This window comes from Roseateles sp. (assembly GCF_047654785.1).
GTDB lineage: Bacteria > Pseudomonadota > Gammaproteobacteria > Burkholderiales > Burkholderiaceae_C > Pelomonas.
This window is the reverse complement of record NZ_JASGKQ010000003.1, coordinates 621,771-677,672: the sequence shown is the minus strand read 5'-3', so window position 1 is coordinate 677,672 and position 55,902 is coordinate 621,771. Positions and strand designations below refer to the sequence as shown.

The window sequence follows — 55,902 nt, the reverse complement described above, 5'->3', positions numbered from 1 at the left end:
GCGTCTGCCCCGAGCCCATCCTGAACCTGAGCTGGGACTACCACAAGCCCGGGGAGCCCGAGCCCGCCGAGCTGGCGCGCGAGATGAACGGCCGCGCGCTGCAGGACGTGTACGACCCCAAGGAGCCGGGCAAGGTCATCCGCAACGCGGGCGAGCAGGTGGCGGGCTTCGCGGAGCTGCGCGCCGACGGCTCGACGATGTCGGGCTGCTGGATCTACGCCGGCTCCTGGACCGAGAAGGGCAACATGATGGCCCGCCGCGACAACCACGACAAAGGCGGCATCGGCACCTACCTGAACTGGTCCTGGGCCTGGCCGGCCAACCGGCGCATCCTCTACAACCGCGCCAGCGCCGACCTGCAGGGCAAGCCCTGGGACCCCAAGCGCAAGCTGCTGGAGTGGAACGCCGAGGCCGAGCGCTGGGAGGGCTTCGACGTGCCGGACTTCGCGCCCACGTCCAAGCCCGAGGTGGTCATGCCCTTCATCATGACCCAGGAGGGCACGGCGCGGCTGTTCGTGCGCAAGCTGCTGCGCGACGGCCCCTTCCCCATCCACATGGAGCCCTGGGAGAGCCCGGTCGACAACCCGTTCAACAAGAAGATCCGCGGCAACCCGGCGGGCCGCATCTTCCCCAAGGACCTGGCGCAGCTCGGCAGCCGCGACGAGTTCCCGTTCGTCGGCACCTCCTACCGGCTCACCGAGCACTTCCACACCTGGACCAAGCACAACAAGGTCAACGCGGTGCTGCAGCCGGACTTCTTCGTCGAGATCAGCGAGGAACTGGCCCGGCTGCGCGGCATCGAGAAGGGCAGCCGCGTGCGGGTCTGGAACAAGCGCGGCGAGGTCTGGGCCAAGGCGGTCGTCACCAAGCGCATCCGCCCGCTGATGTGCGACGGCCGCGAGGTCCACGTGGTGGGCATGCCCATCCACTGGGGCTTCGTCGGCGCGGCGCGCAAGGGCTTCGGCCCGAACAGCCTGACCGTGTTCGCCGGTGAGGCCAACATCGACACGCCCGAATCCAAGGCCTTCCTCGTCAACATCGAGCCGGCCTCCGCCGACGACATCCGGAAGCTGACGACATGAGCACGCTCCCACAGGCATCCCAGCCGCGCACCGCGGCCGCCAACCCGCCGGTGCAGCCGCTGGCGTCCAACCTGCTGCCCTCGGACGTCGTGAAGGTCTCGGCCACCGAGCACGTGCCCGCGCCGGCCCGCCAGCTCACCAAGGTGGCCAAGCTGATCGACGTGTCCAAGTGCATCGGCTGCAAGGCCTGCCAGTCGGCCTGCATCGAGTGGAACGACACCCACCCGGCGATGGAGGAGAACGTCGGCGTCTACGAGAACCCGCACGACCTGACGCCGGACATGTTCACGCTGATGCGGTTCACCGAGTACGAGAACCCCGGCACCGGCGAGTTCGAGTGGCTGATCCGCAAGGACGGCTGCATGCATTGCGAGGACCCCGGCTGCCTGAAGGCCTGCCCGGCGCCCGGCGCCATCGTGCAGTACTCCAACGGCATCGTCGACTTCATCTCCGACAACTGCATCGGCTGCGGCTACTGCGTGAAGGGCTGCCCCTTCAACGTGCCGCGCATCCACAAGACGGCCAACGTCTCCAAGAAGTGCACGCTGTGCTCCGACCGCGTCGCCGTGGGCCAGGGCCCGGCCTGCGCCAAGGCCTGCCCGACGCAGTGCATCACCTTCGGCACCAAGGACGACATGAAGGCGCTGGCCGCCGAGCGCGTGGAAGACCTCAAGGAGCGCGGCTACGAGAACGCCGGCCTGTACGACCCGCAGGGCGTGGGCGGCACGCACGTGATGTACGTGCTGCACCACCGCGACAAGCCCTCGCTGTACGCCGGCCTGCCCGACGACCCGCGCATCTCGCCCACGGTGGGGCTGTGGAAGGGTTCGGCCAAGAAGCTGGGCCTGGTCGCCGCAGGCCTGGCCACCGTCGGCGCGGTGCTGCACGGCATCTTCGCCAAGCCGAACGCGGTGACCGAGCACGAGGAGGAAGAGGCGCAGGCGCTGGTGGACGCCGCCGGCGTGGACCCGACGGCCCCCACGTCCACCGGAAAGGAGGCCTGACATGGCAGCCCTCGACAAACCCGGCACCGCCGCGCCGCGCGTCTACGCCGCGGCCGGCGACGAGCTGGCCAGCCGCCGGCCCGTCGTCGTCGTCCGCTACCGGGGCCTGACGCGGCTCAACCACTGGGTCACCGCGGCCTGCATGGTCCTGCTGCTGCTCAGCGGCGCGGCCTTCTTCCACCCCGCGCTGTTCGGGCTGACGCAGCTGTTCGGCGGCGGCCAGGCCACGCGCTGGATCCACCCGTGGATCGGCGTCGTGCTGTTCTTCAGCTTCCTCGGCCTGTTCCTGCAGATGTGGCACCTCAACCTGCCGCGCCGCGAGGACGCGCAGTGGAGCCGCCAGATCGGCGACGTGCTGCACGGCCGCGAGGAAAACCTGCCCGAGCTCGGCAAGTACAACGCCGGCCAGAAGCTGGTGTTCTGGGGCATGGCCGCGCTGATCGTCGTGCTGATCGTCACCGGCGTCATGATCTGGGAGGAGTTCTTCCCCTTCCTCGTGCCCATCCCGGTGCGGCGCGTGGCGGTGGTGCTGCATGCGCTGTCGGCGCTGGGCTGCTTCTTCATCCTGCTGCTGCACGTCTACGCGGCGATCTGGACGCGCGGCACGCTGCGCGCGATGACGCGCGGCACCGTCACCGGCGGCTGGGCCTTCCGCCACCACCGCAAATGGCTGCGCGAACTCGCGCAGCGGCCCGCGCCGCGCGCCGGCAAGCCCGACTGATGCAGCCCGATCCCTCCTTCCTCGCCGGCGGCGTGCCGGAGACGCCGTTCGTGCTGCAGCACGCGCCGCAGCCGCTGTTCGCCACGCGCGCGGCGCGGCTGCGCTTCCTGGCGCAGAGCAGCGAGCTGGCGCCCTACCTGCACTTCCTCGCCGACCTCTGCACGCTGCAGGCCACGCTGGCCGGGCAGTTGCCGGCGCCCGCGCCCGTGACGGCCCGGCGGCTCGACGAAGCGCTGGCCGCCGGGCTGCCGCCCATCGACCGCGGCGCGCTGGTCGACGATGCGCAGCTGCTGGCCACGCTGCACGCGGTGTGCGAGCAGGCCCGCGCGCTGGACATGCCCGAGTCCGCCCGCCAGGCGCTGGACGCGGTGCGCGGCGCCGAGCCGCCGATGCAGCGCGGCATGCTGGCCGAGGTGCTGGCCGACCAGGTTCCCGCGGACGGCGTCGCCACCCACCTGTTCGTCGCGCTGGCCGTGCAGCTGCACCTGGGCCGGCTGGCCGCCGCGCTGCCGGCCGGGCGGCTGCAGCCGGTGGCCACCGGCACCTGCCCGGCCTGCGGCGGCCGGCCGGTGTCGTCCTCCGTCATCGGCCTGCGCGACATCGACAACGTGCGCTACGCCTGCTGCGCCGGCTGCGCCACGCAGTGGAACGAGGTGCGCATCAAATGCCTGTGCTGCGGCGCCACGAGCGGCATCTCCTACCGCTCCGCCGGCACCGAGGACGCCACCGTCAAGGCCGAGACCTGCCGGGCATGCGGCAGCTGGCTGAAGACGCTCTACCAGGTGCGCAACGCCAGCCTGGAGCCGGTCGCCGACGACGTCGGCAGCCTGGGGCTGGACCTGCTGATGCGCGACACGCCGTTCCGGCGCGCCGGCTTCAACCCCTTCCTGCTGGGGTACTGAGCACGGCGCCCGCCGCGCGCCCGCTCAGCTCTGCTTCGAAATCGTGATCGTCGGGAACTTGGCCGAGTAGTCCTTGCCCTGCGCCGCGATCTTGGCCGCCACCCGGCGCGCCAGCGCCTTGTAGAGCGCGGCCACCTCGCCCCCGGGCTCGGCGGCGACGGTGGGCGTGCCCGAGTCCGCCTGGGCACGGATGCCCATGGCCAGCGGCAGCGAGCCCAGCAGCTCGGTGCCGTACTGCTCGGCCATCCGGCGGCCGCCCTCGGCGCCGAAGATGTGCTCCGCGTGGCCGCAGTTCGTGCAGATGTGGACGGCCATGTTCTCGACGATGCCGAGAATGGGCACGCCCACCTTCTCGAACATCTTCAGGCCCTTCTTCGCGTCGATCAGCGCGATGTCCTGTGGCGTCGTGACGATCACGGCGCCGGTCACGGGCACGCGCTGCGACAGCGTCAGCTGGATGTCGCCGGTGCCGGGCGGCATGTCCACGACGAGGTAGTCCAGAATCCTGCCAGCGCGTCTGGCGCAGCAGCTGCTCCAGCGCCTGCGTGGCCATGGGGCCGCGCCAGATCATGGCCTGGTCGTCGTCGACCAGGAAGCCGATGGAGTTGACCTGCAGGCCGTGCGCGACGTGCGGCTCCATGGTCTGGCCGTCCAGCGTCTCGGGGCGGCCGCTGGCGCCCAGCATCAGCGGCTGGCTGGGGCCGTAGACGTCGGCGTCCAGCACACCCACGCGCGCGCCCTCGGCCTGCAGCGCCAGCGCCAGGTTGGCGGCCGTGGTGCTCTTGCCCACGCCACCCTTGCCGGACGCGACGGCGATGATGTTCTTCACGCCCGGCAGCAGCTGCACGCCGCGCTGCACCGCGTGCGCCGCCACCCGGGTGGCGATGGAAACGCTGACGTTGCCCACGCCCGGCAGCTGCCGGGCCGCCGCGATGAGCGCGGCGCGCAGCGCCGCATGCTGGCTGGCCGCGGGGTAGCCCAGCTCGATCTCGACGGCCACGTCCGCCCCCGCCACCGCGACCGACTTGATCGCCCGCGCTTCGCCCAGCGTGCGGCCGCTGCCGGGGTCCGGCACGGCTTGCAGCAGGGGGTGGATCTGGGCTTCGGAGAGGACGGTCATGGGGAGCGCGATGTACGGCAGGCCTTCGGGGCCGGCAGTCTAGTCCAGCGGCGCGGAGAAACCTGGCGTTAACCAAGGCGCCACAAGCCGGCAGCGCCCGCCTGCGAAGCTGGCGCCATGCTTCGTTCCCCCCGCCCGTCCCTCCGCCTCACCGCCGCCGCCGCCCTGCTGGCCTGCGGCGGCCTGCCCGTCGCCGCCCAGGCCCAAGTCCAGGCCCAGCCCACCCCGCCCGCTGCCGCCGCCTCGGCGCCGCTGCGCCCGGCGACGCGCCCGGCCGCGCCCGAGCCCCAGCCCAGCGAGCAGTTGCAGCGCGTGGAGGTCAGCGGCGCGGCCAGCGACGAGTCCATCCGCAAGGCCTCCACCGCCAGCAAGATCGTCATCACGCGCGACGAGATCGAGCGCTTCGGCGACTCCACCGTCGGCGAGGTGCTCAAGCGCCTGCCGGGCGTGACCACCGGCGGCCGCCCGGGGCGCGGCGGCGACGTGCGCATGCGCGGCATGGGCGGCGGCTTCACGCAGATCCTGGTGGACGGCGAGCGCATGCCGCCCGGCTTCTCGCTGGACCAGCTGCCGCCCGAGCAGGTCGAGCGCATCGAGGTGCTGCGCGCGCCGACGGCCGAGTACGGCGCGCGCGCGATCGCCGGCACCATCAACGTGGTGCTGCGCGAGCCGATGAAGAAGCGCCTCAACGAGTTCCGCGCCGGGGTCGGCGTCGAGCACGGCAAGACCAGCCCCAACATCAGCTGGACCCGCAACGACGGCTTCGGCGACGGCCACACCTACACCCTGAGCGTCAACGCGATGCGCGGCGAGCGCGGCGACGACGTCATCAACGACACGCTGCGCCACGACCTGGCCACCGGCGCCGAGTCGCTGCAGGTCACGCGCGGGCGCAACGAGGACACCCGCCAGGGCCTGAACCTGAACGGCCGCGTGCAGTTCAAGCTGGGCGGGCAGGACAGCCTGACCATCCAGCCCTTCATCGTCTCGAACCGTTCGGAGAGCCACTCCGACATCACGCGCACCACCACGCCCGCGCCGGCCACGCCGCTGCCGGGCGACTTCGACCGCGCGGTGACCGACGGCGAGAACCGCTTCACGATGGCGCGGCTGAACGCGCAGTGGCAGCTGCGTCCCGACGCCGACACCCGCGTCGACCTGCGCGGCGGCGTGGGCGGCGCCAGCGGCGAGGGCCAGAGCACGCGCCAGGAGACCCTGCAGGGCGCGCCGACGCGGCTGCAGCAGGACAGCACCACCAGCCGCGACCGCAACTGGAACCTGGTGGGCAAGTACTCGCGCAGCCTGGAGAACGAGCACAGCCTGGTGTTCGGCGTCGAGGGCGAAGGCAGCACCCGCCACGCCAGCCGCACCACGCTGGTCGACGGCAGCCCGCAGCAAGGCCTGGGCGACTTCGGCGACGACATGGATGCCGCCACCACCCGGCTGGCCGCCTATGCGCAGGACGAGTGGAGCGTCGGCAAGCAGTGGGAGTTCTACGCCGGCCTGCGCTGGGAAGGCATCAAGACCGAGAGCAGCGCGGCCCGCTACGCGGTCAGCAACACCTCCAGCGTGCTCACGCCGCTGGCGCATGCGCGCTACAAGCTGGACCCGGGCGGCCGCGAAGCCATCCGCATGAGCCTGACGCGCAGCTACCGCAGCCCGCAGCTCAACGACCTGATCGCGCGGCCCAGCATCAACAGCAACCTGCCGCACGACATCACCTCGCCCGACCGCGCCGGCAACCCGGACCTGAAGCCCGAGCTGGCCACCGGCGTCGAGATCGGCTACGAGAAATACCTGAGCAAGGGCGGCATGCTGGGCGCCAACTTCTTCGCGCGCCACATCACCGACGTGATGCGCAACGTGATCGCGCTGGAGGACGTGTCCTGGAGCGCCACGCCGCGCTGGGTCGCGCGGCCGCGCAACCTCGGCAAGGCCAGCACGCTGGGCCTGGAGCTGGAGGCCAAGTTCCGGCTGGACGAGTACTTCGACGGCGCGCTGCCCATCAACGTGCGCAGCAACCTCAGCTTCTTCACGTCCAAGGTGGACGGCCTGCCGGGGCCGAACAACCGCATCGAGGGCCAGCCCAAGGCGACGGCCAACCTGGGCTTCGACTACCGGCTGCGCGCGCTGCCGGTGTCGCTGGGCGCGTCGCTGAACTGGACGCCCTCGTCCACCATCCAGCAGACCCTGCTGACCGAGGTGACCAGCAACCGCAAGCTGGTGACCGACGCGTTCGCGATGTGGAACATCACGCCGGAGCAGTCGCTGCGGCTGTCGGCCAGCAACCTGACGCCGCTGGACTACTACACCGGCAGCATCAGCACGACGGACACGCAGATCGTCACCAGCCGCAGCGGCGGGCCCAGCTATACGCAGTGGCAGTTGCGCTGGGAGATGAAGCTGTAGCCCCTCGCCCAGGCTTGCGCCGGCTGGACGCCGGCAAGCCTGGTCGGTCCCCCGAGGGGACGGCGATGCTCGCGGGGCGTGCCCCGCTCGCACATCGCCCACGGGCCGGCTTGGGACGGCCCGGCGCTCGGCCCGTGCGCGAAGTGAGAGCACCCCTCGCCTGGCGAGGGCGACACTGGTCGGCCTTGCAGGCCGCGCTGCGGCAGTGCCGCAGCCCTTCGCCACGCACACCGCGCCCACCGGGCGCGCTGTGTCCGGGCTCAGCCCCCGAGGGGACGGCGATGCTCGCGGGGTCTGCCCCGCTCGCACATCGCCCACGGGCCGGCTGGGGAGCAGCCCGGCACTCGGCCCGCGGGCCCGGCCTCTATTGCGCGGTGGTCGTGGCAGTGACCCAGGGGCCGGTCAGGCCGTCCAGCTCGCAGTCCCACAGCGCCTGCGCGTCCATCTCGTCGACGACGCCTTCGCCGTAGACCTTGAGCGCCAGGCTGCGCAGCATGATGACCATGCCGCGCACGAAGGCGGCGCGTCCGGCCTCGCCGGCCACGCCCAGCAGCACCGAGGCGTCGAGCTTCACGTAGTCCAGCCCCGCCTGGTAGAGCCGCTCCACCTGCGCCAGCCCGGCGCCGGCATGCTCCAGTCCCAGCCGCACGCCCAGCGGGCGCAGCTGGCGGCCCAGCTCCAGCAGCGGCTCGAAGTGCTCGGTGGCCGCGGCCTCGGCCAGGTCCAGCAGCAGCAGGCGCGCGGCCTGCGGCGGGTGCTGGGCCAGCAGGTCGCGCAGCGCCGGCAGGAAGCCGCCGTCCGCCAGCGACGCGGGCGCGACGTTGATGCAGCGCGCCACGCCGTCCGCCGCGATGGCGTCCAGCGCCAGGCCGACGGCGAGCAGGTCCGCCTGCGCGGTCAGCCGCGAGCGCGCGGCCAGCGGCAGCCAGTGCGCCGCCGGCACGACATCGTCGCCTTCGAGCTGCAGCCGCAGCGGGCATTCCAGGTGCAGCACGCGGCCGCTGCGGTCGCGCACCGGGTACTCGGCCAGCCGCCCGCGGCGGTGCGCGACGGCGTCGCGCAGCTGCGTGCGCCAGAGGCCCTCGCCCTGCTCGCGGCCGAGGCCGGGGTCGGCCACGATCTCGACGGCGAAGCCGCCGCGCGCATGGCCCAGGTGCTCGGCGCGGGCCAGCGCGGCGTCGGCCTCGCCCAGCCAGACGCTGCCGGGCCGCTCGCGCGGCAGCTCGACGGCGCCCAGCGCCACCTGCACGCCGGCGCCGAAGGCCGGCAGGCTGGCGCGCAGCGCGTCGGCCAGCGCATGGGCCGTCTCGGCGGCCACGCCCTCGGCGGGCAGCCACAGCGCGAAGTCGCCACCGTTGAGCCGGCCGACGCGGCAGCCGGGCACCGAGGCCGGATAGGCCTGCAGCGCGTTCGCCACCGTCACCAGCACGTCGTCGACTGCGGCGCGGCCCAGGCGCGCATTGAGCCCGGGCAGGTCGCGCAGCCGCACCAGCACCAGGCCGGCGACGGCCGGGCCGTCCTCGCGCTGCAGCGCGGCCTCCAGCTCGGCCAGGAAATGCTGGCGCGTGGACGCGCCGGTCAGCGCGTCGTGGTGGACCTGCTCGCGCAGCACCAGCAGCTGGCCGGCCTGCGCCTCGAACAGCTCGCGCACGCGCTGCACCATGGCGTTCATCGCGCGCGTGAGGCGCTGCAGCTCCGGCACGCGCGGCTCGCCGACCTGGCCGTAGCGGCCGGCCAGCACGCCCTCGGCCTGCGCCACGGCGGCGTCCAGCGGCCGGCGGATGCGGCGCAGCCCGGCCCAGGCCGCGATCGCCGCCGCGATGGCCACGACCAGCAGCCAGGCCAGCAGCCGGCGCGAGGCCAGCCACAGCGCGTCGTGCGCATAGCCGGACTGGCTCTGCAGCTCCACGGTGCCGATCGCGTTCCAGCCGCTGGACACCTGCGCCGCGCCGGGCGCCGCCTCGATGGGCACCAGGCTGCGGAACCAGGCCGGCGCGTGGCCGGGCCGGCGCGCCTCGCTGCGCTCGAACAGCAGCGCGCCGGTGGGCGAGCGCCAGCGCACGAACTCGTAGGCACCGGTGTCGAACTGCGCGGACACCAGCAGCTTGATCAGCTCGGCGTCCCCCTGCTGCTGCGACAGCGCCAGCGCCAGCGCCTGCGCGTTGTCCGCGTTCTTCAGCCCCAGCTGCGTCTGCATCAGCTGCCGCGCGGACAGCGTGGACAGCCCCACCGCCCCCACCAGCGCCGCCAGCACCACCCCGAGCACCAGCCAGGCGATCTGCCGCATCAACGACATGTCGTGTCCCTCATTCCAGAAATCCCTCCGCCCGCACCCGGGCCACCAGTTCCCGCCACAGCGACAGCCGCGCCAGCGGGTCGCCCTGCGTCACCTGCCCCGTGCCCTGCCACAGCCCCTCGGTGTTGAAGCTGAACACCGGCGTCAGGTCGGGCCGCTGCGACGCCGGCAGCACCTCGGGCCGCAGGTTGTCCAGGATCAGCGGCTCGGCGCCCGGCTGGGCATAGTAGGCCAGCACCATGTGCGCCAGCGACTGCCCCTGCTGCCGCGCCCGCACGTACACCATGCGCAGCTTGGCTGCGGGCAGGCCGCTGGCGGCCAGGCTGAAGTATTTGGCGATCGCGTAGTCCTCGCAGTCGCCGGCGCGCCGCTCCAGCGCCTCCAGCGGCGTGGCCCAGTAGTCGGGCACGCCCCAGGTGGCGGCGTCCTCGCGGAAGGCCAGGCGCTGGTTGAAGAAGTCGTTGACCTCCTGCAGCCGCTGCGCCTCGTCGTGCGCGCCGCTGCGCTCGATCAGCAGCAGCAGCGCCTGCGCCTGCTCGGCCAGGCGCGGGCCGCGCAGCGCGGCGGCCTCCATCACGCGGCCGGCGTCGTAGGCGGCGGCGGCCAGCAACTGGCCGGCCAGCCACGCCCGGATCCCCCAGCGGCGCAGGCGGGGCGCGAGGGCGAGACGGGACGGCGAAGTCGGCAAGATTGACGGGCGGCGGCGTTTCGATTCACTGTAGCCCGCCGGATCGCGCCGCTGCGGCGCCTAAGATTTTTCAGATGCACATCCCGGCACCTTCCCACGCCACGGCCTCCCGCGCACAGCAGATCCGCGATGACCTGGACCAGTCGCGCCGCCGCGGCCCCCTGCAGCACATCCGCATCCCGCCCTGCCCCGAGCTGCTGGCGCAGCTGCAGCAGGCGCTGGCCGCGCCCGAGCCGGACCTGGACCTCGTCGCCCGCATCGCCGCCAGCGACGTGGCCATGGCCGCCACGCTGCTGCGCATCGCCAACGGCCCGCTGTTCAAGCCCGTGGGCCTGCCCTGCACCACCGTGGGCCAGGCGATGAACCGCATCGGCCTGCGCGAGAGCGTGGCGGTGATGACCGGCTTCCTCGCGCAGCACGCCATCCCGGTGAACGCACCGCAGCTGGCGCGCTTCTGGCAGCGCAGCACCAAGCGCGCCATCGCGATGGCCACGCTCGCGCGCGAGCTGCCGGGGCTGTCGCCCGACCTGGCGCACGGCTTCGGGCTGTTCCTGCACGTGGGCATGCCGGTGCTGCTGCAGAGCGTGCGCGGCTACGCCGGCACCATGGTGGAGGCCGCCGCGCGCATCGACCGCCCCTACATCGCCACCGAGAACGCCAACCACCGCACCGACCACGCGGTCGTCGGCGCGCTGGTCGTGCGGGTGTGGAACCTGCCGGCGCCGCTGACGACCGCCATCCGCCTGCACCACGACTTCGCGGCGCTGGGCCATGGCGACATCGAGCCCGAGATCCACACGCTGGTCGCCGCCGGCCTGATCGCCGAGTACCTGATGCGCCGCCACGAGGGCCTGCCGGAGGACGCCGACTGGGCCGGCCACCACCCGGCCGCGATGGACTGGCTGCAGATCGGCTGGGACGAGCTGTCGCACTGGGAGGAGGCCGTGGTCGCGCAGTTCGACGCTGGCTCAGCCTAAATCCGGCAGTTGACCGCTTGCCATTCATCGAAAGCCATGATGTTTCAACACCCCATCGCCCATGCGGAGACCACCACGTCGGCGAGCACCGCTGCATGCCCGCTGGTCTGGCGCTTCGGGTCGCTGGCGGCGTTGCTCCTCCTCGCGGGCATGAGCCCGCAGCGTCTTCGCGCCTTGCCAGCGGCCCGCCTCGCCAGCCCCTCGGGCATGCCCAACTGCCGGATTTAGGCTGAGATGCCGCGCCTGCGCGTCCTCGTGCTGGCCGCCCTGGTGCTGGCGACGCTGGCCACGCTGGGCTGGTGGAAGCTCGGCCCGCAGGGCGTGGCGGTGGAGCTGACGCGGCGCAACTGGCGCCTGGAGATCACCGTCGAGCGGCTGCGCGCGGAGACCGGCTCCGACTGGTGCGACGAGCTGCCCGAGGGCGCGGCCGACGTCACCCGCCGCCTGGCCGCCGACCCGAGCGGCCGGCGCGCCGGGCTCGGCGAGCGCTGCCACTACACGGCGCTGGCCTGGCGGCGCCAGTGGATCGCCAAGACCGAGGGCGGCCCCGGCGACCGCCCCGAATGGCCACGCCCGCCGCTGCGCGTGGCCCCGCCCGGGCAGCCCGGCAGCGAGCGGCTGGGCCGGCGCGAGGCCTATTACGAGATCGAGCTGCGCGACCGCCAGGACCACGCCTGGGTGTGCCGCGTCGAGCCCGCGCGCTGGCGGCAGCTGCGCGAGGGCGAGCGCTTCCGCATCCCGGTGGACCGCTTCGGCACCGCGGACTGCCCGCGCATGGCGGTGTCCCGGTTCTGAGTTCTCAATGCATCAGTTGCCAGGCGCCGACCAGCACATGGCCCCACAGCATCACGTTGAAGCTCGCCAGCGTGAACACGCGCAGGAAAGTCCAGAACTTGCGCGCCCGGTCCAGCGCCACGTCCTCGCCGGTGAAGACGTAGAGCCCCAGGTACAGCGCCGAGGGCAGCAGCGTGGCGGCCATCACGACGGCCATCAGCCAGTAGAAGAAGGTCATGGCGGCATTGTCGCCAAGCCCTGACGGCAAAAAGCCCGAACCGCTACCGGCCCGGGCCCTTCCCGCCACCGCCTGGCGGCGGACGGCTTACTTCCTGCGCGCGGGCGGCACGTCGGTGCAGGAGCCGTGGGCCACCTCCGCCGCCATGCCCAGGCTCTCGCCCAGCGTCGGGTGCGGGTGGATGGTCTTGCCGATGTCCACCGCGTCCGCGCCCATCTCGATGGCCAGCGCAATCTCGCCGATCATGTCGCCGGCATGGGTGCCGACGATGCCGCCGCCGATGATGCGGTGGCTCTCCTCGTCGAAGATCAGCTTCGTGAAGCCCTCGTCGCGGCCGTTGGCGATCGCGCGGCCCGAGGCGGTCCACGGAAACAGGCCCTTGGTGATCTTCACGCCCTTGGCCTTGGCCTCGTCCTCGGTCATGCCGACCCAGGCGACCTCGGGGTCGGTGTAGGCCACGCTCGGGATCACGCGGGCGTCGAACTGGCTCTTCCTGAGCTTGTCGTCGCCGAGCAGCTCGCCCGCGCAGACCTCGGCCGCGACGTGCGCCTCGTGCACCGCCTTGTGCGCCAGCATCGGCTGGCCGACGACGTCGCCGATCGCGAAGATGTTCGGCACGTTGGTGCGCATCTGCACGTCCACCGGGATGAAGCCGCGCTCGCTCACCGTCACGCCCGCGTTCTCGGCGGCGATCTTCTTGCCGTTGGGCGTGCGGCCCACGGCCTGCAGCACGAGGTCGTAGCGTTGCGGCTCTTTCGGCGCGCCCTCGCCTTCGAAGGTGACGTAGATGCCGTCCGGCCGGGCCTCGGCGGCCACCGTCTTCGTGTTCAACATGACGTTGTCGAAGCGGTGCTGGTTGAACTTCTGCCAGACCTTGACGAGGTCGCGGTCGGCGCCGGTCATCAGCGTGGGCAGCATTTCCACCACGTCCAGGCGCGCGCCCAGCGTCGAATACACGGTGCCCATCTCCAGGCCGATGATGCCGCCGCCGACGATCAGCATCTTCTGCGGCCGGGTGCCCATCTCCAGCGCGCCGGTGGAATCGACGATGCGCGGGTCGTCCGGCAGGAAGGGCAGGCGCACGGCCTGCGAGCCGGCCGCGATGATCAGGCGCTTGAAGGCGACGGTCTGCGCCGCGCCGGTCTTCTGCTGGCCCGCGCCTTCGGTGGCTTCGACCTTCAGATGCTGCGCGTCCAGCAGCGAGCCGTAGCCGCGCAGCACGGTGACCTTGCGCATCTTGGCCATCGCCGCGAGGCCGCCGGTCAGTTTGCCGGTGACCTTGTTCTTGTGGGCGCGCAGTTTGTCGATGTCGACGGCCGGCGCGTCGTAGGCCACGCCGAGGTCGGCCATGTGGGCCACCTCGTCCATGACGGCTGCGACGTGCAGCAGCGCCTTGGACGGGATGCAGCCCACGTTCAGGCAGACGCCGCCCAGCGTCGCGTAGCGCTCGACGAGGGCGACCTTCAGGCCCAGGTCGGCCGCGCGGAAGGCGGCCGAGTAGCCGCCGGGGCCGCCGCCGAGGACGACCAGGTCGAAGGCCTGGTCGGCGCTGCCCGCGTAGGTGGCGGCGGCAGGGGCTGGGGCCGGCGCGGCGGCGGCCGGGGCGGGCGCTGGCGCAGCAGGCGCCGGCGCAGGGGCCGGTGCGGCGGCGCTGCTTTCCAGCGCCAGGATGACCGAGCCCTTGCCGACCTTGTCGCCGAGCTTGACCTTCAGCTCCTTGACGACGCCGGCCGCCGACGACGGGATTTCCATCGACGCCTTGTCGCTCTCGACGGTGATGAGGCTCTGCTCGACCTTCACGGTGTCGCCGGCCTTGACCAGCACCTCGATGACGCCGACTTCGTCGAAGTCGCCGATGTCGGGAACTTGAACTTCAATGAGTGCCATGAGTTCAGCTCCTTACAGCGCGATCCGACGGAAGTCGGCGAGCAGGCTGGCGAAGTAGACGTTGAAGCGCGCGGCCGCCGCGCCGTCGATGACGCGGTGGTCCCACGACAGCGACAGCGGCAGGGTCAGGCGCGGCACGAAGGCCTGGCCGTCCCAGGCCGGCTTCATGAAGCTCTTGCAGACGCCCATGATGGCCACTTCCGGCGCGTTGATGATGGGCGTGAAGTAGGTGCCGCCGATGCCGCCCAGGCTGCTGATCGAGAAGCAGCCGCCGGTCATGTCGGCAGGCCCGAGTTTGCCGTCGCGCGCCTTCTTGGCCAGCTCGGACATCTCCTGGCTGATCTGCAGGATGCCCTTCTTGTCGGCGTCCCGGATGACGGGCACGACCAGGCCGTTGGGCGTGTCGGCCGCGAAGCCGATGTGGAAGTAGTTCTTCAGCACCAGCGTGTCGCCATCGAGCGAGCTGTTGAACTCGGGGAATTTCTTCAGCGCCGCGACGGCCGCCTTGATCATGAAGGCGAGCATCGTGACCTTGACGCCGCTCTTCTCGTTCTCCTTGTTCAGCTGGACGCGGAAGGCTTCCAGCTCGGTGATGTCGGCGTCGTCGTGGTTGGTGACGTGCGGGATGACGACCCAGTTGCGGTGCAGGTTGGCGCCCGAGATCTTCTTGATGCGGGACAGCTCCTTGCGCTCGACGGGACCGAACTTCTCGAAATCGACCTTGGGCCAGGCCAGCAGGTTCAGGCCCGCGCCGCCGCCCGTGGCCGCGCCCGCGGGCGCGGCGGCCTTCTGCGCGGCGGTCTGCACCGCGCCGCTCATGACGGCCTTGACGAAGCCCTGCACGTCGGCCTCGGTGATGCGGCCCTTGGCGCCCGTGCCCTTGACCTCGGCCAGCGGCACGCCCAGCTCGCGCGCGAGCTTGCGGATGCTGGGCGAGGCGTGCGGCAGCGCGCCCGTGGGCGCGGCGGGCTGGTGCGCCGGCAGTGCCGCGGCAGGCGCGGCCGCGGCCGGCGCCGGAGCGGCGGCAGGCGCGGCAGCGGCCGGGGCCGGCGCGGCAGCGGGCGCCGGTGCGGGCGCGGCGCCGCCGGCAGCCTTCACGCGCGCCAGCGGCGTGCCCTTGCTGACCTTGTCGCCGATCTTGACCAGCAGTTCCTCGACGACGCCGGCCGTGGACGACGGGATCTCCATCGACGCCTTGTCGCTCTCGACGGTGATCAGGCTCTGCTCGACCTTGACCGTGTCGCCCACCTTGACCAGCAGCTCGATGACGGCGACCTCGTCGAAGTCGCCGATGTCCGGCACGTCGATGGTGACCGAATCGCCCACCGCAGCGGGGGCCGGCGCCGCGGCGGGCTCGGCCGCCGTTGCCGGTGCGGGTGCCGGCGCGGCAGCGGCCGGCGACGGTGCAGCCACCGCGGCGCCTTCGGCCTCGACGACCACGACGACGCTGCCTTGCTTGACCTTGTCGCCCACGGCGACCCGGAGTTCCTTGACGACGCCGGCCTGCGACGACGGGATCTCCATCGACGCCTTGTCGCTCTCGACCGTGATCAGGCTCTGCTCCACCTTGACCGCGTCGCCCACCTTGACCAGCACCTCGATGACGCCGACCTCGTCGAAATCGCCGATGTCGGGAACCTTGACTTCAACCAATGCCATGACCCATGTCTCCATTCATTTGCAGATGCAGTGCCTTCCCGAGCAGCACCCGTGGAACTGGCTTTGCCAGGCCCTCGGGTGCACCCCGGGGTGGTCACGCATACAACGGGTTGATCTTGTCGGCGTTGATGCCGTACTTCGCAATCGCCTCGGCCACCCGGGTGGCGGGGATCGCGCCGTCGTCGGCCAGCGCCTTCAGCGCGGCGACGACGATGTAGTGGCGGTTGACCTCGAAGTGCTCGCGCAGCTTGGCGCGGAAGTCGCTGCGGCCGAAGCCGTCGGTGCCCAGCACCTTGTACGAGCGGCCCTTGGGGATGAAGGCGCGGATCTGCTCCGCGTAGTTCTTCATGTAGTCGGTGGACGCGATGACCGGGCCCTGGGTGCGGCCGAGCTGCTGCGTGACGAAGGGCACGCAGGCCAGCTCGGTCGGGTGCAGCAGGTTCCAGCGTTCGGCGTTCTGGCCGTCGCGGGCCAGCTCGTTGAAGCTCGGGCAGCTCCAGACGTTGGCGCCCACGCCCCAGTCCTGCTCCAGCAGGACCTTGGCGGCCTGGCTCTCGCGCAGGATGGTGCCCGAGCCCAGCAGGTTGACGCTGGCGGCCTTGCCCGCGTCGGCCTCTTCCAGCAGATACATGCCCTTGAGGATCTGCTCCTCGGTGCCGGGCTTCAGGCCGGGCATCGGGTAGTTCTCGTTCAGCAGCGTGATGTAGTAGAAGACGTTCTCCTGGTCCTCCACCATGCGCTTGAGGCCGCGCTGCATGATGACGGCGACCTCGTGCGCGAAGGTCGGGTCGTAGCTGACGCAGTTGGGGATGGTGCCGGCGAGGATGTGGCTGTGGCCGTCCTCGTGCTGCAGGCCCTCGCCGTTCAGCGTCGTGCGGCCCGAGGTGCCGCCGAGCAGGAAGCCGCGCGCCTGCATGTCGCCGGCCGCCCAGGCCAGGTCGCCGATGCGCTGGAAGCCGAACATCGAGTAGTAAACGTAGAACGGCACCATGATGCGGTTGTTCGTCGAATAGCTCGTCGCGGCGGCGACCCAGCTCGCCATGCCGCCGGCCTCGTTGATGCCTTCCTGCAGGATCTGGCCGGCCTTGTCCTCGCGGTAGTACATCACCTGGTCCTTGTCGACCGGGGTGTAGAGCTGGCCCTTGGGGTTGTAGATGCCGATCTGGCGGAACAGGCCTTCCATGCCGAAGGTGCGCGCCTCGTCCACGAGGATGGGCACGACGCGCGGGCCGAGCTCCTTGTCGCGCAGCAACTGGGTCAGGAAGCGGACGTAGGCCTGGGTCGTGCTGATCTCGCGGCCCTCGGCAGTCGGGTCGAGCACGGCCTGGAAGGTGGCCAACTCGGGCGCCTTGAACTGCTCGTCGGCCTTGGCGCGCCGGTGCGGCAGGTAGCCGCCCAGCGCCTGGCGCCGCTCGTGCAGGTAGCGCATCTCCGGCGTGTCCTCGGCCGGCTTGTAGTAGGGGATCTTGGCCAGCTCGCTGTCCGGCACCGGGATGTTGAAGCGGTCGCGGATGTAGCGGATGTCGTCGTCGGTGAGCTTCTTGGTCTGGTGGACGGTGTTCTTGCCCTCGCCGGCCTTGCCCATGCCGTAGCCCTTGACGGTCTTGACCAGCAGCACGGTGGGCTGGCCCGTCGTGTTGTGGTGCGCGGCGTGGAAGGCGGCGTAGACCTTCTCGGGCTCGTGGCCGCCGCGGCGCAGCTCGAAGACCTCATCGTCGCTCATGTGGGCGACCAGCTTGGCCGTCTCGGGGTATTTGCCGAAGAAGTGCTGGCGGACGTAGGCGCCGTCATTGGCCTTCATGGCCTGGTAGTCGCCGTCCAGCGTCTCCATCATCAGCTGCTTGAGCTTGCCGCTCTTGTCGCGCGCCAGCAGTTCGTCCCAGCCCTTGCCCCAGATCAGCTTGATGACGTTCCAGCCGCTGCCGCGGAACTCGCCTTCCAGTTCCTGGATGATCTTGCCGTTGCCGCGCACCGGGCCGTCCAGGCGCTGCAGGTTGCAGTTGACGACGAAGACGAGGTTGTCCAGCCCCTCGCGCGCGGCCAGGCCGATGGCGCCCAGGCTTTCCGGCTCGTCCATCTCGCCGTCGCCCATGAAGGCCCAGACCTTGCGGTTCTCGGTGTTGGCGATGCCGCGCGCGTGCAGGTATTTCAGGAAGCGCGCCTGGTAGATCGCCATCAGCGGGCCCAGGCCCATGCTGACGGTCGGGAACTGCCAGAAATCGGGCATCAGCTTCGGGTGCGGGTAGCTGGACAGGCCATGGCCGTCCACCTCCTGGCGGAAGCTGTCGAGCTGCGCCTCGCTGAGCCGGCCCTCCAGGAAGGCGCGCGCGTAGACGCCGGGCGCGCTGTGGCCCTGGATGTAGAGGCAGTCGCCGCCGTGGCCCTCGCTCTCGGCGTGCCAGAAGTGGTTGAAGCCGGCGCCCAGCATCGACGCCAGCGACGCGAACGAGCCGATGTGGCCGCCCAGGTCGCCGCCGTCCGCCGGGTTCAGCCGGTTCGCGCGCACCACCATGGCCATCGCGTTCCAGCGCATGTAGGCGCGCAGGCGCTTCTCGATCTGGATGTTGCCGGGGCAGCGCGCCTCGGCCTCGGGCTCGATGGTGTTGACGTAGCCCGTGGTCGCCGAGAACGGCAGGTCGATGCTGTGCTGGCGCGCGTGCTCGAGCAGTTCCTCGATCAGGAAGTGCGCGCGCTCGGCGCCCTCGCGGTCGATGACGGCCGAGAGGGCGTCCAGCCACTCGCGGGTCTCCTGCGGATCGTTGTCGTTCGCGGCGGCGCCGGGGAACTCTTGCGGCTGGGCGGACATGGCCGGTCTCCTGTTCAATCCGCCTCTACCGGGCGGGGTTGGGGGTGCTGACGGGTGCAAGACGCGGGCCCCGGGCCCGCGAGCGGGCGCAGTGTCTCACAAGCCCCAGCAATTCCCAAATGGTGCGAAACGATTTCTTAATATGAAATTACAAGCCATGAATGCCACCCCGGATAATTTCGCGCCATGCCCATCGACGCCCCCGCCTCCCCGGCCAGCAGCCGCCGCCAGCGCCTGCTGGCGCCGCTGCGCCGGCTGATCGCTTCCTGGTGGTTCCGGCAGTCGCCGTCGCGCCAGGACCGCCTGGCCACGCTGGGGCCGCTGATCTCGGTGCTGCTGTTCCTGGCGGCGATCATTTCCGCGTTCTGGTACTTGCGCAACGAGGAAATCGAGCGGGAGACCGAATCGGTCAAGCGCGACACCGAGATCGCGCAGCAGCAGATCCGCCTGCGCCTGATCGAGAACCAGGAGCAGCTGGTGCGCATCGCGCGCGAGGTCGTCACGCGGCAGATCGACGCGCACGAGTTCGCCGCCCAGGCCCAGGCCTTTGCCCGCGAGCGGCCGGAGCTGACGCACGTGGCCTGGCTCAGCGCGCGCCGCGAGCGCCGCAGCAGCGTGGGCGCGGCCGGTTTCCGCGACGACGGGCCGATGCTGGCCGACGGCAGCGACCCGTCGCTGCCGCTGCCCAACCAGTCCAACGCGGCGGCCATCGCCTTCGAGGCCGCCAGGGAACGCCGCCAGCCGGTCTACTCGCCGCCGTTCACCGACGCCGACGGCATCACCGTCTTCCAGCTGCACATCCCGCTGATCGACCGCGGCGGCTTCGCCGGCGTGCTGATCGCCGAATACACCGTCGAGGCGCTGCTGCGCTACTACGTGCCCAGCGAGGTGGCCACGCGCCACAGCATCGCGGTGCTGGACGCGCCGCGCGACGAGGTCGTCGCCAGCACCGTCACGCCCATGCCCGGCCAGGTGCAGCGCCGCGCGGCCCTGGTGCACGACGTGCCGCTCGCCCCCGCGCTCAACGGCCTGGTGCTGCGCGGCCAGGGCTGGCGCACCTCGATCGGCCTGATCGGCAATGCGCTGTTCTGGCTGGTGCTGGCGCTGGCCGGCCTGACGGTGTGGATGCTGCTGGGCAGCTGGCGCCACATGCGCCGGCGCACGCAGATCCAGAACGCGCTGACGCTGGAGACCAATTTCCGCCGCGCGATGGAGAACTCCATGCTGACCGGCATGCGGGCGATGGACCTGGACAAGCGCATCACCTACGTGAATCCGGCCTTCTGCGCGATGACGGGCTTCACCGAGAACGACCTGGTCGGCCGCACGCCGCCCTACCCCTTCTGGCCCAACGACCGCCCCGAGGACAACGCGCGCGCGCTGCAGCAGGAACTGCAGGGCAAAAGCCCGTCCGGCGGCGTGGAGGTGAAGATCCAGCGCAAGGACGGCAGCCTGTTCGACGCCCGCGTCTACGTCTCGCCGCTGGTGGACACCAAGGGCAAGCAGACCGGCTGGATGACCTCGATGACCAACATCACCGAGGCCAAGCGCGTGCGCGACCAGCTCAGCGCCTCGCACGAGCGCTTCACCACCGTGCTGGAGGGGCTGGACGCGGCCGTGTCCGTGCTGTCCGTGAACCCGCCGGAGCTGCTGTTCGCCAACCGCAGCTACCGGCTGTGGTTCGGCGCCGACCCCGCCGGCCATGCGCTACTGGCCGGCGGCCAGCTGACCGGCACCACCAGCCGCCGCGGCGCGCTGGACGACGGCGCCGACGAGGTGGACGACTACTCCGGCCTGCCCGCCGAGGCGCTGACCGACATGGGCTCCGACCCGCGCGAGGTCTACGTCGAGTCGCTGGCCATGTGGTTCGACGTGCGCGCCCGCTACCTGCAGTGGACCGACGGGCGCCTGGCGCAGATGCTGATCGCCACCGACATCACGATGCGCCGCCACGCCGAGGCGCAGGCCGCGCTGCAGGCCGAGAAGGCGCAGGTCACCAGCCGGCTGATGACCATGGGCGAGATGGCCTCCAGCGTCGCCCACGAGCTGAACCAGCCGCTGACCGCCATCACCAACTACTGCAACGGCATGGTCAGCCGCGTGCGCGCCGACAGCATCGACAAGGACGCGCTGATGGCCGCGCTGGTCAAGACGGCCAAGCAGGCCGAGCGGGCCGGGCAGATCATCCACCGCATCCGCGCCTTCGTGAAACGCAGCGAGCCGCAGCGCCAGCCCGCGCACGCGGCCGACATCGTCGAGGACGCGGTGGAGCTGGCCGGCATCGAGCTTCGCCGCCGCAACGTCGCCATCCACACCTACGTCGCGCAGCGGCTGCCGCAGCTGATGGTGGACCCCATCCTCATCGAACAGGTGCTGATGAACCTGCTGAAAAACGCCGCCGAGGCCATCGACAACGCCTCGCTGCCCACCTCGCGCCGCCACATCGAGCTGCGCGTCGTGCCCAAGCACAGCGCCGAGCTGGGCGGGCAGATCGAGTTCTCGGTGACCGACATGGGCCCCGGCCTGCCCGACGAGGTGCTGGCCCGGATGTACGAGGCCTTCTTCTCGACCAAGGCCGACGGCCTGGGCATCGGCCTGGGGCTGTGCCGCTCCATCGTCGAGTCCCACCAGGGCCGGATAAAAGCGGAGAACCTCTACAATGGCCCGCTTGTCGTCGGCTGCCGTTTCGCCTTCACGATCCCGGTCACGATGACCTCAGAACACCTGCGTGCCGACGCTGCCGGCAGCGCGCAGAGAACCGAATCCACCACACCATGAGCCTGATCCCGAAGAAGGGCAACGTCTACGTTGTCGACGACGACGAAGCGGTCCGCGACTCCCTGCAATGGCTGCTCGAAGGCAAGGACTACCGGGTCAAGTGCTTCGACTCCGCCGAATCCTTCCTGTCCCGCTACGACCCGCGCGAGGTGGCCTGCCTGATCGCCGACATCCGCATGGACGGCATGACCGGCCTGGAGCTGCAGGACCGCCTGATCGAGCGCAAGAGCCCGCTGCCCATCGTCTTCATCACCGGCCACGGTGACGTGCCGATGGCCGTGCAGACGATGAAGAAGGGCGCGATGGACTTCATCGAGAAGCCCTTCAAGGAAGAGGAACTGCTGGCCCTCGTTGAGCGCATGCTCGACCAGGCCCGCGACGCCTTCTCCAGCCACCAGGAGGCCGCCAGCCGCGACGCGCTGCTGGCCCGGCTGACGACGCGCGAGGCCCAGGTGCTGGAGCGCATCGTCGCCGGCCGGCTGAACAAGCAGATCGCCGACGACCTCGGCATCAGCATCAAGACCGTCGAGGCGCACCGCGCCAACATCATGGAAAAGCTCAACGCCAACACGGTGGCCGACCTGCTGAAGATCGCCCTCGGTGCCACGGCGAAGGCCTGACCCACCCCACAAGCTCACGGAGGCCGCTGCATGCGGCCTCTTTGCATTCAGGAGTTCCCCATGACCGCCCAACTGATCGACGGCCTCGCGCTGTCCAAAGCCACCCGCGCCGAAGTGGCCCGGCGCGCCGCCGCGCTGACCGCGCAGGGCCGCCGGCCCGGCCTCGCCGTCGTGCTGGTGGGCGACAACCCGGCCAGCCAGGTCTATGTGCGCAACAAGGTCAAGGCCTGCGAGGAAGCCGGCATCCACTCGGTGCTGGAGAAGTACGACGCGAGCATGACCGAGGCCGACCTGCTCGCCCGCGTCGCGGCGCTGAACGCCGACCCGAGCATCCACGGCATCCTGGTGCAGCTGCCGCTGCCGCCGCACATCGACGACTACCAGGTCATCGAGGCCATCTCGCCGGCCAAGGACGTGGACGGCTTCCACGTCGCGTCGGCCGGCGCGCTGATGGTCGGCGAGCCGGGCTTCAAGGCCTGCACGCCCTATGGCTGCATGAAGATGCTGGAGAGCATCGGCATGAAGGATTTGCGCGGCAAGCACGCCGTCGTGATCGGCCGCAGCAACATCGTCGGCAAGCCGATGGCGATGATGCTGCTGGCCGCGAACGCCACCGTCACCGTCTGCCACAGCGGCACGGCCGACCTGGGTGCCATGACCCGCCAGGCCGACGTGATCGTCGCCGCCGTGGGCAAGCGCAAGGTGCTGACGGCCGACATGGTCAAGCCCGGCGCGGTCGTCATCGACGTGGGCATGAACCGCGACGACGCCGGCAAACTGTGCGGCGACGTGGACTTCGACGGCGTCAAGGACGTCGCCGGCTGGATCACGCCGGTGCCGGGCGGTGTCGGGCCGATGACGATTGCGATGCTGCTGGTCAACACGCTGGAGTCCGCCGAACGGGCTTGACTCGACCCTGCCAGGCGTTGCACGATCCCGCAACAAATTCATTAACAGGAGTTGTCATGGGTTTGCGCAGCAGTGACGTCGTACCCATCAGCGATGCCCGAGCCCGGTTGACCGAACTGGCCGAGGACGTGGTCACCGGCGGCCATGAAAAGCTGCTGACCAAGAACGGCAGCAGCTACGTGGCCCTGGTCGATGCCCGCAAGCTGGACTACTACCACGCGCTCGAAGCCGAGCACGGCCACCTCCTCCTCGGCCAGGCGGCGCTGGAAGGGCTGGCCGACATCGCGGCCGGCCGCGTGCTGGACGAGGCCGCGCTCGACGCCGCGCTGGGCTGACCGCCGATGCCGCTGCCGGCCAACGCCCGCCTGCAGGCAGCGCAGTCCTTCGCCCGCGACCTGCGCGCCAGCGCCGAGGCGCGCCACGCCCGGCTGCTCGCGCAACTGCGCGAGGCCCGCGAACTGCTGCGCTGGAACCCGGCCGCGGGGCGCCCGGCGCGCTTTCTGCAAGCCCAGTCCGCCCAGGGCCGCGCGCTGGCCGAACGCGCGCGGGCGCAGGCCGCGGCGCTGGGCCTGCCCGAGCTGCGCGAACTCGTCCTCAAGCCCCATGTGCTGCTCTACGCACACGACGAAAATCGCGTCTTCCTGCTGGCGCTGAAACACGAGCGCCCATTGAGCTTCGGACTCTGAATACCCGCCCCATGACCAACCCCCTGCTCTCCACCGCCGCCCTGCCCGACTTCGCGGCCATCTGCCCGGAACACGTGCAGCCCGCCATCACCGAGCTGCTGGCCGCCGCGCAGGCCGCGCTCGACGAGGCCGTCAAGCCCGAGACGCCGGCCGACTACGACACGCTGTCGCGCCTGCTCGACACCGCCACCGAGCGCCTGGGCGCGGCCTGGGGCGCCGTCGGCCACCTGAACGCCGTGGCCGACACGCCCGCACTGCGCGAGGCCTACAACGCGATGCTGCCGGCCGTCACCGAGTTCAGCACCGCGATGGGCGCGAACGAGGCGCTGTTCGCCAAATACAAGGCCGTCATGGCGGCGCAGGGCGCGGCCTTGAGCGCGCCGCGCCGGCAGCTGCTGAAGCATGCGATCCGCGACTTCGTGCTGTCCGGCGCCGAGCTGCAGGGCGAGGCGCGCGAGCGCTACGCCGCGATCCAGGAGCGCAGCGCCGAGCTGCAGCAGCAGTTCAGCGAGCACGTGCTCGACGCGACGGACGGCTGGAGCCACGTCGCCACCGCTGACGAGCTGGCCGGCGTGCCGCAGGACGTGCTCGACGCGACCCGGCTCGACGACGGCGGCCACAAGCTGACGCTGCATTTCCCGGTCTACCTGCCCGTCATGCAGTACGCCGAGAACCGCGACCTGCGCGAAAAGCTCTACCGCGCCTACGTGACCCGCGCCAGCGACGTCATGGCATCGGGAAGCAGGCCCGAGTGGGACAACACCGCCGCGATGCGCGAGATCGTTGCGCTGCGGCAGGAGGAGGCGCGGCTGCTCGGCTATGCCAGCTTCGCCGAGGTGTCGCTGGCGCCCAAGATGGCCTCGTCGCCGGCCGAGGTGGCCGCCTTCCTGCGCAACCTCGCCCAGCGCGCGCGGCCCTTCGCCGAGAGGGACCTGGCCGAGCTGCGCGAGTTCGCGGCGGGCCAGCCGCTGGAAAGCTGGGACGTGTCGTACTGGAGCGAAAAGCTCAAGGAAGCCCGCTACGCCTTCAGCGACCAGGAGGTCAAGCAGTACTTCACCGCGCCCAAGGTCGTCGCCGGGCTGTTCGGCATCATCGAGCGGCTGTTCGACGTGCAGGTCGCCGAGGCCGCCGCCTCGGTGTGGAACGACAGCGTCAAGTTCTACGAGCTGCGCCGCAGCGGCCGGCCCATCGCCAGCTTCTACCTCGACCTCTACGCCCGCCCCGGCAAGCGCCCCGGCGCCTGGATGGACGACGTGCGCAGCCGCTGGCTCAAGCCCTCGGGCGAGCAGCAACTGCCGGTCGCGCAACTGGTGTGCAACTTCGCCAGCCCGGTGGGCGACAAGCCGGCGCTGCTGACGCACGACGACGTCATCACGCTCTTCCACGAGTTCGGCCACGGCCTGCACCACATGCTGACGCAGGTGGACGACCTGGGCGTGTCCGGCATCTCCGGCGTCGAGTGGGACGCGGTCGAGCTGCCCAGCCAGTTCATGGAGAACTTCTGCTGGGAGTGGGAGGTGCTGCAGCAGCTGAGCGGCCACGTCGACACCGGCGCGCCGCTGCCGCGCGCGTTGTTCGACAAGATGACGGCGGCCAAGAACTTCCAGAGCGGGCTGCAGACGCTGCGCCAGATCGAATTCGCGCTGTTCGACATGCGGCTGCACGGCGAGCCGGGCGCCGAGGCCGACGTGCAGCAGTTGCTGGACGCCGTGCGCGCCGAGGTCGCCGTGCTGATCCCGCCCGCGTTCAACCGCTTCCAGCACAGCTTCTCGCACATCTTCGCGGGCGGCTATGCGGCCGGCTACTACAGCTACAAGTGGGCCGAGCTGCTGAGCGCCGACGCCTGGAGCGCCTTCGAGGAGGAAGGCGTGTTCAACGCCGCCACGGGCCGGCGCTTCCTGCACGAGGTGCTGGAGCAGGGCGGCGCGCGCGACGCGATCGACAACTTCAAGGCCTTCCGCGGCCGCGAGCCGAAGATCGACGCGCTGCTGCGCCATCAGGGCATGGCCTGACCCCCAGCGGCCGCGGCGCCGCCGCCGTGCGGCCGGGCCGCCGCCTCGAAGCCCAGCAGCCCGTCCGCCACCGCCTTGCCATGGCGGCGCTCGATCTCGGCATGCATCACGCGGTTGTAGGCCTCCGCATAGGCCGACGCCAGCGGCGTGACCTCCTCGCTCCGCCGGACCCACGCGACGCCGTAGCGCTGCGTCATGCGCTCGGCCCGCGCCTTCTCGGCCCGGGACGGCTTGGGGCCCACGGTCTGCAGCTTCAGTTCGCCGGCCGCCACGTCGAACCGCGCCTGGGCCGCGCCCCGCTCGGCGGCCAGCGCGGGCGTGCCCAGGCGCAGGTCCACGGTCGCCACCAGTTGCCGCTCCCCGCGGGTGTCGGTGGGCAGGACGCCGAACTCGTTGAACAGGCCCAGCACGCTCCCGGCCGCCGCCAGCGCGCACAGCACGGCCACCACATGCACGGGGCGCACGCCGCGCGGCCGCTGCCACTTGGGCTCGACGAAATCAGAGAGCATGGCCGCCCACGGGTCGGGTCTCGCGGCGCTCACCGAAGGCCGCGGTCAGCGGCATGGCCTGCGCGAGCAAGGCCTTGACGGCCGGCAGCAGGCGTCTCGGTTCGGCGCAGCGGCCTCCGGCAGCCTTCAGACTGCCCATCAATCCATACATCGCATCAGTTCCTGGAAGTCGAGGCCGGATTTTGTGCCAGCGGCGCCAGCGCCGCCTGCACGCGGCCCTGCCAGCCGGCCCGCTCGGCCGCGCTCCAGTCCGGCCAGCGCGGGGCCTCGGCCGCCAGTTCGCCGGCCAGCGCCCGCAGCGCGGGCCGGCCGGTCACGGCCGCGGCCAGGTGCAGGCGCGCCAGCCATTCCTGGGCCTGGCGCACCCGCGGGTAGGCGGCGAACAGCCAGCGCGCCACCTCGGGCCGCCCGCGCCAGTCGGCGTTGCCGAAGCGCTCGGCAGCCTGGGCCGTCAGCCGCTGGCCGGCGCCCAGGCAGTCGAAGGCCGCGCAGCCCTCGAAGCCCCGCGCGGCCAGCTCGCGGTGGATGCCGCAGCGGTGGTCGGCGCCGAGGTGGCGGCAGGGCGTCTCGGCCGGCTTGTCGAAGCCGAAGCCCTGGCAGGCGTCGAACGGCGGGATCACGCAGCACAGCGCCGCGCAGGCCGAGCAGTCGGCCCGCAGGTGCGGGGGCAGCGCGGCGGCGGCCGCCATCACTTCGCGTCGTCCGACACGCTCACCATCCAGTTCACGCCGAAGCGGTCGGTGACCATGCCGAACAGCGGCGCCCAGAAGGTCCGGCCCAGCGGCGTGGCCACGCGGCCGCCGTCGGCCAGCGCGGCGAAGGCCTCGCGGGCGGTGTCGGCGTCGGCGCAGTCCAGCGACAGCGAGAAGCCCCGGAAGCCGCCCTCGCCGCTGCACATGCCGTCGGACATCATGACCAGCGCGCCGCCGATGTGCAGCGAGGCATGCATGATCTTGTGCTCCGAACCCGGCGGCAGCCTGCCCTCGGGCAGCGGCTCCGGGCTCTCGGAGTTGCGCATCATGAATTCCACCCGGGCGCCCAGCGCCCGCTTGTAGAACTCGATGGCCTCCTCGCAGCGGCCGTCAAAGAACAGGTAGGGATCGATCTTCATCGCGGTCTCCTCGGCATCGGGATGCCGACTCTACGGAGTCTTGAAGTCCCCCGCCGTCGAGATGATGAAGCCCTCGGCACGGATGTGCCTGCGCCAGGCGGCCAGAGCCTGCGCGGCGGTGACGGCGGCCAGCGCGTCGTCGCGGGCCTGGGCGGCGGCCCAGGTCTGGCCGCGTTCGGCCAGGCTGGCCAGGCCGCCGGCCAGCGCGGCGGGGTCGGCCCGGGCCTGCCGGCGGCCTTCGAGGATGTCCTGCTTCGCGCGCGCCAGCTCGGCCGCCGTCACGCCGTCGCGGCCCATGCGCGCGATCTCCTCCTGGATCACCGCGATGACGCGCTCGCGCCGGTCCGGCGCATAGCTGGCCTGGATCGCGAAGCTGCCGGCGTCGCCCCAGAAGCCGGCGCTCAGCGAGGCGCCGATGCCGTAGGTGAGGCCCTCCTTCTGCCGCACGCGCTCGGCCAGCCGGCTCTCCAGCCCGCCGCCGCCGAAGATGTGCACGGCCAGCTCCAGCGCGGGGTAGTCCGCGTCCTCGCTGTTCAGCGGCAGCGCCTGGTGCAGCCGCACGATGGCGTTGGCCTTGTCGCGCGCGATCGCGTCGAAGCGCGCCGGCGGGATCGCCACGTGCCGGGGCAGGTGGCGCACGAACCGCGGCGCGGCGGGCTTCTTCCAGTCGCCGAAGAGCCGGTCGAGCTCGGCGTCCAGGCCCGGCGGCAGCGCGCCGACGACGCTGACCTGGGCCTCGTTGGCGCTCCAGTAGTCGGCGTGGAAGCGCTGCACGTCGTCCAGCGTCGTCGCCTTCAGGCTGGCGATGCGCTCGTCCACGCCCATCACGTAGTCCGGGTGGCCAAGGCTCACGCCGCGGGCCCGGTTGTAGTGGGCGCGCGTGGCCTCCTGGCGCAGCACGCCCGGCTCCTGGCGCGAAGCCTCGAGGGCGGCCAGGGCCGCCTTGACCTGGCGGTCGAACGCCGCCTGCGGCAGGGCCGGGCGGCGCAGCGCGTCGGCCACCACGCGCAGCGCGGGCAGCAACGTGTCGCGCTCGGCGCTGACGAAGACGGTGGCGCCCTGGTCCCGGCTGGCGACGCTGAAGCCGGCGCGCAGCTTGATGAGCACGTCCTGCAGCTGCTGGCGGCTGTAGCCGGCGCTGCCCTCGTCCAGCAGCTGGCCGACCAGGTCGGTGCCGCGGCGCGCGAAGGTCGCGTCGCGCTCGCCCCAGCGCAGCTGCATCTGCAGCACCACGGTGTTGCCGCGGGTCTGCTTGCGCAGCGTGTGCAGCGCGATGCCGCTGGGCAGCGTGGTGCGCACCATGCGCGACTCCAGCACTGCCGGCACCGGGTCGAGCTGCTCGCCCTCCTCCACCTGGGGCGGGCCCTTGAGCCCGGCCAGGCGCTGGTCCAGCGGCGGCGCGGCCGGGATCTCCACGCGCTCGACGCTGCCGGCCGGCAGGTAGCGCCCCAGCGTACGGTTGGCCGGCTTGAAGTAGGCGGCGCGCACGCGCGCCACGTCGGCCAGCGTGACCTTGGGGATGTCCTCCATCAGCTGGAACAGCAGCCGCCAGTCGCCCGCGGCGATGAGGCCGGAGATCTGCTGGATCAGCGCCTCGGGGTTCTTCATCTGCTGGCGGTAGCTGTTGACGGCGAGCTCGCGCACCCGCGCCAGCTCGCTCTCGTCGAAGGACGGCGCCGCGCGGCCCTCGGCCAGGTCCAGCAGCAGCGCCTCGGCCTGGGCCACGTCGGCGCCGGGCGGCAGCGCCGCGAAGGCGCTGGTCGTGCCGGGATCGACGCCGCCCAACCCCGAGATGCCGGCCGCCACCGCGAGCTTGGTTTCGACCAGCTGCTTGTAGAGCTGGCCGCTGGGCTGCAGGCTCATCAGCAGGCCGTAGACCAGGATGGCCGGCGTGTCGGGGTGGGTGATGGCCGGCACGTGGTAGCTGGCCAGCAGCAGGGGCTGGCCGCCCACGCGGCGCACGACCACCGTGCGCTCGCCGTCCTGCGCGGGCTCCACCGTGTAGGGCTGCGGGATGGGTTCGGCCGGCCGGGCCACGGCGCCGAAGTGCCGGGCGATCAGCGCCAGCGTGGCCGGCTTGTCGAAGCTGCCGGCGATCAGCAGCGTCGCGTTGTCCGGCCGGTAGTGGCGGCGGTAGAAGGCCTGCAGCCGCTCGATCGGCACGTTCTCGATGTCGCTCTTCGGGCCGATGGTCGCGTGGCCGTAGGGGTGCCAGGCGAACGCCGCCGCGCTGACGCGCTGGGCCAGCACCGCGAACGGCTGGTTCTCGCCGCGCTCGAACTCGTTGCGCACCACCGTCATCTCGGTGTCCAGGTCCGCCTTGGCGACCCGGCTGTTGGCCATGCGGTCGGCCTCCAGGTCGATCAGGAAGGCCAGCGTGTCGGCGTTGGCGTTGAAGGACGCGAAGTAGTTGGTGCGGTCCACCGTCGTCGTGCCGTTGAAGCGCACGCCGCGCTGCGCCATCGCGCCGGGGATGTCGGTGTGCCGCGCCGTGCCCTTGAACAGCAGGTGCTCCAGCAAATGGGCCATGCCGTACTCGCCCGGCGCCTCGTGGCGGCTGCCGACGCGGTAGGTGATGTTGACCGTGGTGGTGGTCTGCGTCGCGTCCGGCAGCAGCAGCAGCTGCAGGCCGTTGGCCAGGCGGTACTCCTCGATACCGCCCAGCGCCCGCACCCGCTCGGGCAGCGCCACCACCGCAGCGGGCTCGGCGCGCGGCTTCTTCGCCACCGCCGCGGGCTGCGCGGCCGCGCCCTGCACCAACGCCAGCGCCAGCAAGGCCGCGCCCAGGCGGGCCGGCATCCATCCATGCAAGTTCATCGTCATCCCGTTCATTCCGTTTCGTCGCGCCAGGGCACCGAGGCCATGCGCGTCACTGCGCCGTCCAGCCGCCGTCCACCGCCCAGGCCTGGCCGCGCACGTTCTGCGCGGCCTCCGAGCACAGGAACACCGCCAGCGCGCCCAGCTCCTCCGGCGTCGTGAACTGCAGCGACGGCTGCTTCTCGGCCAGCAGGCGGCGCCTGGCCTCGGCGTCGTCCACGCCCTCGCGCGCGGCCAGCGCGTCCACCTGCTTCTGCACCAGCGGCGTCAGCACCCAGCCCGGGCAGATCGCGTTAACGGTGACGGGCGAGGTGGCCGTCTCCAGCGCGACGCTCTTCGTGAAGCCCACCAGCCCGTGCTTGGCCGCGACGTAGGCCGACTTCTGCGCCGACGCGACCAGGCCGTGCGCCGAGGCGATGTTGATGATGCGGCCCCAGCCCCGGGCGAGCATGCCGGGCAGCGCCAGCCGCGTGGTGTGGAAGGCGGACGAGAGGTTGATGGCGATGATCGCGTCCCACTTCTCGGCCGGGAAGGCCTGCACCGGCGCGACGTGCTGGATGCCGGCGTTGTTGACGAGCACGTCGATGCCGCCGAACGCCGCGTCCGCATAGGCCACCAGCGCGGCGATCTCGCCGGCCTGGCTCATGTCGGCGCCGTGGTAGCCCACCTTCACGCCCAGCGCGGCCACGGCCGCCTGGGGGCCTTCGGCGTCGCCGAAGCCGTTCAGGATGATGTTCGCGCCCTGGCGCGCCAGCGCCAGCGCGACGCCCAGGCCGATGCCGCTGGTGGAGCCGGTGACGAGGGCGGTTTTGCCTTTCAACATGGAGGAGTCCTTGCTGTTGCTACGATGAATTTCAGAAGGACGCCATCATGACCGAACCGCGCTTGAATTTCGTCACCTGCCTGGACGCCGCCGGCCTGCACCGCATGGCCTACTGGGAGTGGCCGGGCCCCGGCACCGACGCGCCCGTGCTGCTGTGCGTGCACGGCCTGACCCGCCAGGGGCGCGACTTCGACGCGCTGGCCCGCGCGATGCAGCACCGCTACCGCGTCATCTGCCCCGACGTGGCGGGCCGCGGCCGCTCCGACTGGCTGCGCCAGCCCGCCGGCTACCAGGTGCCGGCCTACGTGGCCGACATGGTCACGCTGCTGGCGCGGCTGGACGTGGCGCAGGTGGACTGGGTGGGCACGTCCATGGGCGGCCTGATCGGTCTCGGCCTGGCGTCGCTGAGCGGGCCGGACGGGGCGCCCGGCCCGGTCCGCCGGCTGGTGCTGAACGACGTCGGCCCGGCCATCGAGTACGCGGCGCTGCAGCGCATCGGCGCCTACGTCGGCAAGGCGCCGCGCTTCGCGTCGCTGGACGAGGGCGCGGCCTACCTGCGCAGCATCTCGGAGGGCTTCGGGCCGCACACCGAGGCCGAGTGGCAGTCGCTGTCGGCGCCGCTGTTCGCCGAGGCGCGCGGCGAGCACGGCAGCGAATGGCGGCTGCGCTACGACCCGGCCATCGCCCTGCCCTTCGCGGCCGTCACGCCCGAGCTGGCCGCCGCGGGCGAGGCCGCGCTGTGGGCCGCCTACGACGGGCTGCGCTGCCCCACGCTGCTGCTGCGCGGCGCCGAGTCCGACCTGCTGAGCGCTGCAACCGCGCAGGCGATGACGCAGCGCGGCCCGCGCGCACGCCTCGTCGAATTCGCCGGTGTGGGCCATGCGCCCACGCTGGTCCACAAGGAACAGATCGCCGCCGTGAGGGACTTCCTGACCCCATGAAGACCGGCTCCATGCCCGAGGGCGCGGCTACCGCGCCCATCGTCGCGCTGCTGGACGAGGGGGCGGCGCCATCGCAGTCGCAGGCCGAGGTCGTCCGCGCGCGCGCCTTCGCCGAGCCGCTGCTGGCCGGCCAGGCGCTGACCACCGGCGAGAACGCGCTGGCGCACGCCGACGGCGTGGCCGCCATCCTGCACGGCGTCGGCGCCGCGCAGGAGCTGCAGGCGGCGGCCTACCTCGTCTACGCGGGCGATTTCCTGACCCGGCCGGAGGAGGTGGTGGCCAAGGCCTTCGGCGACAGCTACGCCAGCCTCGTCACGCACACCCGTCGGCTCGTGCAGCTGCAGCGCGCCGCACGCGGCGCCGCGGCGCCGGACGGCCGCAAGCGCGACCAGCAGGCCGAGCAGACCGAGCGCGTGCGCAAGATGCTGCTGGCCTTCTCGCGCGACCTGCGCGTGGTGCTGCTGCGCCTGGCGTCGCGGCTGCAGACGCTGCGCTGGTACGCCGCCAGCAAGCGGCCCTGCCCGCCCGAGCTGGCGGCCGAGTCGCAGGCCGTGTTCGCGCCGCTGGCCAACCGGCTGGGCATCTGGCAGGTGAAGTGGGAGCTGGAGGACCTGGCCTTCCGCTTCCGCGAGCCCGAGACGTACAAGGCGCTGGCCCGGGCGCTGGACGAGACCCGCGTCGAGCGCGAGCAGCGCGTGGAGGCCGTGCGCGCCGCGCTGCAGGCCGACCTGCGCGCGCAGGGCCTGGCCGCCGAAGTGCAGGGCCGGCCCAAGCACCTCTACAGCATCCACAAGAAGATGCAGGGCAAGGGCCTGTCGCTGGACCGCGTGTTCGACCTGCGCGCGCTGCGCGTCATCGTCGGCAGCGTGGCCGACTGCTACGCCGCGCTGGCCCGGCTGCACGAGCTGTACACGCCGGTGCACGGCGAGTTCGACGACTACATCGCCCGCCCCAAGCCCAACGGCTACCAGTCGCTGCACACCGTCGTGGCGGGGCCGGACGGCCGGGCCATGGAAGTGCAGATCCGCACGCGCGAGATGCACGACCACGCCGAGCACGGCGTCGCCGCCCACTGGGCCTACAAGGAGGCCGGCGCGCGCGGCTATGCCGGCGTCAGCGCGGCCGGGGAGTTCGAGGAGCGGGTCGCGCGCGCCCGCAAGGCCGTGCTGAACCAACTGCTGGCCTGGGAGCGCGACACGGTGCAGGACGCGCAGGCCGGCGGCGGCGGCCCGGCCTTCGACGACCGCATCTACGTCTTCACGCCGCAGGCCACCATCGTCGAGCTGGCGGCCGGCGCGACGCCGGTGGACTTCGCCTACGCGGTGCACACCGACCTCGGCCACCGCTGCCGCGGCGCGCGCATCGACGGCCAGATGCTGCCGCTGAACACGAAGCTGCTGAGCGGGCAGACCGTGGAGATCACCGCCGCGAAGGAAGGCGGCCCGTCGCTGGACTGGCTCAACCCCGAACTCGGCTACCTGCAGAGCCAGCGCTCGCGCGCCAAGGTGCGCGCCTGGTTCAACGCGCTGCAGCAGGCGCAGACCATCGCCCGCGGGCGGGAACTGGTCGAGAAGCTGCTGCAGCGCGAGGGCCGGACGGCGCTCAAGCTCGACGAGCTGGCCGCGCGGCTGGGCTTCAAGGGCGCGGACGCGCTGTTCGAGGTGGTTGGCAAGGACGAGTACTCGCTGCGCAACATCGAGCTGCTGCTGCGCCCGCCCGAGCCGGCCGCCGACGAGGACGCGCTGCTGGCGCAGAAGCACACGCGCAGCGCGGCCAGCGGCGCCGGCGGCCGCGGCGGCGTGCTGGTGGTGGGCATCGACTCGCTGATGACCACGCTGTCGCGCTGCTGCCGGCCCGCGCCGCCGGACGCCATCCGCGGCTTCGTCACGCGCGGCCGCGGCGTGGCCATCCACCGCGCCGACTGCAGCAACCTCGCGGAGATGACGCGCCGCTCGCCGGAGCGCGTCATCGCCGTCGCCTGGGGCGGCGGCGACGCGGCGGCCGGGCCGGGCAAGGCCGCCCCGGTCTACCCGGTGGACGTGCTCGTCGAGGCCGGCGACCGCCAGGGCCTGCTGCGCGACGTGCTCGAAGTGTTCGCCAAGGAGAAGATGAACGTCGTCGCGGTGAACACCCAGTCGCTCAGGCCCGGCGCGGCCAAACCGCGCACGGGCGGCGGCGACACGGCCTGGATGAGCTTCACGCTGGAGCTGGCCGATGCGTCCCGGCTGGGGAAGGTGCTGCGCGATCTCTGCGCGATTTCCGGCGTGCGCTCCGCACGTCGCAAGTGAGCGCGAAAAAACATGCTATAGTGCGCAGCTCTCCAGGCGCGTAGCTCAGTTGGTTAGAGCACCACCTTGACATGGTGGGGGTCGTTGGTTCGAATCCAATCGCGCCTACCAAATTCGGTAGGAAAAACAAAGGGTTAGCGGAAACGCTAACCCTTTAGTTTTTTCGGCGATCGCGCGTGAGACAGCGCGAAACAAGCCTGCGCTGGCACAGCGTCATGGCGTGCCGGGGCCATGGCCCGGCTGTGAGCCGCAGCCGCCCGCGGGCATCCCGGTAAGCCCCTCCCGGGCTGCGGCGGTCAGGCCTTCTTCACGAACTCCGACTTCAGCCCCATCGCGCCGATGCCGTCGATCTTGCAGTCGATGTCATGGTCGCCCTCGGCCAGGCGGATGTTCTTGACCTTGGTGCCGACCTTGACGACCAGCGACGAGCCCTTGACCTTGAGGTCCTTGACGACGGTGACCGTGTCGCCGTCCTGCAGCACGTTGCCCACCGCGTCACGGATCACGCGCGCCTCCTCGGCCGCGGCGGACTCCGGCCCCTGGGCCGACCATTCATGGCCGCACTCGGGGCAGATCAGTTGGGGGCCGTCCTCGTAGGTGTAGGCGGACTGGCACTGGGGACAGGCGGGCAAGGTGGACATGGCAGCACTCCTGGGCGACAAAGAAAAAGCCCCACCCGCTTGCGCGAATGAGGCTTTGATGTGGCTCCCCGACCTGGGCTCGAACCAGGGACCTACGGATTAACAGTCCGGCGCTCTACCGACTGAGCTATCGAGGAATTGATCGGTATCGGTGCCCGCCGTGCGGTTGCGGCGGGCTGTTCTTGGCAATGTTCTGTTGGCTCCCCGACCTGGGCTCGAACCAGGGACCTACGGATTAACAGTCCGGCGCTCTACCGACTGAGCTATCGAGGAACAGAGCCCGCGACTATAGCAGTTTTTCCGTCCGCGTCAGAGTCGGACCTCCAGGCTGGCGCGGAAAGTTCTCGGCGCGAGCGGATAGAGGTAGCTGTGCTCGAACTGCCAGGGCGATTCGCGCCAGGCGCGGCGGTTGGCCAGGTTGTCGATGGCGGCGCGCCAGATCCAGGTCTGGCCGCCCACGCCCTGGGTGTAGCGCAGGCCGGCGTCGGCCACCGTCCAGGCGGGCACCGGGATGGCGTTGTCGGGCGTGGCGAAGCGGCGGCCTTCGTGCTGCAGGCCGAGCTGCCCCTGCAGGCCGGGCAGCAGGTCCTGGCGCAGCTGGGCCTTGAGGGTGGTCTGCGGCACGTTGGGCGGCACCAGGCCGTTGAGCTGGGCGTCGGCGCTGCCTTCGCGGCGGGCGCGCAGGCGCGTGGCGCTGGCGAAGAGGCCGCCGCCGCGCCATTTCAGGTCCGCGCTGGCCTCGATGCCGCGGTGGCGGGCGCGGCCGTCGGCGCGGCGTTCGCAGCTCAGGTCGGCGTCGCAATCGCCGATGTCGCGCCACAGCGGGCGGCGGATGTCGAACACGGTCAGCGCGCCTTCGACGCGCTGGGTGCCGGTCTTCAGGCCGATCTCGGTCTGGCGGCTCTTCAGCGCGGGCAGGGCCTGGCCGGCGTTGGCGTAGCGCGGCCGGTTGGGCGCGACTTCGCTCTCGACGCCCTGCCCCCAGCTCGCGTAGACCAGCCAGTCGCTGGCGATGGCGTGGCTGAGGGCCAGCCAGGGCGTGGTGACGGTCTGCGGGTAGTCGGTCGCGCGCGAGCCGTCCGTGCGCACGCTCTCGCGGTGCAGCCGCGTGGTGCGCAGGCCCAGCCAGGCGCTGGTGTCGGCCGTCAGCGCCACGCGGTCGCGCAGGTAGAGCTCCTGGCTGCGCTCGTCGCGGTTGGTGTTCTCGTCGGTCAGCTCCGGCGCGGGCGGCGTGACGGCGCTGCCGTCGATGTGGCCGATGCCGGCGTAGTTGTAGGCCTGGCGCTGGAAGCGGCTCTTGAACCGGCTGGCCAGGCCGCCCACGGTCAGGTCGTGGCGCAGGCCGGCGAACTGCACCGGGCCGCTGGCGGAGACGTCGAGCGACGTGGTGTCGCGGTGCTCGTTCTCGCTGCGGAAGTCGTAGAGGTCGAAGCTGCCGTCGGCGCAGTAGCGGGTGTAGTCGTCCTCGGCGCTGCAGCCAAAACCGAAGGCGTTGCGGTCGTCGGTGCGCAGGCGCTGGATACCGAGGGCGGCCTGGGCGCGCCACCCGTCCGCGAGCTTGTGCTGCACGCGCAGCGAGGCATGCGTGTTGTCGAAGACGACGGGCAGCGTCCAGGGCTGGCTGTTGAGGTTGAGCTTCGGGTCGATGCGGCGCGCGTCGGGCAGCTGGTTGCCCAGCAGGCTGAAGCCGTCCTGGCTGGGCTGGCGCTGGCGGTTGAATTCCACCTCGGCCTCCAGCAGCGTGTCGGCGCCCAGGCGCCAGTCGGCGGCCAGCGCGGCGGTGTGGGCCTTGCCCCGGGTGTCGCGCAGCGGCGGGTCCAGGTGCGCCGCGGCCAGGTTCACGCGCAGGCCGAACTCGCGGCCGGCGCCGAAGCGTTGCGAGTGGTCGAGGCTGGCGTCCACGGTGCCGCCCTGGGCGGTGCCCAGCGTCAGCGTCGTCGCGTCGTCGGCCAGCGGCCGCTTCACGACCAGGTTGACCAGGCCGGCCGGCGCGCTGGTGCCGGCCTGCATGCCGGAGCTGCCCTTCAGCACCTCCACGGACGCCTTGTTGGCCAGGCTCAGCGCCGTCTCGCCGCTGATGGGCAGGCCGTCGCGGCGCAGGTTGAAGCGGTTGTCGAGGTTGAAGCCGCGCACCTTCAGCTGCGACCAGTAGCCGATGGCGTTGTAGGCGTCGGAGACGGAGGCGTCGAGCTTGGTGAGGCCCGAGAGCCTGTCGATGCCCAGGTCGGCCAGGCGCTCGGCCGACAGGCTCACGGCCTGCATCGGCAGCCGGGCGGGCGGGTCGGCGAAGCCGGCCAGGCCGGGCGCGGCCTCGCTGGCCTTGCCGGTCACGCTGACCTGGGGCAGGGTCTGGGCGGCGGCGACGCCGGCCACGAAAAGCGCCGAGGCGGCGCCGAGAACGGAAAGAGAAGGTCGTGCCATCGAAGTGCAAAGCGATGGCAGGTCGGCAAACACTGAAGACGCCAGGCCCCCGGGAGACGGGACAGGAGTGGGGCCGCGGTTCGGCTGCTTCCCTGCGCGAGGATTACCTCAATCAGGTTCAAAGGGACTGTCTCAGTCGGCCTTGCGGCCAACACCCCTAGCGGATGCCCACCCGCCTTGCGGCGGTTGGACGGGCGTGATCTTACCGGCGCCGAGCGGGCGAAAAAAAACCCAGCTCCAAGGCTGGGCCAGACCGCCGCGCGGCTGGGCGGCCGCGCGTCAGCGCTGCACGGCCTCGCGCGCCAGCTGCACGCTGCCGCTGACGTTCACGGTCACGGTGGCCTTGCCGGCCTCGGTCGGCAGCGCCGCCTCGTCCGCCATCGCGCTCATGCGCATGGCCTTGACCATCATGGGCACCGGCATCGCCTCGTCGCTGGCGATGCTGACCTCGCCCAGCACATAGCTGCCGTAGCCGAACAGCTTGGCGTACTCGGTGGCCTTGGCACGGTAGCGGGCGATGGCCTGCGCGGTGATGTCGGCCTCGGCCTGCTCGCGCGCTTCGCGCGACAGGCTGTAGCCCACGCGCGCAATGCTCAGCGAGGTGATGCGGCCGGTGAGCTGGGCGATGGCCGCCGTGTCGCGCCCCTCCACCAGCAGCTCCGCGCTGCCCTGCCAGCCGTTGAGCTTGCCGCTCTTGGGATCGTGGCGCGGGTACAGCGAGAAGCTGCCCGTCTGCACGTTCACCTGGCCCGGCTTGGCCACCTTGCGCGCCTCGGTCAGCGCCGCGTCCAGCGCCTGCTTCAGCGCGGCCTGCACGCCGGCGGCGTCATTGCCCTCGCGGGTGGTGGAAAAGGCCACGCCGAGCACGTCGCGCGTGACGTCGGCGCTGGCGCTGGCGGACAGGCTCAGCCGCTCGCGCGGCACGTCGGCGGCCAGGGCGGCGCCGGAACCCAGCAGAGCGGCGGTGGACAGGGCAACAGCAGTGCGCATGGGGACTCCTTTCTCAACAGAACCGGCAGCATAGCGCCCGCCCCTGCGCTTGCGGGCGCCCGCGGGCCAGCTTGGCCTGCCGTCCTACAGGGCGGCATTTCAAACCTGCACACAATGCCGCTGTTACAAATTCAGGACCGGCGATGAACACCACCGCGACACCGCGCCAGAACCGCATCCTCGTCGTCGACGACGACGCCCGCATCCGCGACCTGCTGCGCCGCTACCTGACGCAGGAGGGCTTCGACGTGCTGCTCGCCGAGGACAGCCGCGCGCTGAACAAGCAGCTCACCCGCGAGACGGTGGACCTGATCGTGCTCGACCTGATGCTGCCCGGCGAGGACGGCCTGACCATCTGCCGCCGCCTGCGCGCCGCCAACGACGCCACGCCCATCATCATGCTGACCGCCAAGGTCGAGGACGTGGACCGCATCGTCGGCCTGGAGGTGGGCGCGGACGACTACCTGGCCAAGCCCTTCAACCCGCGCGAGCTGCTGGCGCGCATCAACGCGGTGCTGCGCCGCCGCCCGCCGCTGGAAGCCCCGGGCGCGCCGAGCAAGGAGCCGATGACGGTGAGCTTCGGCCCCTTCGAGTTCGACCTCGCGCTGCGCCGCCTGACCAAGAACGGCGAGCAGCTGCCGCTGACCACCGGCGAGTTCTCGATGCTGAAGACGCTGGTGCGCCACCCGCGCCAGCCGCTGTCGCGCGACAAGCTGGCCCAGCTCGCGCGCGGCCGCGAGTTCGAGCCCTTCGACCGCAGCCTGGACGTGCAGATCTCTCGCCTGCGCAAGATGCTGGAGGCCGACCCGGCCCAGCCGCGCTACATCCAGACCGTCTGGGGCGTGGGCTATGTGTTCGTGCCCGATGAGAACGCCTGAGCCCCCCGCCCGGCCGCGCCCCGCCGCACGCGGGCAGGCCCGGCGCCCCGGCCCGACACCGCACGCCTGACCGATGGCCCGCCCCCACCTCGCGCTGAACCTCTTCTGGCGTACCTTCGCCTGGCTGGCGCTGCTGCTGTTCGGCGCGGTGCTGGCCTGGCAGCAGACCTTCAAGGCGCTGGAGGCCGAGCCGCGCGCGCTGGAGTCGGCCGAGCAGCTGGCCGGCCTGGTCAAGCTCAGCCGCGTCGCGCTGGAGCACACCGACCCGATCAACCGCGTGGCCGTCATCAGCTCGCTGGCGCGCGGCGACACGGTGCAGGTGCGCGTGGCCGAGACCCGCGACCGCTGGCTGCCCTATGACACCAGCCCCTTCTCCAAGCAGCTCGCCGCCGAGCTGCGCCGCGCGCTGGGGCCGGACACCGTCGTCGCGCGCAGCGTCAACGGCACCGCCGGCCTGTGGGTGCGCTACAGCGTCGGCGAGGACGCCTTCTGGCTGCGCACCAGCGCCACGCCGGTGACCCTCTCGCTGGCCACCAACTGGTGGTGGGTGCTGATCGCGCTGCTGGCCACCGCGGTGGGCTCGGCGCTGATCGCCCGGCTCATCAACCAGCCGCTGCGCGAGCTGGCCGACGCCGCCGGCCGCATCCGCGACGGCGAGTACGACTCGCGGCTGGACGAGACCACGATGACCAGCGAGATCCGCGAGGTCAACATGGGCTTCAACCGCATGGCCCGCGAACTGGCCAAGCTGGAGGAGGACCGCGCCGTCATGCTGGCCGGCATCTCGCACGACCTGCGCACGCCGCTGGCGCGCCTGCGGCTGGAGACCGAGATGAGCGTGGACGACGAGCAGGCCCGGCACTTCATGGCGCAGGACATCGACCAGCTCGACGCCATCATCAACAAGTTCATGGACTACGCGCGCCCCAACGAGACGCGGCTGCAGCCGGCGCGGCTGGCCGAGATCGTCGAGCGCGAGGCCCAGGGCTTCCGCGACCCCGAGCAGATCCGCATCCACGTCCACGTCAACCCGGCGCTGAAGGTGCTGGCGGACGACACCGAGCTGGGCCGCGTGCTGCTGAACCTGTTCGAGAACGCGCGCCGCTACGGCCATGCGGACGGCGAGCCGGCGCGCGTCGAGGTGGGCGCCGCGCGCCACGGCGCCTGGGTGGAGCTGCGCGTGCGCGACCACGGCCCCGGCGTGCCGCCCGACCGCCTCGCGCGGCTGACGACGCCCTTCTACCGCGGCGACGCCGCCCGCACCGCCGCCAGCGGCGCCGGCCTGGGCCTGGCCATCGTCGACAAATCGGTGCAGCGCCTGGGCGGCCGGCTGACCATCGGCAACGCCGAAGGCGGCGGCCTGCTGACCGTGCTGCGCCTGCAGGCGGCCTGACTCAGCGCTCAAGCTCTCAGACTGCGGCCAGCAGGCACACCGCGCGCGCCTCGATCGCGCGGCCCTCGCCCACCGGGCCCATCTTCTCGGCGGTCTTGGCCTTCACGTTGACGCGCGCCGCCTCCACGCCCAGCGCGGCGGCCAGCCGGGCGCGCATGGCCGGGATGTGCGGCGCCATCTTGGGCGCCTGGGCGACGATGGTGGCGTCCACGTTCACCAGTTGCCAGCCCGCCGCGCGCACGCGCCGGCAGGCCTCGGCGAGCAGCAGCATCGAGTCGGCGTCCTTGAACTCGGCGGCGGTGTCGGGGAACAGCCCGCCGATGTCGCCCAGCGCCGCGGCACCCAGCAGCGCGTCGGTGATGGCGTGGGCCAATGCGTCGGCGTCGGAGTGGCCGAGCAGCCCGTGCGTGTGGGGGATGGCGACGCCGCCGAGGATCAGCGGGCGGCCGGTGACGAGCTGGTGGGTGTCCCAGCCCTCGCCGACGCGCAGCGGTGGCAGCAGGGGTGGCAGGTTCATGGCCGCGATTCTCGCGGACGCTGCTATGGTGCGCCCCGTCATGAAACGCCTGCTGCTCCTCGCCCTGATCGGCCTCGCCACCGGCGCCGCCCTGGCGGCCGAGCCGCCCCGCCCCAGGATCGGCCTGGTGCTGTCCGGCGGCGGCGCCCGCGGCCTGGCCCACATCGGCGTGCTGCGCGTGCTGGAGGAGATGCAGGTACCGGTGGACCTGATCGTCGGCACCAGCATGGGCGCCGTGGTCGGCGGCGCCTACGCGGCCGGCCGCAGCGTGGACGAGCTGGAGACGCTGGCGAAATCGCTGGACTGGGACGCCATCCTGACCGACCGACCCGACCGCGACCGCCTCTCCATCCGCCGCCGCGAGGACGACGAGCGCCTGCCCTCGCGCATCGAGTTCGGCTTCAACCTGGAGCGCGGCGCCATGCTGCCCAGCGGCGCCGCGGCCAACGGCCGGCTGGAGGCGACGCTGTCGGCCCTGCTGCCCGCCACCCGCGCCGAGGCGCCGCTGCGCAGGCTGCCCATCCCGTTCCGCGCCGTCGCCACCGACCTGCTCTCCGGCGCGATGCTGGACCAGGCGGACACGCCGCTGTTCCTGGCGCTGCGCGCCTCGATGGCCGTGCCCGGCGTGTTCGCGCCGCTGCGCGTCGGCGGCCGGCCGCTGGTGGACGGCGGCCTGGTGCGCAACCTGCCCATCGACCTGGCGCGCCAGCTCGGGGCGGAGGTCGTCATCGCCGTCAACGTCGGCACGCCGCTGCTGGAAGACCGCGAGATCACCAGCGCCGTGGCGGTGGCCAATCAGATGCTGCAGATCCTGACCGAGCAGAACGTGCAGCGCTCGCTGGCCGAGCTGCGGTCGCAGGACATCGTCATCGACCCCGACCTCGGCAGCATGGGCTTCATGGATTTCGCGCAGGCCGGCGACGCCATCGCCACGGGCCGCCGCGCCGCGCTGGCGGCCGGCGCGCGGCTGGCCGCGCTGGCCGCGCCCGGCGCGCAGGCGGCGCTGCAGCGCCAGCGCCTGGCGCCGCCCGACGAGGCGCTGCCGGCGCTGCCGCTGGGCGAGCTGCGCATCACCGGCACGCAGCGCCTGAGCGCCGACGCGCTCGGCGCCGAGCTGGCGCTGCTGCCCGGCGCGCCGGTGGCCAGCGCCGAGCTGAACCGCGCCGTCGAGCAGCTCGACGGCACCGGCGACTTCGACCGCATCGAGATGGCCATCGCCGACCGCGACGGCCGCCGCCACGTCGAGCTCAAGCTCACCGAGGCCGACTGGGCCGCCAGCCGCCTGCGCCTCGGGCTGGAGCTGTACAGCAACTTCGCCGACGCCAGCAGCTACTCGCTGGTGGCCATGCACGTGGCCAACTGGATGAACCGCTGGGGCGCGGAGCTGCGCACGGTGGCGCGCATCGGCTCCACGCGCGGCCTGAACACCGAGTTCTACCAGCCGCTGGGCCCGGGCTCGCGCTGGTTCGCCGCCGCCAAGGCGGGCTACGAGGCCGGCAGCAACGACGTGTTCTACCAGGGCCAGCGCGCGCTGCGCCTGTCCAGCAGCCTGACGAGCGCGCAGCTGGAGCTGGGCCGCCGCGTCGCCGGCCTCGGCGACCTGCGCGTCGGCCTGGGCCGGCTGCGCGCCAGCAACGAGGTGGTGCTGCCCGTGGTGCCGGACGGCGCGCGGCGCTCGCAGTCCTACGGCCAGCAGTACGTCGAGTTCCACACCGACACGCTGGACTCGCTCGCCTTCCCGAGCCGCGGGCAGTGGACGACCGCGCGCATCGAATGGCTGCAGCCGCGCGGCGAGGAGCATGTCGTCAACGTGTCGCTGATCGGCCTCGCGGCGTTCCGCCTGGGCGAATGGGCGGGCCAGCTGTACGGCGAGCTGGCGCACGCCGAGCGCGGCATGGCGCGCTCGCTGGGCGGCTACCTGCGGCTGTCGGGCACGCCGGACGGCGCGCTGCTGGGCGAGAACATGGCGCTGGCCCGCGTCGTGATGGCGCGGCGCATCGGCGAGATGCCGCGCGGCCTGGGCGGCGCGGTGCGCGTGGGCTTCTCGCTGGAGACCGGCGCGGTGGGCGACGGCGCCGGCCTGAGCCTGCGCAACCTGCCGCGCAGCGGCTGGCAGCAGGCGGCCAGCGGCTTCCTCAGCGTGGACACCCGCTTCGGGCCGTTCTACCTGGCCGTGGGATCGACGCGCGGCGGCGAGTCGGCCGCCTACCTGCTGCTCGGCCCCACCTGGTGAAGCCAGCGGCCGGCCAGCTCGAAGTCCTCCGGCCAGGTCACCTTGAAGTTGGCCATGGACGCGCGCACCAGCTGCGGCGCCAGGCCCAGCGCCTCGACGGCGCTGGCCTCGTCGGTGGCGGCCGCGCCCATCGCCGCCAGCGCGCGCTCCACCAGGCCGAGGCGGAACATCTGCGGCGTCTGCGCGGCCCATTTGCCGCGGCGGTCCACGGTGGCGGCGACGCGGCCGCCGGCATCGCCGGCCTTCAGCGTGTCGGCGATGGGCTGGGCCAGCAGGCCGCCCACCGCGTCGCCGAGGCAGGCGTCGATGAGCGCGTCCACCCAGGCCGGGCGCAGCAGGCAGCGCGCCGCGTCGTGCACCAGCACCCAGTCGCCGTCCGCCACGCCGCGCCGACGCAGTTCGGCCAGGCCGCCCAACACGCTCTCGGCGCGGCTGGCGCCGCCGACGCGGGCCACCCAGCCCGCGTGGCCGGGCAGCGCGGCCTCGAAGCGGTCGTCGGCCGGCGACAGCACCACCAGCGTCTGCACGATGCGCGGCACGGCGGCCAGCGCGGCCAGCGTGTGCGCCAGCATCGGCCGGCCGGCGATCTCGACGTATTGCTTGGGGCCGCCGGCCCCGGCGCGCTCGCCGATGCCGGCGGCGGGGACGAGGGCGTAGCAGCGCGGTGGGCGCGGTGGAAGTGACGTCACGGCGACCTCAGAGCAGCAGGTAGTCCACCGGCTTTAGCGCCGGTGGCGTGTCGGCATCGCCCAGCGCCTGGCGCAGGTCGATCTCGATGCCGCGGCAGATCGCGTCCAGCGGCAGGTCGTTGGCCAGCAGGCCGAAGGGCTCCTCGATCTCGTCGCCCAGCGCGTCCAGGCCGAAGAAGGTATAGGCCACGATGGCGACGACCAGCGGCGTCATCAGGCCGATGGAGTCGACCAGCCCGAAAGGCAGCAGGAAGCAGTAGAGGTAGGCGGTGCGGTGCAGCAGCAGCGCGTAGGAAAAGGGCAGCGGCGTGTTCCTGATGCGCTCGCAGCCGGCCGCCGCCGCGGTCAGCGCGGACAGGGTGTCGTCGATCTGCAGCGCACGCAGGCTGTCGAGGCTGCCGTCGCGGCGGCAGCGCGCCAGGTCGGCGCCCATGTTCATCATCAGCGTGGCGGGCCGGTTGGCCGCGCCGGCCAGCGCCAGGCGCTCGTCCCGCTGCAGCAGGCCGTCCAGGCCGGTGTCGTCGGCGGGCCGGTCGCGCAGCAGGTGCTTGAGCGTCACGCAGAAGGCCAGCGTGCGCAGCACCAGTCGCACGCGCACGTCGGCCAGGTCGCGCGGGCCGGGCGGCGGGGCCGGCAGGTCGATGAGGTGCAGCGCCTGGCGGGCCAGGTTGCGCGAGCGCAGCAGCAGTTCGCCCCAGAGCTTGCGCGCCTCCCAGAAGCGGTCGTAGCAGGCGCTGTTGCGGAAGCCCAGGAAGATGGCCAGCGGCAGCCCCATCAGCGTGAAGGGGATGGTCGACACCAGCACCGCGTGGTGGCTGGCCAGGGCCTGGTGGGCGGCCGTGACGACCACGGCCAGCAGCACGTTGACCAGCAGCACGCCACGGATGCGCGTCAGGATGGAGCCGCGCAGCACGAAGAAAAGCTGCCAGCCCCGGGGGCGCTCGCGAAGAATCATGGCGGCATTGTTCCCGATGCCGCGGCGCCGTCAGCCGTCGGCGCAGGCTCAGTCGTCGTGCCCGGGGTTCTGGCGCGCCAGGCGGCGCAGCAGGCCGGGCCAGGCCAGCTCGGCGCCGCTGCCGCGCATGACCCGGTCGCTCTGCGCGCGGATGCCGGCCAGGATGGGCGCGGGGATCTGGATCAGCGCGCCGCCGCCGGCCTGCGCGGCGAGCTGGATCTCGCAGGCGCGCTGCAGCATGAACATCTTCAGGAAGGTGTCCGCCGCGCTGTGGCCCAGTGTCAGCAGGCCATGGCTGCGCAGGATCATCAGCGAGGTGGCGCCGAGGTCGGCGACCAGCCTCACCTTCTCGTCGGGGTTCAGCGCCACGCCTTCGTAGTCGTGGTAGCTCAGCGAGGCCAGCGGGAACAGGCTGTGCTGCGACAGCGGCAGCAGGCCGCCCTGCTGCGCGCTGACCGCCACGCCGGCCACCGTGTGCAGGTGCATGACGAAGCGGGCGTCGTCGCGCGCGGCGTGGACGGCACTGTGGATCGTGAAGCCGGCGGGGTTGATGTCGTAGTCGCTGGGCTCGACCTTCTCGCCCGCCGCGTCCACCTTGACGAGGCTACTGGCCGTGATCTCCTCGAACATCATCCCGTAGGGGTTGATCAGGAAGTGGTGCGCCGGCCCGGGCACGCGGGCGGAGATGTGGGTGAAGATGAGGTCGTCCCAGCCGTACAGCGCGGTAAGGCGGTACAGCGCCGCGAGGTCGCAGCGGACGGCCCACTCCTCGGGGCTGGTGGTGGCGGGTCGGGCCATGGCGTCTCCTGGGTGGTCGTGCGGGCCAGCATAGTGCGCCGCCCCGGAAGCGCGGTGTCGCCTGCGCGGCTGCGCGGACAATCGCGCCGCCATGCTGATCGCCGACCTCCGCCAGCGCCTGCGCGCGCTGGGCGCCAAGCCCGCCCACGAATCCCGCGTGCTGCGCCACTGGGTGCGCGGCCTGCCGCTGGACGCCGGCCGGCCCGCGCTGTCCGGCTGGCTGCCGAAGCCGGTGCTGGACGCGCTGCCGGGCCTGCTCGCCGAGCTGCACGGCCTGGTGCGGCTGCGCAGCGAGCACCCGGGCGCGGACGACCAGTCCGCCCGGCTGCTGCTGGGCCTGGCCGACGGCCAGACCGTGGAGACGGTGCTGCTGCCGCGCGAGGGCGTGTGCGTGTCCAGCCAGGTGGGCTGCGCGGTGGGCTGCCGGTTCTGCATGACCGGCACCGAGGGCCTGATCCGCCAGGTGGGCAGCGCGGAGATCGTGGCCCAGGTGGTCGTCGCGCGGCAGAAGCAGCCGCGGCTGCGCAAGGTGGTGTTCATGGGCATGGGCGAGCCCGCGCACAACCTCGCCAGCGTGCTGGACGCGATCGCGCTGCTGGGCCGCGAGGGCGGCTTCGCGCACAAGCAGCTGGTGTTCTCCACGGTGGGCGACGAGCGCGCGTTCGCGGCGCTGCACGCGGCCGAGGTGAAGCCGGCGCTGGCGCTGTCGCTGCACACCAGCGACGCCGCCAAGCGCGCCGCGCTGCTGCCGCGCGCGCCGCGGCTGGCGCCCGAGGCGCTGGTGGCGGCCGCCGACGCCTACGCCCGCGCCAGCGGCTATCCGGTGCAGTACCAGTGGACGCTGCTGGACGGCGTCAACGACGGCGCGGACGAGCTGGACGGCATCGTGCGCCTGCTGAAAGGCCGCTACGGGCTGCTGAACATGATCCCGTTCAACACGGCGCCCGGCCTGCCGTTCCGGCGCCCCGGCTGGGAGCGCGCCCGCGCCATCGCCGCCGAGCTGTCGGCGCGCGGCGTGCTGACCAAGCTGCGCGACTCCGCCGGCCAGGACGTGGACGGCGGCTGCGGCCAGTTGCGCGCCCGCGAAGCCGTCGGCCGGCCGGCGCGGGTGGTGAAGATTCACGCCTGACGGCGCGCCCGCCGGCGCGGCAACGCCCGCAGAATGCGCAGCGCCGCGAGCACCCATCCGGAGGAGACATGACCCCGCTTCAGACCCTGCCCTCGCGCCTGCGCGCGGCCGCCCTGATCGCCGCGACGGCCGCCAGCCTGCAGGCCGGCGCCGCGCCGACGGTGAACAAATTCGCCCCCACGGCCCAGCTGGACGGCAGCACGCTGCAGCTCAACGGCAAGGGCACGCGGGTGCGCCTGGTGTTCAAGGCCTACGACATGGCGCTCTACACCCCGCGGCGCGCCGCCACGCCGGCCGAGCTGCTGGCGCTGCCCGGCCCCAAGCGGCTGCAGTTCGTCGCGCTGCGCGAACTGGCCGGCACGGACCTGGGGCGCCTGTTCCTGCGCGGCATGGGCGACAACACGCCCAGCGCGCAGATGACCCGCCACACGCTGGCGACGACCCGCCTGATCGAGATCTTCTCCGGCAAGCCCAAGCTGGTGGCCGGCGACAGCTTCGCGATGGACTTCATCCCCGGCAAGGGCACGCAGTTCTACATCCAGGGCCAGCCGCAGGGCGAGCCGGTGGGCGACGACGAGTTCTTCACGCTGGTGCTGCGCATCTGGTTCGGCGACGCGCCGGCCGACCGCCCGCTGCGCGACGCGCTGCTGGACGGCGGCAGGGACTGAGCCGCGATGCCCGCCGGCCGCGTCAGCGCGAGGCCTTCACCCAGTCCATGACCAGCTCGCGCAGCACCGGCAGCGGCACCTGGCCTGCGGTCAGCACGACGCGGTGGAAGCCCTTGACGTCGAACTTCGCGCCGAGCGCCGCCGTGGCCTCGGCGCGAAGCCGGCTGATCTCCAGCTGGCCGATCTTGTAGCCCAGCGCCTGGCCCGGCCAGGCGATGTAGCGCTCCACCTCGGAGACCACGTCGCTCTCGGCCATCGAGGAGTTGTCGAGCATGTAGCGGATGGCCTGCTCGCGCGTCCAGCCCTTGGCGTGCAGGCCGGTGTCCACCACCAGCCGCATCGCGCGCAGCTGCTCGTCGGACAGCCGGCCGTACCACTGGTAGGGGTCGGTGAACAGGCCCAGCTCCTGGCCCAGGCTCTCGGCGTACAGCGCCCAGCCTTCCACGTAGGCGGAGTAGTTGACGCCGAAGCGGCGGAAGGCCGGCAGGGTCGTGTCCTCCTGCGCGATGCTGATCTGGAAATGGTGGCCGGGCGAGGCCTCGTGCAGCGACAGCGTCTCCATGCCGAAGCGGGGCTGGGCCTTCAGGTTGAAGGTGTTGACGTAGAACACGCCGGGCCGCGAGCCGTCGGCCGAGGGCTCCTGGTAGGAGGCGCCGGCCGCGCTCTCGGCGCGGAAGGCCTCGACCTCGCGGACCTCGTAGTCGGCCTTGGGGGCGATGTCGAAAAGCTTCGGCGTCAGGCCGTTGATCTTCTGCTGCAGCGCGCGGTAGCCGGCGAGCAGGTCCTCGGGCCGGGTGAAGTAGAACTGCGGGTCGTCCTGCAGGTGCCTGAAGAAGGCCTTCAGGTCGCCGGCAAAGCCCACCTGCCGGCGCACGCGGTCCATCTCGCCGAGGATGCGCGCCACCTCCTGCAGGCCGATGGCGTGGATCTCGTCGGGCGTCAGCGCCAGCGTGGTGGCCTGGCGCACGCGGTAGGCGTACCAGGCCTTGCCGTCGGGCAGCGCGGACCAGGCCGTGCTGGTGCGCGCCCGTGGCAGGTACTCGTCGCGCACGAAGGCGAGCAGGCGCGCGTAGGCGGGCAGCACCTGCGTGGCCAGCAGCGCACGCATCGCGGCCGTGAGGCGCTCGCGCTCGGCGGCGGGCACGGCGTCGGGGAAGTCCTTGACGGGGCCCCAGAACAGGCTCTGCTCGGGCTCGCCGACGGCCAGCGCCTGCAGCTGGGCCAGCACCTTCTCCATGACGGCGCGCGGCTGGGTCACGCCGGCCTTCAGGCCCGCGCGCATGTTGGCGATCGTGCCGTCGAACATCGGCACGGCCCGCGCCAGGCGCTGCAGCCAGTCGTCGTAGTCCCGCGTCGTGCGGAAGGGCTGGATGGACTGGCCCGAGCCCATCTGCGCGAGCATCGCCGGCAGGCCGTCGAGCTGGCTCAGCGGCTGCATCCAGTCGGGGAAGCGCGCGCCGGCCAGGCGCTGCTCCAGGTCGCGTTCGAGGATCGCGTGGGAGATGCGGTCCCGCGGGTCGAGCTGCGCCTTGCGGAAGCCGGCCAGCACCAGCAGTTGCCGGTGCAGGTCGCGCAGCGCGTCGGCGCGGTAGGCGGCGGTGGTGGTGTCGACGAGCAGGCCGTTGTAGCGCGGATCGCCCAGCGAGGTGGCGAGCAGCGGCTGGCGCTTCAGGGTCTGCTCCCATTGCGCGTCCAGCCACTGGTGGAAGCGCCGGCTTTCGTCGGAGGCGGCCGGCGCGGCCAGCGGCAGGGCCAGTGAGGAAGCGAGCAGGCTCAGGGCGTGGCGGCGGCGCATGGGATCTCCGGTGTGAAGGCCGGGATGCTAGGCGAGCCGCCCGCCCGCTGCCGAAGGGCATGCTGTCCATAAAATCCCGCCCAGCCCCGCGTCCGGGGCTGTCGTCGTTTGTAGGTCCGCATGCCGCTCCCCTCGCTGCCGGTGATCCAGCCGGGCAAGAAATTCACCCATCCCCGCCCGCTGGGCTCCGCCGACGCGCTGCTGCTCGCACGCTTCGTGCAGCAGCAGCGCAGCGCCGGCCGGCTGGCCGCCGTGTTCACCGCCGAGCCGGGCGACACGCAGCGGCTGGAGGACGAGCTGGCCTTCTTCGCGCCGGCGCTGAAGGTCGCCGTCTTCCCCGACTGGGAGACCCTGCCCTACGACAGCTTCAGCCCGCACCAGGACCTGATCTCGGAGCGGCTGGCGACGCTGTGGGAGTTGCTGCAGTCGCAGAAGACCCGCCGAGTCGCCGGGCCGCCCCAAGACGAGGCGCGCCCCCTCGGGGGGGCGGCTGCGGCAACGCCGCAGCCTGGGGGCTCACAGGGCCGCATCGACGTGGTGCTGATGCCGGCGAGCACGGCGCTCGCGCGGCTGGCGCCGCCGAGCTTCCTGGCCGGCACCACCTTCAACTTCAGGCAGAAGCAGCGCCTCGACGAGGCCTCGCTGCGCAGTCAGTTGACGCTGGCCGGCTACACCAACGTCAGCCAGGTCGTGCAGCCGGGCGAGTACGCGGTGCGCGGCGGGCTGATCGACCTGTTCCCGATGGGGTCCAGCGTGCCCTACCGCGTGGACCTGTTCGGCGACGAGGTGGACTCCATCCGCGTCTTCGACCCCGACAGCCAGCGCAGCCTCTACCCGGTGCCCGAGGTGCGGCTGCTGCCGGGCCGCGAGTTCCCGATGGACGAGGCGGCGCGCAAGGCCTTCCGCAACCGCTGGCGCGAGAAGATGGACGGCGACCCGACCAAGGCGCGCCTGTACCGCGACATCGGCGAGGGGCTGGCCAGCGGCGGCATCGAGTACTACCTGCCCATCTTTTTCGAGCAGACGGCCAGCGTGTTCGACTACCTGGGCGCCGAGGCCGGCCTGGCGCTGCACGGCGAGGTGGACGAGGCCATCCAGCGCTTCTGGACCGACACCCGGGAGCGCCACCGCTTCCTGCAGCACGACCCCGAGCGGCCGCTGCTGCCGCCGCAGGACATCTTCCTGACGGCCGAGGAGTTCTTCGGCCTGGCCAGGCCGCACGCGGTGCTGTCGGTGCGCGGCGCGGAGCCGGTGGACTTCGCGCGGCCGCTGCCCGACGTCAGCGTCGAGCGCGGCGCGCAGGAGCCGCTGGCCCGCCTGGAAGCGCACCTCCGCGCCACGCCGCACCGGGTGCTGCTGCTGGCCGAGAGCGAGGGCCGGCGCGAGAGCCTGCTGGAGCAGCTGCGCGACCACAAGATCGACCCGCCGTCGGTGTCCGGCCTCGCCGAGTTCTGGGCCAGCGACGAGAAGTACGCCATCACCGCCGCACCGCTGGCCCAGGGCTTCTTCTGGAACGATGCCGAGTGGCCCGTCCAGCTCATCACCGAGACGGAGCTGTTCGCGACGACGCCCACCACGCGCCGCCGCCGCAAGCAGGAGCAGGCCAGCGACGTCAACGCGCTGATCAAGGACCTGTCCGAACTGAAGGTGGGCGACCCGGTCGTGCACATCAACCACGGCATCGGGCGCTACCAGGGCCTCGTCAACATCGACCTCGGCGACGGGGAGAAGAGCGAATTCCTGCACCTGGAATACGCCGACAAGGCGACGCTCTACGTGCCGGTCGCGCAACTGCATCTGATCGGCCGCTACACCGGCGTGTCGCCGGAAGAGGCGCCGCTGCACCGGCTCGGCTCCGGCCAGTGGGAGAAGGCCAAGCGCAAGGCCGCCGAGCAGGTGCGCGACACGGCGGCCGAACTGCTCAACCTCTACGCCCGCCGCGCCGCGCGCGAGGGCCACGCCTTCCGCTACTCGCCGCACGACTACGAAGCCTTCGCCGCGAGTTTCGGCTTCGAGGAGACGCCGGACCAGCGCGCCGCGATCCACGCCGTCATCCAGGACATGATCTCGCCCAAGCCGATGGACCGCCTCGTCTGCGGCGACGTGGGCTTCGGCAAGACCGAGGTGGCGCTGCGCGCGGCCTTCGTCGCGGTGATGGGCGGCCGGCAGGTGGCCATCCTCGCGCCGACCACGCTGCTGGCCGAGCAGCACTACCAGAACATCGCCGACCGCTTCGGCGCCTGGCCCGTCAAGGTCGCGGAGATGAGCCGCTTCCGCTCGGCCAAGGAGATCAAGGCGGCGATGGAAGGCATCGCCGACGGCAGCATCGACATCGTCGTCGGCACGCACAAGCTGCTGTCCGCCGACGTGAAGTTCAAGCGCCTGGGCCTGCTCGTCATCGACGAGGAACACCGCTTCGGCGTGCGTCACAAGGAGGCGATGAAGGCACTGCGCGCCGAGGTGGACGTGCTGACGCTGACCGCCACGCCGATTCCCAGAACCCTCGGCATGGCGCTGGAGGGGCTGCGCGACCTGAGCGTCATCGCCACCGCGCCGCAGCGGCGGCTGGCGATCAAGACCTTCGTGCGCGCCGAGAGCAGCGGCACCATCCGCGAGGCCGTGCTGCGCGAACTGAAGCGCGGCGGGCAGGTCTACTTCCTGCACAACGAGGTCGAGACCATCGAGAACCGGCGCCAGAAGCTCGAAGAACTGCTGCCGGAGGCGCGCATCGTCGTCGCGCACGGCCAGATGCCCGAGCGCGAACTGGAGCGCGTGATGCGCGAGTTCGTGCAGGGCAAGCACAACCTGCTGCTGTGCTCCACCATCATCGAGACCGGCATCGACGTGCCCAGCGCCAACACCATCGTCATCAGCCGCGCCGACAAATTCGGCCTCGCGCAGTTGCATCAACTCAGAGGCCGCGTCGGCCGCAGCCACCACCAGGCCTATGCCTACCTGATGGTGCCGGACCTGCAGGGCCTGACCAAGCAGGCCACGCAGCGGCTGGACGCCATCCAGGCGATGGAGGAACTGGGCTCGGGCTTCTACCTCGCAATGCACGACCTGGAGATCCGCGGCGCGGGCGAGGTGCTGGGCGACAACCAGAGCGGCAACATGATGGAGGTCGGCTTCCAGCTCTACAACGACATGCTGGCCGAGGCCGTGCGCGCGCTGAAGAGCGGCCGCGAGCCCGACCTGCTGTCGCCCACCGGCGCGTTCTCGACGAACACCGAGATCAACCTGCACGCGCCCGCGCTGCTGCCCGACGCCTACTGCGGCGACGTGCAGGTGCGGCTGAGCCTGTACAAGCGCCTGGCCACGGCCGAGAAGCCTGAAGCCATCGACGCGATGCTGGAGGAGATCACCGACCGCTTCGGCAAGCTGCCCACGCAGGGCCAGACGCTGTTCGACCTGCACCGGCTGCGCGTGCTCGCCCGGCCCTACGGCGTCATCAAGGTCGATGCGTCGCCGGCCGTCATCAACATCGGCTTCCGCCCCAACCCGCCCATCGACCCGATGCGCGTCATCGAACTGGTGCAGAAGAACCGCAACATCAAGCTCGTCGGCAACGAGAAGCTGCGCGTCGAGAAGATGCTCTCCAGCCCGCAGGACCGCGCGCAGGCGGTGCGGGAGGTGTTGCGGCTGCTGGGGCAGCCGACATCGCCGCGATGAGGGCGGCCGAGGAATGGGCGCCCGAACAAGTCGCCGCTGTGCTACGGTGCAAAAACACCAAATCACGAACTCGCCGCCATGAGCCGCCTGACCATCACCTTGAGCGAATCGCGCTATCTCGCGCTGAAAGAGGCTTCGGCCCGGCGCGGCAAGTCGATCGGGCAACTGATCGACGAAAGCCTGGAGTTCTACGGCATCAAGACCCGTGAAGAAGCGCGGAGCCTGGTGCAGCGTGCGCGCCAGCACAGCAAACTGGGCGAAGCCGACGCCATGCAACTGGCCCTGCAGGAAACCCGACAACAGCGCCGATGACCGCGCCGGTCATCATCGACACGAATGTGCTCGTGGCCGGCCTGCTGACGGCCGATGCACAAGCGCCGACGGCGCAAATCCTTGACGGCATGCTGGCGGCGCGGTTCGCCTATGTGGTGTCGGGCGAGTTGCTGGCCGAATACCGCGACGTGTTGTGCCGCCCCAAGCTGCGCGAGCTGCACGGCTTGTCCGCCGAAGAGGTGGAAACCGTGCTGACCGACCTGGCCTTGCACGCCATCGTGCTGACCGCCACGACCGCCCCCCCGTCGCCCGACCCCGGCGATCAGCATTTGTGGGGGCTGCTGGCGGTTCGCGACGACCTGGCGCTGGTCACCGGCGATGCCCGCCTGCTGGCCTCTAAGGACTGGCCGCAGCGCATCTTCAGTCCGCGCCAATGGCTGGATCAATGCCCACTTTCATGACGCGGGGCACGGGGGTCGACAAGGTGCTGGTGACGGTGGAACTGCACCAGTTGCCGCCCCCGGACTTCCGGGTGGTGGAGGGGGAGGCGGTGCGGGCCGTGCTGTATGCACCGCGCAGGTTCGCCGAGATGACGCCGCAGGAGCGCGTGCGCGCCTGTTACCAGCATGCGGCGCTCAAGTACGTCAGTGGTCAACAAGTACGTCAGTGGTCAACGCATGACCAACGCCAGCCTGCGCGAGCGAATGGGCATCGACCCGCAGAACGCCGCCCAAGCGTCGGCCATCATCAAGCTGGCATTGGGGCAGTTGCTGATCCGCCCGGCTGACCACCATGGCATGACGCGACAACGTCGGCGGGCCGCAGACCAGGCAGACGCAGGACAGCGTCCTTGTGCCTGCCAGCGCTGAATTGATCTGCCCCGGCGCCTGCTTCAGCGGCCTCGTCACCCATGCCTTCACCGTCGCAACGCCGCAGCCCGGCAGGCTGGGGTGGGCCGGCGAACCCCAACGGCTATGGGCGCCCGCCGCTCCAAAGCGCCGCCTGCCGGAACTCGGCGTCCAGCGCCGCGATCCATGCGGCCTGGGCCGGCGGCGGTGCGAAGCTGGCCTCCAGGCTGTTGCGCGCCAGCCGATAGGCCTCGCGCGCGCCCCATCGGGGCTGGGCGTCGAAGAGCGCCAGCAGGTTCTGGTTCAGGTAGCCGCCGAAGTAGGCCGGGTCATCGGAATTGACGGTCACCGCCAGTCCCGCCGCGAGCATCTGCGGCAGCGGGTGCGCCGCCAGGTCGGGCACGACGCGGAGCTTCACGTTGGACAGCGGGCACACCGTCAGCGGCACACGCTCGCGCGCCAGGCGCGCCATCAGCGCCGGGCTCTCGACGGCGCGCACGCCGTGGTCGATGCGCGCCACGCCCAGCAGGTCCAGCGCCTCTTCGATGTAGGCGGGCGGCCCCTCCTCGCCGGCATGCGCCACCCGGCGCAGGCCCAACGCGGCGCAGCGGGCGAACACGCGCTGGAACTTGCCCGGCGGGTGGCCGCGCTCGGCGCTGTCCAGCCCCACGCCGATGAAGTGCCCGCGGTAGGGCAGCGCCTGCGCCAAGGTGGCGAGGGCATCCTCCTCGCTGAGGTGGCGCAGGAAGCACAGGATCAGCGCCGCGCTGACGCCCAGCCGGGCGCGCGCATCGGCGCAGGCGCGCGACAGCCCTTCGATGACGGCGCCGATGGGCACGCCGCGCGCCGTGTGCGTCTGCGGGTCGAAGAACAGTTCGGCGTGGACGATGTTGTCCGCGGCCGCCTTCTCGAAGTAGGCCCAGGCCAGGTCGTAGAAGTCCTGCTCGTGCAGCAGCACGCTGGCCCCGGCGTAGTAGATGTCCAGGAAGCTCTGCAGGTCGGTGAAGGCGTAGGCCGCGCGCAGCGCGTCGATGCTGGCGTGGCGCAGCGCCACGCCGTTGCGCGCGGCCAGCGCGAAGATCAGCTCGGGCTCCAGCGAGCCCTCGATGTGCATGTGCAGTTCGGCCTTGGGCGCGCGGGCCAGCAGGCCGGGAACGGCGGAGCGCGGGATGCGGTCGAAGTCGATGTCGGCAGCCATGCGCCCCACCTCCTGCACGCCGGTGCTTACTGCACCCCCGGAACCTTGCCCTCGACGCCCTTGACGAAGAACTTGATGCCGCCGAGGAAGGCGTCGTCGGCGACGGTGTCCTTGGCCAGCACTTCCTTGCCGGTGTTGTCGGCGATGGGGCCCTTCCAGATCGAGAAGCTGCCGTCCTTGAGGCCGGCCTTGGCCGCATCGACCTTGGCCTTGACGTCGGCCGGCACGTCGTCGGCGATGCCGACGAGGTCGATCGCGCCTTCCTTGACGCCCCACCAGGCCTTGCCGGTGGCCCACTTGCCGTCCAGCGCGTCGCGCGTGGACTGGATGTAGTACGGCGCCCAGTTGATGACGGCCGAGCCGAGGTGGGCCTTGGGGCCGTAGGCCCGCATGTCGGAGTCCCAGCCGAAGGCGCGCTTGCCCTTTTCCTCGGCGGTCTTCAGCACGGCGGCCGAGTCGGTGTTCTGCATCAGCACGTCGGCGCCGCCGTTGATCAGCGCGACCGCGGCCTCGGTTTCCTTCGGCGGGTCGAACCACTCGTTGACCCAGACCACCTTGGTCTTGATCTTGGGGTTCACGCTCTGCGCGCCCAGCGTGAAGCTGTTGATGTTGCGGATGACCTCGGGGATGGGGACGGAGCCGACCACGCCGACGGTGTTGGTCTTGGTCATCGCGCCCGCGATGACGCCGGCGAGGTAGGCGCCCTCGTAGGTGCGGCTGTCGTAGGTGCGCAGGTTCTCGGCGGTC

Annotated in this window: 46 protein-coding genes, 3 tRNA genes, 1 pseudogene and 1 riboswitch (2 of these 51 running past the window's edge); of the genes and pseudogenes, 25 read left to right on the top strand and 25 right to left on the bottom strand. The window is 71.8% G+C overall.

The features are described 5' to 3' along the window. The 4 genes in view from fdnG to fdhE are tightly spaced (at most 1 nt apart) and all read left to right on the top strand, a layout consistent with a single transcriptional unit that may run on beyond the window. Positions 1 to 1,082, top strand: partial view of a formate dehydrogenase-N subunit alpha gene (gene fdnG, locus QM788_RS12200; protein ID WP_415661745.1) — the 3' end only. It extends 2,035 nt beyond the left edge of the window; only the last 1,082 of its 3,117 coding nucleotides appear in the window; its start codon lies off the left edge, out of view; it ends in the stop codon at positions 1,080 to 1,082. Further along, complete coding sequence (gene fdxH / locus QM788_RS12195; protein WP_415661744.1) at positions 1,079 to 2,086, top strand: formate dehydrogenase subunit beta; 1,008 nt, start codon at positions 1,079 to 1,081, stop codon at positions 2,084 to 2,086. Before fdnG ends, fdxH begins: the two co-directional genes overlap by 4 nt. A gap of 1 nt (position 2,087) precedes the next feature. Further along, positions 2,088 to 2,807: a formate dehydrogenase subunit gamma gene (locus tag QM788_RS12190; RefSeq protein WP_415661743.1), complete on the top strand. Its 720-nt coding sequence runs from the start codon at positions 2,088 to 2,090 to the stop codon at positions 2,805 to 2,807. After that, positions 2,807 to 3,709, top strand: a complete 903-nt coding sequence (gene fdhE / locus QM788_RS12185; RefSeq protein ID WP_415661742.1) for a formate dehydrogenase accessory protein FdhE — start codon at positions 2,807 to 2,809, stop codon at positions 3,707 to 3,709. Before QM788_RS12190 ends, fdhE begins: the two co-directional genes overlap by 1 nt. 24 nt (positions 3,710 to 3,733) lie before the next feature. Here the strand turns inward: fdhE and apbC are convergent. Next, a pseudogene (gene apbC, locus QM788_RS12180) lies at positions 3,734 to 4,829 on the bottom strand (iron-sulfur cluster carrier protein ApbC). 117 nt (positions 4,830 to 4,946) lie between these two features. Here apbC and QM788_RS12175 point away from each other — a divergent pair. Further along, entirely contained in the window at positions 4,947 to 7,238 is a 2,292-nt protein-coding gene (locus QM788_RS12175) for a TonB-dependent receptor plug domain-containing protein (RefSeq protein WP_415661741.1), read from the top strand. 364 nt (positions 7,239 to 7,602) lie between these two features. On the opposite strand, the gene QM788_RS12170 is transcribed toward QM788_RS12175, so the two are convergent. Both QM788_RS12170 and QM788_RS12165 read right to left on the bottom strand, forming a co-directional pair. After that, a complete protein-coding gene (locus QM788_RS12170; RefSeq protein ID WP_415661740.1) occupies positions 7,603 to 9,534 on the bottom strand; it encodes a LapD/MoxY N-terminal periplasmic domain-containing protein in 1,932 nt (643 codons plus the stop codon). A gap of 10 nt (positions 9,535 to 9,544) precedes the next feature. Next, positions 9,545 to 10,222, bottom strand: a complete 678-nt coding sequence (locus tag QM788_RS12165) for a transglutaminase-like cysteine peptidase (RefSeq protein WP_415661739.1) — start codon at positions 10,220 to 10,222, stop codon at positions 9,545 to 9,547. A 74-nt stretch (positions 10,223 to 10,296) separates the two neighbouring features. Between QM788_RS12165 and QM788_RS12160 the strand changes: the two genes are divergently transcribed. Continuing rightward, a complete protein-coding gene (locus tag QM788_RS12160) occupies positions 10,297 to 11,199 on the top strand; it encodes an HDOD domain-containing protein (protein ID WP_415661738.1) in 903 nt (300 codons plus the stop codon). Positions 11,200 to 11,433: 234 nt separating this feature from the next. Then, positions 11,434 to 11,994, top strand: coding sequence for a hypothetical protein (locus QM788_RS12155; protein ID WP_415661737.1), 561 nt, complete (start codon positions 11,434 to 11,436; stop codon positions 11,992 to 11,994). Positions 11,995 to 11,998: 4 nt separating this feature from the next. On the opposite strand, the gene QM788_RS12150 is transcribed toward QM788_RS12155, so the two are convergent. The 4 genes from QM788_RS12150 to aceE all read right to left on the bottom strand — a co-directional run bounded on the left by QM788_RS12150 (position 11,999) and on the right by aceE (position 18,563). Continuing rightward, complete coding sequence (locus QM788_RS12150; RefSeq protein ID WP_415661736.1) at positions 11,999 to 12,211, bottom strand: hypothetical protein; 213 nt, start codon at positions 12,209 to 12,211, stop codon at positions 11,999 to 12,001. Positions 12,212 to 12,298: 87 nt separating this feature from the next. Then, the gene (lpdA, locus tag QM788_RS12145) at positions 12,299 to 14,098 is read right to left on the bottom strand and encodes a dihydrolipoyl dehydrogenase (protein ID WP_415661735.1); all 1,800 of its coding nucleotides are present in this window, start codon (positions 14,096 to 14,098) and stop codon (positions 12,299 to 12,301) included. Between the two features lie 12 nt (positions 14,099 to 14,110). Continuing rightward, positions 14,111 to 15,757: a dihydrolipoyllysine-residue acetyltransferase gene (gene aceF, locus QM788_RS12140; protein ID WP_415661734.1), complete on the bottom strand. Its 1,647-nt coding sequence runs from the start codon at positions 15,755 to 15,757 to the stop codon at positions 14,111 to 14,113. 94 nt (positions 15,758 to 15,851) lie between these two features. Further along, positions 15,852 to 18,563, bottom strand: coding sequence for a pyruvate dehydrogenase (acetyl-transferring), homodimeric type (aceE, locus tag QM788_RS12135; RefSeq protein WP_415661733.1), 2,712 nt, complete (start codon positions 18,561 to 18,563; stop codon positions 15,852 to 15,854). A gap of 186 nt (positions 18,564 to 18,749) precedes the next feature. Here aceE and QM788_RS12130 point away from each other — a divergent pair, with 186 nt between their 5' ends. From QM788_RS12130 to QM788_RS12105, 6 genes are read left to right on the top strand one after another with little or no spacing between them, the layout of a single operon-like run. Continuing rightward, on the top strand, positions 18,750 to 21,341 hold the full coding sequence (locus tag QM788_RS12130; RefSeq protein WP_415661732.1) for a PAS domain S-box protein: 2,592 nt from the start codon (positions 18,750 to 18,752) through the stop codon (positions 21,339 to 21,341). Beyond that, positions 21,338 to 21,961 carry a response regulator transcription factor gene (locus QM788_RS12125; protein WP_415661731.1) on the top strand — a complete coding sequence of 208 codons (624 nt, stop codon included), beginning with the start codon at positions 21,338 to 21,340 and terminating at the stop codon, positions 21,959 to 21,961. The genes QM788_RS12130 and QM788_RS12125 overlap by 4 nt, the downstream gene beginning before the upstream one ends. A 60-nt stretch (positions 21,962 to 22,021) precedes the next feature. Then, a complete protein-coding gene (gene folD, locus QM788_RS12120) occupies positions 22,022 to 22,870 on the top strand; it encodes a bifunctional methylenetetrahydrofolate dehydrogenase/methenyltetrahydrofolate cyclohydrolase FolD (protein ID WP_415661730.1) in 849 nt (282 codons plus the stop codon). 56 nt (positions 22,871 to 22,926) lie between these two features. Further along, entirely contained in the window at positions 22,927 to 23,205 is a 279-nt protein-coding gene (locus tag QM788_RS12115; protein WP_415661729.1) for a type II toxin-antitoxin system Phd/YefM family antitoxin, read from the top strand. A gap of 6 nt (positions 23,206 to 23,211) precedes the next feature. Next, positions 23,212 to 23,556, top strand: coding sequence for a hypothetical protein (locus QM788_RS12110; protein ID WP_415661728.1), 345 nt, complete (start codon positions 23,212 to 23,214; stop codon positions 23,554 to 23,556). 11 nt (positions 23,557 to 23,567) lie between these two features. Next, positions 23,568 to 25,568 carry a M3 family metallopeptidase gene (locus QM788_RS12105; RefSeq protein WP_415661727.1) on the top strand — a complete coding sequence of 667 codons (2,001 nt, stop codon included), beginning with the start codon at positions 23,568 to 23,570 and terminating at the stop codon, positions 25,566 to 25,568. On the opposite strand, the gene QM788_RS12100 is transcribed toward QM788_RS12105, so the two are convergent. From QM788_RS12100 to QM788_RS12075, 6 genes are read right to left on the bottom strand one after another with little or no spacing between them, the layout of a single operon-like run. Beyond that, positions 25,553 to 26,077, bottom strand: a complete 525-nt coding sequence (locus tag QM788_RS12100) for a hypothetical protein (RefSeq protein ID WP_415661726.1) — start codon at positions 26,075 to 26,077, stop codon at positions 25,553 to 25,555. The two genes, QM788_RS12105 and QM788_RS12100, sit on opposite strands and share 16 nt — an antisense overlap. Further along, positions 26,067 to 26,228 carry a hypothetical protein gene (locus QM788_RS12095; RefSeq protein WP_415661725.1) on the bottom strand — a complete coding sequence of 54 codons (162 nt, stop codon included), beginning with the start codon at positions 26,226 to 26,228 and terminating at the stop codon, positions 26,067 to 26,069. The genes QM788_RS12100 and QM788_RS12095 overlap by 11 nt, the downstream gene beginning before the upstream one ends. 4 nt (positions 26,229 to 26,232) lie before the next feature. Then, positions 26,233 to 26,766 carry a hypothetical protein gene (locus QM788_RS12090; protein WP_415661724.1) on the bottom strand — a complete coding sequence of 178 codons (534 nt, stop codon included), beginning with the start codon at positions 26,764 to 26,766 and terminating at the stop codon, positions 26,233 to 26,235. Then, entirely contained in the window at positions 26,766 to 27,188 is a 423-nt protein-coding gene (locus QM788_RS12085; RefSeq protein ID WP_415661723.1) for a VOC family protein, read from the bottom strand. The genes QM788_RS12090 and QM788_RS12085 overlap by 1 nt, the downstream gene beginning before the upstream one ends. A gap of 30 nt (positions 27,189 to 27,218) precedes the next feature. Next, positions 27,219 to 30,011: a M16 family metallopeptidase gene (locus QM788_RS12080; protein ID WP_415661722.1), complete on the bottom strand. Its 2,793-nt coding sequence runs from the start codon at positions 30,009 to 30,011 to the stop codon at positions 27,219 to 27,221. A 46-nt stretch (positions 30,012 to 30,057) separates the two neighbouring features. Beyond that, positions 30,058 to 30,828: a 3-hydroxybutyrate dehydrogenase gene (locus QM788_RS12075; protein WP_415661721.1), complete on the bottom strand. Its 771-nt coding sequence runs from the start codon at positions 30,826 to 30,828 to the stop codon at positions 30,058 to 30,060. 47 nt (positions 30,829 to 30,875) lie between these two features. On the opposite strand from QM788_RS12075, the gene QM788_RS12070 reads away from it, so the two are divergent. The 3 genes from QM788_RS12070 to QM788_RS12060 all read left to right on the top strand — a co-directional run bounded on the left by QM788_RS12070 (position 30,876) and on the right by QM788_RS12060 (position 34,168). Further along, positions 30,876 to 31,769, top strand: coding sequence for an alpha/beta fold hydrolase (locus QM788_RS12070; protein WP_415661720.1), 894 nt, complete (start codon positions 30,876 to 30,878; stop codon positions 31,767 to 31,769). Continuing rightward, positions 31,766 to 34,057, top strand: coding sequence for a RelA/SpoT family protein (locus QM788_RS12065; RefSeq protein WP_415661719.1), 2,292 nt, complete (start codon positions 31,766 to 31,768; stop codon positions 34,055 to 34,057). The genes QM788_RS12070 and QM788_RS12065 overlap by 4 nt, the downstream gene beginning before the upstream one ends. A gap of 34 nt (positions 34,058 to 34,091) precedes the next feature. Next, positions 34,092 to 34,168 (top strand) — tRNA-Val (locus tag QM788_RS12060). Between the two features lie 185 nt (positions 34,169 to 34,353). Here the strand turns inward: QM788_RS12060 and QM788_RS12055 are convergent. The 5 genes from QM788_RS12055 to QM788_RS12035 all read right to left on the bottom strand — a co-directional run bounded on the left by QM788_RS12055 (position 34,354) and on the right by QM788_RS12035 (position 38,109). Next, positions 34,354 to 34,698 carry a zinc ribbon domain-containing protein YjdM gene (locus QM788_RS12055; protein ID WP_415661718.1) on the bottom strand — a complete coding sequence of 115 codons (345 nt, stop codon included), beginning with the start codon at positions 34,696 to 34,698 and terminating at the stop codon, positions 34,354 to 34,356. 61 nt (positions 34,699 to 34,759) lie between these two features. Continuing rightward, positions 34,760 to 34,835 (bottom strand) — tRNA-Asn (locus tag QM788_RS12050). Positions 34,836 to 34,895: 60 nt separating this feature from the next. Then, positions 34,896 to 34,971: transfer RNA gene (locus QM788_RS12045), tRNA-Asn, on the bottom strand. Between the two features lie 36 nt (positions 34,972 to 35,007). Further along, positions 35,008 to 37,071, bottom strand: a complete 2,064-nt coding sequence (locus tag QM788_RS12040; protein WP_415661717.1) for a TonB-dependent siderophore receptor — start codon at positions 37,069 to 37,071, stop codon at positions 35,008 to 35,010. A 120-nt stretch (positions 37,072 to 37,191) separates the two neighbouring features. Next, positions 37,192 to 37,288: riboswitch (TPP riboswitch) on the bottom strand. Positions 37,289 to 37,398: 110 nt separating this feature from the next. Then, positions 37,399 to 38,109, bottom strand: coding sequence for an SIMPL domain-containing protein (locus QM788_RS12035; RefSeq protein WP_415661716.1), 711 nt, complete (start codon positions 38,107 to 38,109; stop codon positions 37,399 to 37,401). 143 nt (positions 38,110 to 38,252) lie between these two features. On the opposite strand from QM788_RS12035, the gene ompR reads away from it, so the two are divergent. Beyond that, positions 38,253 to 38,987 (top strand): two-component system response regulator OmpR, encoded by a 735-nt coding sequence (gene ompR / locus QM788_RS12030; RefSeq protein WP_415661715.1) that lies wholly within the window; start codon positions 38,253 to 38,255, stop codon positions 38,985 to 38,987. Between the two features lie 73 nt (positions 38,988 to 39,060). Then, positions 39,061 to 40,380, top strand: coding sequence for an ATP-binding protein (locus QM788_RS12025; protein ID WP_415661714.1), 1,320 nt, complete (start codon positions 39,061 to 39,063; stop codon positions 40,378 to 40,380). Between the two features lie 16 nt (positions 40,381 to 40,396). Here the strand turns inward: QM788_RS12025 and ispF are convergent, their stop codons facing one another. Next, positions 40,397 to 40,897, bottom strand: coding sequence for a 2-C-methyl-D-erythritol 2,4-cyclodiphosphate synthase (gene ispF, locus QM788_RS12020; RefSeq protein ID WP_415661713.1), 501 nt, complete (start codon positions 40,895 to 40,897; stop codon positions 40,397 to 40,399). Positions 40,898 to 40,937: 40 nt separating this feature from the next. On the opposite strand from ispF, the gene QM788_RS12015 reads away from it, so the two are divergent. Continuing rightward, complete coding sequence (locus QM788_RS12015) at positions 40,938 to 43,130, top strand: patatin-like phospholipase family protein (protein WP_415661712.1); 2,193 nt, start codon at positions 40,938 to 40,940, stop codon at positions 43,128 to 43,130. On the opposite strand, the gene ispD is transcribed toward QM788_RS12015, so the two are convergent. From ispD to QM788_RS12000, 3 genes are read right to left on the bottom strand one after another with little or no spacing between them, the layout of a single operon-like run. Next, a complete protein-coding gene (ispD, locus tag QM788_RS12010) occupies positions 43,103 to 43,819 on the bottom strand; it encodes a 2-C-methyl-D-erythritol 4-phosphate cytidylyltransferase (RefSeq protein WP_415661711.1) in 717 nt (238 codons plus the stop codon). The two genes, QM788_RS12015 and ispD, sit on opposite strands and share 28 nt — an antisense overlap. Positions 43,820 to 43,826: 7 nt before the next feature. Continuing rightward, entirely contained in the window at positions 43,827 to 44,774 is a 948-nt protein-coding gene (locus QM788_RS12005) for a bestrophin family protein (RefSeq protein ID WP_415661710.1), read from the bottom strand. A 48-nt stretch (positions 44,775 to 44,822) separates the two neighbouring features. Further along, positions 44,823 to 45,572, bottom strand: coding sequence for a class II aldolase/adducin family protein (locus tag QM788_RS12000; protein ID WP_415661709.1), 750 nt, complete (start codon positions 45,570 to 45,572; stop codon positions 44,823 to 44,825). 91 nt (positions 45,573 to 45,663) lie between these two features. Here QM788_RS12000 and QM788_RS11995 point away from each other — a divergent pair, with 91 nt between their 5' ends. After that, positions 45,664 to 46,701, top strand: a complete 1,038-nt coding sequence (locus tag QM788_RS11995) for an RNA methyltransferase (RefSeq protein ID WP_415661708.1) — start codon at positions 45,664 to 45,666, stop codon at positions 46,699 to 46,701. Positions 46,702 to 46,769: 68 nt separating this feature from the next. Further along, complete coding sequence (locus tag QM788_RS11990) at positions 46,770 to 47,369, top strand: chalcone isomerase family protein (RefSeq protein ID WP_415661707.1); 600 nt, start codon at positions 46,770 to 46,772, stop codon at positions 47,367 to 47,369. A 22-nt stretch (positions 47,370 to 47,391) separates the two neighbouring features. Here the strand turns inward: QM788_RS11990 and QM788_RS11985 are convergent, their stop codons facing one another. Beyond that, positions 47,392 to 49,164, bottom strand: coding sequence for a DUF885 domain-containing protein (locus QM788_RS11985; RefSeq protein ID WP_415661706.1), 1,773 nt, complete (start codon positions 49,162 to 49,164; stop codon positions 47,392 to 47,394). 120 nt (positions 49,165 to 49,284) lie between these two features. Here QM788_RS11985 and mfd point away from each other — a divergent pair, with 120 nt between their 5' ends. The 4 genes from mfd to QM788_RS11965 all read left to right on the top strand — a co-directional run bounded on the left by mfd (position 49,285) and on the right by QM788_RS11965 (position 53,978). After that, positions 49,285 to 52,836, top strand: a complete 3,552-nt coding sequence (gene mfd / locus QM788_RS11980; protein ID WP_415661705.1) for a transcription-repair coupling factor — start codon at positions 49,285 to 49,287, stop codon at positions 52,834 to 52,836. 78 nt (positions 52,837 to 52,914) lie between these two features. Continuing rightward, the gene (locus tag QM788_RS11975; RefSeq protein WP_415661704.1) at positions 52,915 to 53,148 is read left to right on the top strand and encodes a CopG family transcriptional regulator; all 234 of its coding nucleotides are present in this window, start codon (positions 52,915 to 52,917) and stop codon (positions 53,146 to 53,148) included. Further along, positions 53,145 to 53,570, top strand: coding sequence for a putative toxin-antitoxin system toxin component, PIN family (locus QM788_RS11970; protein ID WP_415661703.1), 426 nt, complete (start codon positions 53,145 to 53,147; stop codon positions 53,568 to 53,570). Before QM788_RS11975 ends, QM788_RS11970 begins: the two co-directional genes overlap by 4 nt. A 216-nt stretch (positions 53,571 to 53,786) precedes the next feature. After that, positions 53,787 to 53,978, top strand: coding sequence for a hypothetical protein (locus tag QM788_RS11965; protein WP_415661702.1), 192 nt, complete (start codon positions 53,787 to 53,789; stop codon positions 53,976 to 53,978). Positions 53,979 to 54,081: 103 nt separating this feature from the next. Here the strand turns inward: QM788_RS11965 and QM788_RS11960 are convergent, their stop codons facing one another. Together QM788_RS11960 and QM788_RS11955 are read right to left on the bottom strand one after the other, a co-directional pair. Beyond that, positions 54,082 to 55,155, bottom strand: a complete 1,074-nt coding sequence (locus tag QM788_RS11960) for an adenosine deaminase (protein ID WP_415661701.1) — start codon at positions 55,153 to 55,155, stop codon at positions 54,082 to 54,084. A gap of 26 nt (positions 55,156 to 55,181) precedes the next feature. Beyond that, a protein-coding gene (locus QM788_RS11955; RefSeq protein WP_415661700.1) for a BMP family ABC transporter substrate-binding protein crosses the window boundary here: on the bottom strand, positions 55,182 to 55,902 show its 3' portion. Its footprint extends 419 nt past the window's final position; 721 of the gene's 1,140 nt are visible here — the last part of the coding sequence; its start codon lies off the right edge, out of view; the stop codon is at positions 55,182 to 55,184.

Excerpts from the sequence above, each read along its gene's own strand:
- QM788_RS11960 (WP_415661701.1), bottom strand. The coding sequence starts at position 55,155 with ATGGCTGCCGACATCGACTTCGACCGCATCCCGCGCTCCGCCGTTCCC.
- QM788_RS12160 (WP_415661738.1), top strand. The coding sequence starts at position 10,297 with ATGCACATCCCGGCACCTTCCCACGCCACGGCCTCCCGCGCACAGCAG.
- QM788_RS12095 (WP_415661725.1), bottom strand. The coding sequence starts at position 26,228 with ATGTATGGATTGATGGGCAGTCTGAAGGCTGCCGGAGGCCGCTGCGCC.
- QM788_RS12090 (WP_415661724.1), bottom strand. The coding sequence starts at position 26,766 with ATGGCGGCCGCCGCCGCGCTGCCCCCGCACCTGCGGGCCGACTGCTCG.
- QM788_RS12115 (WP_415661729.1), top strand. The coding sequence starts at position 22,927 with ATGGGTTTGCGCAGCAGTGACGTCGTACCCATCAGCGATGCCCGAGCC.
- QM788_RS12025 (WP_415661714.1), top strand. The coding sequence starts at position 39,061 with ATGGCCCGCCCCCACCTCGCGCTGAACCTCTTCTGGCGTACCTTCGCC.
- QM788_RS11965 (WP_415661702.1), top strand. The coding sequence starts at position 53,787 with ATGACCAACGCCAGCCTGCGCGAGCGAATGGGCATCGACCCGCAGAAC.
- QM788_RS12110 (WP_415661728.1), top strand. The coding sequence starts at position 23,212 with ATGCCGCTGCCGGCCAACGCCCGCCTGCAGGCAGCGCAGTCCTTCGCC.
- QM788_RS12170 (WP_415661740.1), bottom strand. The coding sequence starts at position 9,534 with ATGTCGTTGATGCGGCAGATCGCCTGGCTGGTGCTCGGGGTGGTGCTG.
- fdxH (WP_415661744.1), top strand. The coding sequence starts at position 1,079 with ATGAGCACGCTCCCACAGGCATCCCAGCCGCGCACCGCGGCCGCCAAC.
- QM788_RS12150 (WP_415661736.1), bottom strand. The coding sequence starts at position 12,211 with ATGACCTTCTTCTACTGGCTGATGGCCGTCGTGATGGCCGCCACGCTG.
- QM788_RS12035 (WP_415661716.1), bottom strand. The coding sequence starts at position 38,109 with ATGCGCACTGCTGTTGCCCTGTCCACCGCCGCTCTGCTGGGTTCCGGC.
- QM788_RS11995 (WP_415661708.1), top strand. The coding sequence starts at position 45,664 with ATGCTGATCGCCGACCTCCGCCAGCGCCTGCGCGCGCTGGGCGCCAAG.
- mfd (WP_415661705.1), top strand. The coding sequence starts at position 49,285 with ATGCCGCTCCCCTCGCTGCCGGTGATCCAGCCGGGCAAGAAATTCACC.
- QM788_RS12175 (WP_415661741.1), top strand. The coding sequence starts at position 4,947 with ATGCTTCGTTCCCCCCGCCCGTCCCTCCGCCTCACCGCCGCCGCCGCC.
- QM788_RS12155 (WP_415661737.1), top strand. The coding sequence starts at position 11,434 with ATGCCGCGCCTGCGCGTCCTCGTGCTGGCCGCCCTGGTGCTGGCGACG.
- QM788_RS12005 (WP_415661710.1), bottom strand. The coding sequence starts at position 44,774 with ATGATTCTTCGCGAGCGCCCCCGGGGCTGGCAGCTTTTCTTCGTGCTG.
- QM788_RS12085 (WP_415661723.1), bottom strand. The coding sequence starts at position 27,188 with ATGAAGATCGATCCCTACCTGTTCTTTGACGGCCGCTGCGAGGAGGCC.
- QM788_RS12075 (WP_415661721.1), bottom strand. The coding sequence starts at position 30,828 with ATGTTGAAAGGCAAAACCGCCCTCGTCACCGGCTCCACCAGCGGCATC.
- QM788_RS12130 (WP_415661732.1), top strand. The coding sequence starts at position 18,750 with ATGCCCATCGACGCCCCCGCCTCCCCGGCCAGCAGCCGCCGCCAGCGC.
- QM788_RS11975 (WP_415661704.1), top strand. The coding sequence starts at position 52,915 with ATGAGCCGCCTGACCATCACCTTGAGCGAATCGCGCTATCTCGCGCTG.
- QM788_RS12100 (WP_415661726.1), bottom strand. The coding sequence starts at position 26,077 with ATGCTCTCTGATTTCGTCGAGCCCAAGTGGCAGCGGCCGCGCGGCGTG.
- QM788_RS12190 (WP_415661743.1), top strand. The coding sequence starts at position 2,088 with ATGGCAGCCCTCGACAAACCCGGCACCGCCGCGCCGCGCGTCTACGCC.
- QM788_RS12055 (WP_415661718.1), bottom strand. The coding sequence starts at position 34,698 with ATGTCCACCTTGCCCGCCTGTCCCCAGTGCCAGTCCGCCTACACCTAC.
- folD (WP_415661730.1), top strand. The coding sequence starts at position 22,022 with ATGACCGCCCAACTGATCGACGGCCTCGCGCTGTCCAAAGCCACCCGC.
- ompR (WP_415661715.1), top strand. The coding sequence starts at position 38,253 with ATGAACACCACCGCGACACCGCGCCAGAACCGCATCCTCGTCGTCGAC.
- QM788_RS12105 (WP_415661727.1), top strand. The coding sequence starts at position 23,568 with ATGACCAACCCCCTGCTCTCCACCGCCGCCCTGCCCGACTTCGCGGCC.
- ispF (WP_415661713.1), bottom strand. The coding sequence starts at position 40,897 with ATGAACCTGCCACCCCTGCTGCCACCGCTGCGCGTCGGCGAGGGCTGG.
- QM788_RS12080 (WP_415661722.1), bottom strand. The coding sequence starts at position 30,011 with ATGACGATGAACTTGCATGGATGGATGCCGGCCCGCCTGGGCGCGGCC.
- QM788_RS11970 (WP_415661703.1), top strand. The coding sequence starts at position 53,145 with ATGACCGCGCCGGTCATCATCGACACGAATGTGCTCGTGGCCGGCCTG.
- QM788_RS12015 (WP_415661712.1), top strand. The coding sequence starts at position 40,938 with ATGAAACGCCTGCTGCTCCTCGCCCTGATCGGCCTCGCCACCGGCGCC.
- QM788_RS11985 (WP_415661706.1), bottom strand. The coding sequence starts at position 49,164 with ATGCGCCGCCGCCACGCCCTGAGCCTGCTCGCTTCCTCACTGGCCCTG.
- aceF (WP_415661734.1), bottom strand. The coding sequence starts at position 15,757 with ATGGCATTGGTTGAAGTCAAGGTTCCCGACATCGGCGATTTCGACGAG.
- QM788_RS12070 (WP_415661720.1), top strand. The coding sequence starts at position 30,876 with ATGACCGAACCGCGCTTGAATTTCGTCACCTGCCTGGACGCCGCCGGC.
- QM788_RS11990 (WP_415661707.1), top strand. The coding sequence starts at position 46,770 with ATGACCCCGCTTCAGACCCTGCCCTCGCGCCTGCGCGCGGCCGCCCTG.
- lpdA (WP_415661735.1), bottom strand. The coding sequence starts at position 14,098 with ATGGCACTCATTGAAGTTCAAGTTCCCGACATCGGCGACTTCGACGAA.
- QM788_RS12125 (WP_415661731.1), top strand. The coding sequence starts at position 21,338 with ATGAGCCTGATCCCGAAGAAGGGCAACGTCTACGTTGTCGACGACGAC.
- QM788_RS12000 (WP_415661709.1), bottom strand. The coding sequence starts at position 45,572 with ATGGCCCGACCCGCCACCACCAGCCCCGAGGAGTGGGCCGTCCGCTGC.
- fdhE (WP_415661742.1), top strand. The coding sequence starts at position 2,807 with ATGCAGCCCGATCCCTCCTTCCTCGCCGGCGGCGTGCCGGAGACGCCG.
- aceE (WP_415661733.1), bottom strand. The coding sequence starts at position 18,563 with ATGTCCGCCCAGCCGCAAGAGTTCCCCGGCGCCGCCGCGAACGACAAC.
- QM788_RS12065 (WP_415661719.1), top strand. The coding sequence starts at position 31,766 with ATGAAGACCGGCTCCATGCCCGAGGGCGCGGCTACCGCGCCCATCGTC.